Source organism: Streptomyces sioyaensis (genome assembly GCF_004122735.1).
GTDB lineage: Bacteria > Actinomycetota > Actinomycetes > Streptomycetales > Streptomycetaceae > Streptomyces > Streptomyces sioyaensis.
Map to the genome: position 1 here is coordinate 1 of NZ_SDIF01000021.1, position 56,342 is coordinate 56,342.

Below are 56,342 nucleotides of genomic sequence, written 5' to 3' on the forward strand. Positions count from 1 at the left end.
GTTCGGGGTTGGTGCGGCGGTGTCGGGTGAGGGGTCTTGACGGGGCGGGGTCCGGAGTGAAGACTCATTCAACAGACTGTTGAATTCTGCTGGTCGGGTCGGTCGGGCCGGTACGGATACCGCGCTCCGGAGGTCTGGCCGCCCGCCGGCCGTGCGCCGCACGCGCCGCCGGCCAACGATGGAAGACACGAGACGAGGAGGGGACCGGGTGTCCGAACGAGAGCTGGTGCTGCGCTCCACACGCGTCGTCACCCCGCAGGGCACACGCGCCGCGTCCGTCGCCGTCCGGAACGGCACGATCGCCGCGGTGCTGCCGTACGACGCGCCGGCTCCGGCCGGAGTGCGGGTGGCGGACTTCGGTGACGACGCCCTGCTGCCCGGCCTCGTCGACACCCACGTCCACGTCAACGACCCCGGCCGCACCGAGTGGGAGGGCTTCTGGACCGCCACCCGCGCGGCCGCGGCCGGCGGGATCACCACCCTCGTCGACATGCCGCTCAACAGCCTGCCGCCCACGACCACCACGGCGCACCTCGACACCAAGCGCGCGGTGGCCCGCGGCAAGGCCCATGTCGACGTCGGCTTCTGGGGCGGTGCCATCCCCGGCAACGTCAAGGATCTGCGCCCGCTGCACGACGCCGGCGTCTTCGGCTTCAAGTGTTTTCTGTCGCCCTCCGGGGTGGACGAGTTCCCCGCGGTCGACCAGGAGCAACTGGCCGCCGCGCTGGGCGAGATCGCCGGCTTCGACGGGCTGCTGATCGTGCATGCCGAGGACCCGGGACACCTGGACGCGGCACCCGTGCCGCATGGCCCGAAGTACGCCGACTTCCTCGCCTCCCGCCCCCGGGTCTCCGAGAACGACGCCATCGCCGGGCTGATCGCGCTCGCCGCGCGCCTCGACGCGCGGGTGCATGTGCTGCATCTGTCCTCCGGCGACGCGCTGCCGCTGATCGCCGCCGCCAAGCGCGAGGGCGTCCGGCTCACCGTCGAGACCTGCCCGCACTTCCTGACCCTGGCCGCCGAGGACATCCCGGACGGCGCCACGGAGTTCAAGTGCTGCCCGCCGATCCGCGAGGCCGGCAACCAGGACGCGCTGTGGGCGGGGCTGGCCGACGGCACCATCGACTGCATCGTCTCCGACCACTCGCCCTCCACCGCCGACCTCAAGACCGCCGACTTCGGCGCGGCCTGGGGCGGCATCTCCTCCCTCCAGCTGGGCCTGCCCGCCATCTGGACCGCGGCCCGGGAGCGCGGGCACCGGCTCGACGACGTGGTGCGCTGGATGGCCACCGCCCCCGCGGCGCTGGCCGGACTCGACCGGAAGGGCGCCATCGAGCCGGGCCGGGACGCGGACTTCGCGGTCCTCGCCCCCGAGGAGACCTTCACCGTCGACCCGCAGGCCCTCCAGCACCGCAACAAGATCACCGCGTACGCCGGGAAGACCCTGTACGGCGTCGTGCGGTCCACCTGGCTGCGCGGCCGGCAGATCAACGACGGCGCCACCCTCGCCGAGCCCACGGGTGAGCTGCTGCAGCGGCCGCACGGCGGATGAGCGGCGGCCGCTGAACGGCCCGCGGCCGCCCCGGTCGGCCCCCTTCGCCGGGGCCGCCGGGCCGGTCAGTCCGCGACGGAGTTCCAGAACATGAGCTCGTACGCCTGGAGGAGACGGCCGTAGCGGTGCGCCAGGGCCGGCTGCGTCTGGCCGGTGTCGAGGCCGTGCTGCACCGCCTCGCGGGCCTTCTCCTCGACGGCCGGCGCCGGTTCGGCGAAGAACCCGAAGAAGTCCCGGGCTGCCTCCGGGAACGCGTAGTGCTCCCGCATCGCGGCCTCGACGATCGCGCAACAGCCGCCCCAGGCAGCGAAGTTGGCGGTGAGTGCGATCGCCACATCGGTCGGCTCGCCGCCGAGGGCGAGCCGCGCCGCGTAGGAGGGGTACGCCTGACAGCCGGGGCGCGGCCGGTACCGGTCGATCTCCCGCTCGGTCAGCTCACACGCGTCCGCCAGCCCGGCCAGCTGTTTCAGGGCCTGGGTCTCGCCCTGGACCAGCAGATCGAAGAAGTCGGCCACCGGCGGATCACCGTCCGCCCGCCGCGCCAGATGCTGGAAGCTGAGCCGGTCGGCGGCGATCACCTGGTGCTGTTCGAGGGCGAAGGTGGCGAACACCGAGCGCGGCGCCGTCCCCGCCTCGATCCGCGCGACCAGCCGGTTGGCATCGGTGTCCGGGGCGAGCACGCGCACCGCGTCGTCGAGCACGGCGGCCGCGGTCGGGCGGGGGGCGTCGGGGGCGGGTCGGGCCATGGTGTCGGTCTCCTCCGGGGCGAGGGCGGTGGCCAGCGCCTCAGATTAGGACGCGGGAGACCGGCCGCGGGTGGGATGACGCGGGCCGTCCGGGGGAAGCGGACGGCCCGCGGACCCGTCATGGCCGGGCGACGCGGCAGGCCGCGCGGCATACCGCGTCGTCGCGGGCGTCGCCGTCCCGTGCGGCCCGCCGCTCAGTGCAGAATCACCTCATTGACCTCGGGGACCGCCGACGGGTCCCGCCAGGCCAGCCGTACGGCCTCGATCGCACCGCCGCCTGCCGCAAGCCGCGTATACGCACCGGACAGGGTGCCGAGCGTGCGCCAGACACCACCCGTACGGACCTCGATCCGCGCCGCCGGGCCGGTCGCGCCGTGCGGCCGCAGCACCACCACGGACCGTGCCGTGCGGGGTGCGGAGGGGGTGAACTCCAGCGCTTCGCCGGACCGGGGTGCCCGCGCCGCGCGGTAGACCGTCGCCGGATCGCCGTCCCCCGCCGACCGCAGCGCGCTGCCGCCGGCCGCGGGCGGGCCCCCGGCCACCGTCGCCTGCTCGGCCCCGGACACCGTGAACTCGCGTACCACCAGCCAGTTGTCCTGGGCCCGGGTGGCCCGCGCCCGGACGTACCGGGCCGTGGCGCCGGCCGGCGGTACGGCGGTCACCTCGGCCTTCCCGTCGAAGGCGGCCAGCTGCCGCCAGTTCGTGTGGTCCGAGGAGTATTCGAGGACGCCGTGATGGAGATAGTCGTCCGGGCTGTCGCTCTTGCCCATGGACAGGGTGACGGGGCCCAGCGGACGCTCGGCCCGCAGATCCAGTCCGACGACGGAACCGGCCCGGGGCGCCGCCCCGCTCCAGAAGTACGTGGCGTCCTCACCGTCGGTCATCCGGGAGGGCGCGTTGTCCTGGTAGACGGAGAGATCCGTCGATGCCCGGGGACGGCCGTTGACCCCCAGCGCCCGGTCGTGCGCGGCCACCGCATCCTCGACGAAGGTGTCCAGCACCCCGTCCGCCACCAGGACCGGGACCTTCTTCCCCCGCATGTCCACATAGACGAAGGACCGCGCGGCCCGCACCAACTCCGGTATCTGCTGCCGTAGTTCCCAGGCCTGCGCGCCGTCGCCCGCCTTGGTCGCCCCGATCAGCCGCAGCGCGGTACGTGCCGCGACGCCCCAGGCGTGCGTCGCGTCCAGCCAGGGCGCGCTGTCCCTGACGAAGCCGCGGTCGGGGAGCCGGTCGCGCAGGACGGCCGGGGCGTCCTCCAGGGTCCGCAGCACCGCATCGAGCCGCCCCGCCGGCCCGCCCGCCGTGAACTCCGCGATGGCGGCGGCCAGTTCGGGGGCCTGCTGCGGGTTGAGCGCCGAGGAGTAACCCGTATCGGCGAAGGCCCGCAGCGCCCGTGCCGTACGGGCGTCGCCGCCCGCCAGCTCCTCGATCGCCGCGCCCCAGGAGGCCCGGGCGTCGTACGCCGTGTCGTTCCAGGCGTAGTCGGCCACCGTGTACAGGGCGAGTTTGGAGGCGGCGGGCTGGATCATCGGGTTCGCGGTGATCCCCGCCAGCTGCTCCGGCAGCCCCTTCTCCCGGCCGTGGAACGGCCCGAGCAGCAGCCGGTTCGTCACATAGTCGTTGACCGGGTAGTTGTCCCAGGTCAGGATCGGGTGCCCGAAGACCTCCCGGGCCTGCTGCGCCTGACGGACTGTCATCGTCGGCGCGATCACCCCCACGCCCGTCCACTCCACCAGCACCTTCGGGTCCAGCTGGGTGGCCAGTGCCTTCTTGTACGGCGACGACTGCACGTCGGAGTACTCGGTCGGCACCATCTGGAGCGGCGCGGCGCCCGGATGCGCGGCGATGAACTCCCGCTGCACACGGTTGAGCAGATACGCCTGCGCGGCCCCCGCCGCCCCGCCGCCGGTCCCGAACCGGTCCTTGTCCGCCGCGCAGTTCCAGTCCGTGTAGCTGATGTCGTCCAGCGGCACCGCAAAGGTCCGTACGCCGATGTCCCACAGCGTCCGGAACTTGGCGGTCAGCGCCCTGAGGTCCGCGTCGGAGCTGTAGCAGACGGACAGCCCCGGGGAGAGCGCGTAGGTGAACTCCACGTGCCGCTGCCGCGCCCGGTCCACCAGCTCCTTGAGCTGCGCGAGCCGCTCCGCGGGGTACGGGTCACGCCACTTCTCCCGGAGGTAGGCGTCGTCCTTCGGCGAGTACACATAGAGGTTCATCTTGTGCGCGCCGTAGAAGTCGAGCTGGTCGAGCCGGGCTTCGTGGGACCACGGGGTGCCGTAGAAGCCCTCGATGACACCGCGCAGCGGGGTGGCCGGCCAGTCCCGTACGAGCGTGCCCGCCACCCGGGCGCCCGGCCGGGCCCGGTGCGGCAGCAGCTGCCGCAGCGTCTGCGCGGCGTAATACGTGCCGGTGGCGTCCTTGCCGGACAAGGCGATCCGCCCCTCGCCGACGGCCAGCGCATAGCCTTCGGCGGGCAGCCCGTCGGGTCCCCGCGCGCCCAGCTCCGCCAGCGCCCGGGCCGCGCCCGCGCCGTCCACGTACACCGTGAGCTGCCCGTCGCCCGGTGCCCGCCCGGCCCGTACGACGTGCTGGGCACCGGCGTCGGCCAGCGCCGACTCGACGACCGACACCGCCGCGGCATCGGCCTTCGGGCCCGCGACGACGGTCACGGACGGGGTCAGGGTGACCCGGTCGGACCGGCGTTGGACGGAGCGGGGCGTGGGGGACAGGGACGGGGCCGCGGCAGCCACGGGCCGGTCCCGGGCGCCGTCCGGTGCCCGGTCGTCGCCGGTGCCCGGCGGCCCCGACATGCCCGTCAGAGGGAGCACGGCCAGGGCCATGGCCAGCGCGGTGGCCGCCGCGGTGCGGGTTCGGTGCATCCTTCGGTCCTCCTCGGCACGACGCGGTGCGGGGCGGGAGTGCTGCGAGCCGTGTGCGCCAGCAGGCTTCACCCGGCCGCCGTGCCGGGGCCATGGACTTTTGGGCCGAAGGGATGGACGTTGCCGGTCCCGGCGTCACCGCGTCTTGGCGATGACCACCAGGAGACTCATGAACGCCAGCAGCGCATGCGTCGCGACGACGTAAATGAAGACCCGCACATAGAGCCCACGGGGCGGCTTGTTCTCGACGTACCGCCGTCCGGATGCCGCCTCGGGCAGCTGCTCCGCCGGCGGGGGAGTGGCAGGGGTGGTCTGATCGGGCATGGCGGATACGGTCCTTCCGTCGAGAGCGGCGCCGGGGCTCACTGCCCGCGGTGCCTCGCGTCGTCGCCGAGGCACAGGTCGGCGGCCCCGCTCTGCAGCAGGGTGTGGACGAACAACAGCTCCGTCCCGCCCGGCGAGGCGGCGGCGATACGGTGCGGGGTCAGCGAGTCAAAGTGCGCCGCGTCCCCCGGATCCAGCACGTGCACCGCCGCACCGAGCGTCAGCCGCAGCCGCCCGTCGAGGACGTACAGCCACTCCTCGCCGGGATGCACCCGCACCAACTCGCCCTGCGCCCGCTGCGGCACGTGCACCCGCAGCGCCTGCATCGCCCGCCCGGGGCCGCCGACGGTCCAGTACGTCCAGCCGCCGGCCCGGGACGGTTCGGCGCGGCCGGCCCGCACGATCGGGTCCCGCTCCGGCGCGGTCTCGCCGAGCAGGTCGGATACCGTGGTGCCGTAGGTGCGCGACAGCGCCAGCAGCATCGGCAGCGACGGCTGCCGCCGGCCGGTCTCCAGCCGCGAGAGATGCGCGGCCGACAGACCCACCAGCCGGGCCGCCGTCTCCAGCGTGAGTCCACTGCGTCGCCGCAGGTCACGCAGGCGCGGTGCGACGGTGGTCAGCTCCTCCGGGGGAGCGCCGGAGGGCTCGTCGGGGAGCTCGGTCATGTCCCCGGTATAACGACCTTTCACCCGCCGGGCAAAAGATTTGCCTCTGGGGCAAAGCCCTCCCCGGCTTGCGGGCCTCTGCGCCTGGGGTCTGATCCAAACGTCAGGCCCTAGGGGTCTTGCGCCTGCGAGCCGTCGGGTGGGCGGCCCCCCGGCGCCCGGGCTGCCCGCCCCCCCCGGCCGGTCTCAGTCCCGTCTCACTCCCCGGCGTCCTGCGGGTACCAGCGCAGCTCGACGGTGTTTCCGTCCGGATCCTCGACGTAGATCGACTGCGCCTCGCCCCGCGCGCCGTACCGGCTGCCCGGGCCGTCGAGCACGGTGAACCGTCCCGAGTCGATGACCTGTTGCCAGTCCAGCGGCTCGACGACCAGGCAGAGGTGATCGACGTTGGACCCGCCGCGCGCGTCGCCGACGATCAGATCGATGATCGTGCTCGGGCTGACCCGCACCGACGGGAAGGGGGCATCGCCGGCCCGCCACTCGTCCACCCGGACCGGCTCCAGCCCGAGCGGCCCGCAGTAGAACTCCAGCGCGCGCTCGATGTCCTGCACCTTGAGCACCAGGTGATCGAAGTCCTTGACCCGCATGGGTTACCTCCAGTGATGTGGGCCGAACCGGGTGCGGTCCGGCCCGGCCCGTGGCGCCGCGCGCCCGGGGTCGGTCCCGTTCAACCGTGAATTCAACCCCAAGTCGCCGGGGTCACGGTCCGTCTGATGGTGGGACGGCCCGTCGCGCCGGAGAGGTCTGCGGTATGGGACGGCTCGTCCTGCCGGAAAGGGGGCCGGACGGCCCGCGGCGTGCGCGCATCCCGATCACGAAAGGGATTTTCCGCACCTGTTTTTGACGCTCCGTCGAAGAGGGGGCAATTGGGTGGGCCGTGTGAACTCCCGGAAAACTTCCGCTGCTTGGGATTGACAGGGCCATGTCTACGCGCGTCATTCTGGGAGGCATGAGAATCCCCCCACGGATCACCAGGATCGGCGCCGCAGGCGCCCTCGCATCGGCCCTTCTCATCGGCGGAACCGCAGTTTCCGCCACCCCTGCCGTCGCCACGACGCACCCGGCCACCTCGTACGCCACGACGGCGCACGCGACGGCCGCGCACGTCACGGACATCGGCAAGGTCTGCTACTCCAAGCTGCCCTCACAGGCCCATGACACCCTCGACCTGATCGCGAAGGGCGGGCCCTACCCCTATCCGAAGGACGGCACGGTCTTCGACAACCGGGAGCACGTCCTCCCGGACCAGAGTGCCGACTACTACCACGAGTACACCGTCGTCACGCCGGGCTCGCCCGACCGCGGTGCGCGCCGCATCGTGGCCGGCCAGAAGAAGGACGAGGACTACTACACCGCCGACCACTACTCGACGTTCGAACTCGTCGACCGCGGCTGCTGAGGCCGGCGGGCCGGCCGGCGGGCGGGACCGTACGCCGGGAGTTGGGTGAGTGTCCCAGCCGGCCGGACTGACGCCGGAACGCCGGAACGACCGCACGGCGGAAACCACAGGAACAACGGAAGCAACGCAAGCAGCAGCCGAAGCAACGGGAGCAACCGAAACAACGGAAGCAACCGAAACAACGGAAGCAACCGAAACAACGGAAGAACGGAGCAACGGGACCCGCTGGGCCCGTTGTCCGGAGCTCACGGCGGCCGGGGTGCCCACGCACCCCGGCCGCCGTCGTGCTGTGCGCCCCCTCCGACCTGCCTCTTCTCCCCGTTCTCGGCAGAAGGGGCGCATGGGGCGCACCCCCGAGAGAGGATTGTCGGTGGTTCCCGGTAGCGTTTCGGTAGAAACGAGGAGCGGGCGGGCATCGGCGGAAAAAGGCCCTCTGTGGTCAGCTGCCGGGAAGCGCCCCGGAACGTGCCCTGTCCGCCATGGGCCACGTGCCGGACGGCATGCACTGTCGGAGACAAGGAAGGACGGCGAACTGCCGTGTATCGCTGGGAGATCACCCGGGCCGCACTGGCGCAGCGGGTTTTCGCCATCGTCCGCAGCAGGACCTATGACGAGGCGAGCGCCACCGCCGACACCCTGCTGTCAGCCGGCATCACCAGCCTGGAGATATCTCTCACCACCCCGTTCGCCCTGGAAGCGGTCACCACGCTCTCCCGCGAGCTCGGTGACGACGCGATCATCGGCGCGGGCACGGTCCTTGACGCGGTATCGGCCCGGATGGCGGTCGACGCGGGGGCCCGCTACCTGGTCTCCCCCAGCCTGGACGCCGAGGTCATCCGCACCGGCCACCGCTATGGCGTGCCGGTCTTCCCCGGTGTGTCGACGCCGACCGAGATGGTCCGCGGCCTCGAACTCGGTGCGGACGCGCTCAAACTGTTCCCCGCCGCGGCGCACGATCCGTCCTGGCTGACGGAGGTCCGGGCCGCGCTGCCGCAGGTGCCGCTGCTGCCGACGGGCGGGGTGACGGTCGAGAGCGCGCCGGAGTGGATCGCCGCGGGCGCGGTCGCCGTCGGGATGGGCGCGGCCCTCTCCGAGGGCGACCGGGACACCGTTGCCAAGCGCGCCGCCGACCTCCTCGTCCGTCTCGACGAGGCCGCCCCCGACCGTCGGACGACGAGGGGCAGCGCGGACCTCTACGAGGACTGACGCCCCGTCGGTTCGCCGCTGCCCGGCCCCCTGCGGCCGTTCCACCAGCCGTTCAAGGGGTGAGTGGGTGCACCTGACCTGTCCGGCTGATCCGGCTGATCCGGCTGAGCGGAGCCCGGTCCGGCCGGCCCCGCGGGCGATCAGCCGCCGGTGCCGGTGTGCTCGGTGGCGGCAGCGTGGTCAGCGGAGGCGGCCGTGTGCGCGAGGACATTGACCACCCGGCCGTTCGGGTCCTTGACGAAGAAGCGGCGGACGCCCCACTCCTCGTCCTGGAGCGGCCGGACGATCGGTGCGCCGGAGCTCAGCACGGCCGCGTAGGCCGCGTCCACGTCGTCGACCTCGATGCTCAGGTCGGGGGTGACCGGGGCGGTCCTGTCGTGGGTGAGGAAGGAGAGCTGGGCGGTGGGGTTGGCGGGGGAGGCGAGGGTCATCACCCAGCCCTGGTTCATCACCTCCTCCATGCCCAGCAGGCCGTAGAACGTGCGGTTCTCCTCCAGGGCGTCGCACTGGAGGTTCGGGACGACGCGGTGTACGGGCACGGGTGGCTCCTTCGGGGCGGGACGGGCGGCTGCCGGGCCGGGGACCGGGCAGTGCGGCGGGAGGTGCCGGACGGATTCTTCCGTGCGGCCGCCGGCGCCGCCCGCGGTTGCCGACACCTCCGCAAGCCGTGCCCGGCCGCCGTACGCCGAGGGCGCCGCGTCCCGGACGTCCGCCCGCACCCATCGGCACGGTGCCCGCACCCGCCTTGTCCGGACAATGTGACCTCCGGACTTCCCGTCATCTGCGCGGGCGGATACGCTCGCGAGCGTGGGGAAACGCGAGAGTGAAGAGGCCCTGGGCGCCGGGAGCCCCGTCCAGTTCAGCGTGGACCGGAGCAGTCCGGTCCCGTTGTATTTCCAGCTGTCCCAGCAGCTGGAGGCCGCGATCGAGAACGGCAAACTGGCACCCGGCAGCCTGCTCGGCAACGAGATCGAGCTGGCCGGCCGGCTCGGGCTGTCCCGGCCGACGGTCCGGCAGGCCATCCAGTCGCTGGTCGACAAGGGGCTGCTGGTGCGCCGCCGCGGCATCGGCACCCAGGTGGTCCACAGCCAGGTCAAGCGCCCGCTGGAGCTGAGCAGCCTCTACGACGACCTGGAGGCGGCCGGACAGAAGCCGGCCACCCGGGTGCTGCTCAACACCACCACCGAGGCCGACGCAGAGGTCGCCGCCGCGCTGGGGATCGCCGAGGGGGCCCAGGTCGCGCTGGTCGAGCGGCTGCGGCTGACGCATGGCGAGCCCGTCGCGCATCTGCGCAACCACCTTCCCGCGGGGCTGCTCCCGCTGGAGACCGCCGCGCTGGAGGAGACCGGTCTGTACCGCCTGATGCGGTCGGCCGGCATCACCCTGCACAGCGCCCGCCAGGCCGTCGGCGCCCGCGCCGCGACCGCGGAGGAGGGCGAGCGGCTCGACGAGCCCGAGGGCGCCCCGTTGCTCACGATGCAGCGGACGACGTTCGACGACACCGGGCGCGCCGTCGAGTTCGGCTCGCACGTCTACCGCGCCTCCCGTTACGCCTTCGAGTTCCAGCTGCTGGTGCGTCCCTGAGCGGGGCGGGCGCGCGCCCGCCCCGGACGGCCTCGGCGCGGGCCGGCTCCGACTCGACCGGTGCCCGGCTCCGGCCGCTGCCCGGCCGCGCCGTCCCTCGCCTCCGCGGTGCGCCTCCGTCATGCGCCTTCGCCTGCCCGGAGCGCCGCCCGAGCCGGCGGACCGCGCCGCACCGTCGTACGCCGTCATCCGCTCCCGGCAGGTGCTGTCACCCGCCCCCGGAAGCTCCCTTCGCCTGCCTCCCCGCCCGCCCCGTGCGGGTGCCCCGGAGGGGCGTCGCACCGGCCACCCCGTCCTCCTGAGGGCATTGGCCGGGCGATATTGCCCGTAATTCCCTGCTTTATCGGGGCCGCTTCAAGGCCAGTCGTCAGAATGTTCTGACAAACCATTGACGTGGCTCCGTGCGCGCCGTTACAAACTCCTCCAACCGCATTCCGGCGGCCGGGAGAAAAGGCGGTTCCACGATGAACGGCGTGCGTACGGCTAGCCCCCTCACTGTCCGCGGCAGCACGGTGCGCTGTGCCGTCGCCTTACTGACCACCCTCGCGCTGGCCACCGGATGCGCCGCCGCCCAGGGCACCACGGACGGCAGCGGCCAGACGGACAAGGGCGCCGCCACCCCGCGCATGACGATCGGGATGGTCAGCCACTCCGGAGACGGCGACACCTTCTGGGACATCGTCCAGAACGGCGCGGAGCGCGCGGCCGCCAAGGACCACGTGAAGTTCCTGTACGCCCACGACAAGGAGGGCGCCCAGCAGGCCGCGCTGATCCAGTCGTACATCGACCAGAAGGTGGACGGGCTGATCGTCACCCTCGCCAAGCCGGAGGCCGTCCAGGCGGCCGTCCGCAAGGCCGTGGCGCGGGGCATCCCCGTCATCACCATCAACTCCGGCGGCGAGTTCTCCAAGGCGTACGGGGCGCTGACCCACATCGGGCAGGACGAGTCGGTGGCCGGTCGCGCGGTCGGCGAGGAGCTCAACAACCGGCACGCGAAGAAGACCCTCTGCGTCATCCACGAGCAGGGCAACGTCTCGCTGGAGGACCGCTGCGCGGGGGTCCGCAAGGCCTTCCACGGGACGGTCGAGAACCTCGATGTCGACGGCACCAACGCGCCGGCCTCGCAGTCGTCGGTCGAGGCGAAGCTGCAGTCCGACAAGTCCATCGACGCGATCGTCACGCTCGGTGCGCCGATGGCGGCGACCTCCGTCAAGGCCAAGGAGCAGGCGGGCAGCTCCGCGCAGATCGCGACCTTCGATCTGAACTCCGCCGTCGTCAAGCTGCTCAAGGCCAAGGACGTCACCTTCGCCGTCGATCAGCAGCCCTACCTCCAGGGCTACGAAGCGGTGGACCTGCTGTGGCTCCACCGGGCCAACGCCGATGTGCTCGGCGGCGGCAAGCCGGTGCTCACCGGGCCCGCCCTGGTCACCGAAAAGGACGTACCGAAGCTCACCGAGTACACCGGGCGAGGCACCCGGTGAGGCCTCAGGAAAGACGGGACCACCCCATGAACCGGGACAGATCACCGGTAACGGATACTTGGCCGGTTGAGCCGGCCCGACCGGTGCCGTGGCACCACACGACACACGTACGGACCGGGCAATCCGGACAGCGAATACAACCAACGCGGCCGACACGGCAGCATCAGCGGGAAGGGCGAGTCCTCGTGGCACGGGTTCGAAGAAGGGGACGCGTCGTCGGCGCCGTGCTGGCGGCGGTGCTCGGCGCCTCCCTGGCGGGGTGCAGCAGCACCGGAGGCCTGCGCGCGGAGCAGGAACGCGCCGCCAAGACGGCCGGCGGCAAGGCCGCGGTGAACACCCCCCGGTGGACGTTCGCGATGGTCACCCACTCCGGAGACGGCGACACCTTCTGGGACATCGTGCAGAACGGTGCCCAGCAGGCCGCCGCCAAGGACAACATCAAGTTCGTCTACGGGCACGACAAGGAGGCCCAGCGGCAGAGCCAGCTGGTGCAGTCCTACATCGACCAGAAGGTCGACGGGCTGATCGTCTCGCTGGCCAAGCCCAACGCCATGAAGGACGTGGTCGCCAAGGCCGAGAAGGCCGGCATCCCGGTGATCACGGTGAACTCCGGCGCCGACGAGTCCAAGGCGTTCGGCGCGCTCAGCCACATCGGCCAGGACGAGACCGTGGCCGGTGAGGCGGTCGGCGAGGAGCTGAACAAGCGCGGCCGGAAGAAGGCCCTGTGCGTACTGCACGAGCAGGGCAACGTGGGCCACGAGCAGCGCTGCGACGGCGCCAAGAAGACCTTCAAGGGCGATCTGCAGAAGCTCTACGTCGAGGGCACCAACATGCCCGACGTGCAGTCCTCCATCGAGTCCAAGCTCCAGGCGGACCGGGGCATCGACGCCGTCGTCACGCTCGGCGCCCCGTTCGCCGACACCGCCGTCAAGGCCAGGGAGCAGGCCGGCAGCAAGGCCGAGATCGACACCTTCGACCTGAACGCCCAGGTCGCGACCGGGCTCAAGGACGGCACCCTCGGCTTCGCCGTCGACCAGCAGCCCTACCTCCAGGGTTATGAGGCCGTCGACCTGCTGTGGCTGTACAAGTACAACTCCGACGTCCTCGGCGGCGGCAAGCCGGTGCTCACCGGACCCCAGGTGATCACCAAGAAGGACGCCGCCGCACTGCAGGACTACACGAAGCGGGGGACCCGATGAGCCGCACCGAGTCGTCCCTGGTACAGCCCGCCAAGGCCGACGAACGGCTGCTGCACCGCTCCCTGACGCGCAGACTGATGGGCCGCCCCGAACTGGGCTCGGTCGTCGGCGCCGCCGCCGTCTTCGTCTTCTTCTCGATCGTCGCCGAGCCGTTCCTCCAGGCCTCCAGCCTCTCCACGGTGCTCTATGCGTCCTCGACGATCGGCATCATGGCCGTGCCGGTGGCGCTGTTGATGATCGGCGGGGAATTCGATCTGTCGGCCGGTGTCATGGTCGTCAGCTCGGCGCTGATCTCCTCGATGTTCAGCTACCAGATGACCGCCAACACCTGGGTGGGCGTCGGGGTGTCGCTGCTGGTGACCCTCGCCATCGGTGCGTTCAACGGACTGTTGCTGACCCGTACGAAGCTGCCCAGCTTCATCATCACGCTCGGCACCTTCTTCATGCTGACGGGCCTCAACCTCGGCTTCACCAAGCTGATCGACGGCACCGTCTCGACGAAGTCCATCGCCGACATGGAGGGCTTCAACTCGGCCCGTACGGTCTTCGCCTCGCACCTGACCCTCGGCAGCGTCGACATCCAGATCACCATCCTGTGGTGGCTCGTCCTGGTCGGCTTCGCGACCTGGATCCTGCTGCGCACCCGCGTCGGCAACTGGATCTTCGCGGTGGGCGGCAACGCCGATGCCGCGCGGGCGGTGGGTGTCCCGGTGACCAAGACCAAGATCGGCCTCTACATGGGCGTCGCCTTCGCCGCCTGGGTCTCCGGCCAGCATCTGCTGTTCTCGTACGACGCGATCCAGTCCGGCGACGGGGTGGGCAACGAATTCCTCTACATCATCGCGGCCGCGGTCGGCGGCTGTCTGATGACCGGCGGCTTCGGCTCGGCGATCGGCGCGGCCGTCGGCGCCTTCATCTTCGGCATGGCGAGCAAGGGCATCGTCTACGCGCAGTGGAACCCGGACTGGTACAAGTTCTTCCTCGGCGCGATGCTGCTGCTCGCCACACTCCTGAACGCATGGGTCCGCAAGCGGGCGGAGGAAAAGGCATGACAGCGCTGGTCGAGCTGGCCGACGTCAGCAAGTACTACGGCAACGTCCGGGCACTGGAGGGGGTGTCCCTGGAGGTGCACGCGGGGGAGATCTCCTGTGTGCTCGGCGACAACGGTGCCGGCAAGTCCACCCTCATCAAGATCATCGCCGGGCTGCACCGGCACGACGCGGGCTCCTTCACCATCGAGGGTGAGGAGACCACCCTGTCCTCCCCGCGCGAGGCCCTGGACCGCGGCATCGCCACCGTCTACCAGGACCTTGCCGTGGTCCCGCTCATGCCGGTGTGGCGGAACTTCTTCCTCGGCTCCGAACCGACCACCGGCGTGGGCCCCTTCAAGCGGCTCGACGTCAAGACGATGCGCGAGACCACCCGCAGCGAGCTGCTGCGGATGGGCATCGACCTGCGCGACGTCGACCAGCCCATCGGGACGCTGTCCGGCGGTGAGCGGCAGTGCGTCGCCATCGCCCGGGCCGTCTACTTCGGTGCCAAGGTCCTCGTCCTGGACGAGCCGACGGCGGCGCTCGGCGTCAAGCAGTCCGGCGTGGTCCTCAAGTACGTCGCGGCCGCCCGGGATGCCGGACTCGGCGTGGTATTGATCACCCACAACCCGCACCACGCCTATCTCGTCGGCGACCGTTTCGTGCTCCTCAAGCGCGGCACGATGGCCGGCAGCCACGCCAAAACGGAGATCGCCCTGGAGGAGCTGACCCGCCAGATGGCAGGCGGCAGCGAGCTGGAGCAGCTCAGCCACGAGCTGGCCCGCACCGCGACCCCGGAATTCCCCGGAGGCCATCGACCCGACTGAGACACCTGTGGGAGCGCCGCGCCCCGCACCGCCTCCGGGCCGTGCGGGGCGCATCACCGTCGGTCGCGGTGCGCCGGACGCCGCCGGTGATGCACAATCGCAGCGAACCAGCACATCGAGGCCCCGGCCTCCCGAGACCCGCAGGGACGAGACGAGTCTTGCGCGCACGCAGCAGCCGCACGGGGGCACCACCCACACCCTTGAGGCAGTGGGGGAGTCCCGGCGAAGAGGTGGGTCGATGAGCATGTACCGGGACCGGGTGCACCGCGGATCCGCCAGGGCCACCGTGCTGCGCACGGTCGGCACCCGCGAGCGGCGCTCGCACCTGACCGCCCCCCGGGTGCCCACGGTCGGCATCGACATCGGCGGTACCAAGGTCATGGCGGGTGTCGTCGACGCCGACGGCACCATCCTGGAGCAGGTCCGCACCGAGACGCCGGACAAGTCCAAGAGCCCCAAGGTCGTCGAGGACACCATCACCGAGCTGGTGCTCGACCTCTCCGACCGGCACGACGTCCACGCGGTGGGCATCGGCGCGGCCGGCTGGGTCGACGCGGACCGCAGCAAGGTGCTGTTCGCCCCGCATCTGAACTGGCGCAACGAGCCGCTGCGCGACCGTCTCGCCGGCCGCCTGGCCGTTCCCGTCATGGTCGACAACGACGCCAACACCGCCGCCTGGGCGGAGTGGCGCTTCGGCGCCGGACGCGGCGAGGACCACCTCGTCATGATCACGCTCGGGACGGGCATCGGCGGCGCGATCCTGGAGGACGGCGCGGTCAAGCGCGGCAAGTACGGCGTGGCCGGGGAATTCGGCCACATGCAGGTCGTCCCGGGCGGCCACCGCTGCCCGTGCGGCAACCGCGGCTGCTGGGAGCAGTACAGCTCCGGCAATGCCCTGGTGCGCGAGGCCCGCGAGCTGGCCGCCGCCGACTCCCCGGTCGCGTACAACATCATCGAGCGGGTCGGCGGGCACATCGGCGACATCACCGGACCGCTGATCACCGAGCTGGCCCGGGAGGGCGACGCGATGTGCGTCGAGCTCCTCCAGGAGATCGGCCAGTGGCTCGGCGTCGGCATCGCCAACCTCGCGGCCGCCCTCGACCCGTCCTGCTTCGTCATCGGCGGGGGCGTCAGCGCCGCCGACGACCTGCTGATCGGCCCGGCCCGGGACGCCTTCCGGCGCCAGCTCACCGGCCGCGGCTACCGCCCCGAAGCCACCATCGCCAAGGCCCAGTTGGGCCCCGAGGCCGGGATGGTCGGCGCCGCCGACCTGGCCCGCCTGGTGGCCCGCCGCTTCCGGCGCGCCAACCGGCGCCGCGTCGAGCGGTACGAGCGCTATGAACGGACCGGCCGCCGATGACCGACACCGACCTGCACCCCCTGCACGACGACCCGCACCCCGCCCAGCCGCCCCGCGTCAAGCGCCGTCGCCCCCTGCTGACGGCACTGATCGTCTTTCTGCTGATCGCGATCCCGGCCGGCTACATCGTCATCTCCGCCGAGCAGAGCCGCGACAGCGGCGAGGGCAAGGAGGCGGAGGCCGCCGCCACCGGTCTGACCAACGCCTTCCCCACCAAGGTCCAGCAGCGGATCTACAACGTCCCGGTCCCGATCGGCTCCACCCCGGTCTACTACTACGAGACCAACGCCTGGCAGACCAGCTCGCTGTTCGTCCAGTTCCGGACCAACGACTGGGGGCTGGAGCACTACCTCAACGCCATCGGCACCAGCACCGCGGCGCTCAAGAAGCAGCAGCAGACCATCCCGCCGGAACAGGCGTCCAAGGTCGGCTGGGGCTTCGACGACGACCTGCCGTGGTCGGGCACCACGACCACGGACCGGGCACCGCGCCCGTCGCAGCGGATCATGGTCAGCTACGACGAGCCCGGACACCCGGTGGTCTACACCGTCTCGACCGTGAGGTTCTGACCCCGGGCCCGCCCGGGTGTCCGTGGTGGGCCCGCCCGGGAGCCGCTCCCGAAGCCGACGGCGGCGGCCCGGCCCGGGACCCGCTGATTTCCGGGCCGCCGAATTTCCGGGCCGGGCTGCCGAACTTCCAGGCGGGCGCCGAATTTCCGGCCTGACAAGCCCCGCCGGAGTGCGCCGGCGGGGCTGCCACCGGTCCCGATCACCCGAGCGACTCTTGACACATTTCCGTTGTGCGGCGTGCAATATATTGCATGCCGGTTCCCAAGGGTCGAGGGCTCGTCTCCAGATCTCTCCTTCGGGAGAACGCCTACCGAGCGATCCGGGACGCCATCGTCGACGGCACGCTCGCCCCGGGTGAGCGCCTCAACGACGGCGACCTGTCGGAGTGGCTGGGCGTCAGCCGCACTCCGGTGCGGGAAGCCCTGGCGCGCTTGGACCAGAACGGCCTGGTGCAGACGAAACCGGGCCGCTACACCATCGTCAGTCCGCTCGATGTCCGTGCGGTGCGCGACGCCCAGTCGGTCACTGCGGCGCTGCACGAACTCGCCGTCCGCGAGGCGATGCCCAACCTGTCCGAGGTCGAGCTCGACGCCATGCGGGAAGCCAATGCACGCTTCGCCGTGGCGCTGCGCCGCACGGACGTCGACGCGGCGCTCGCCGCCGATGACGACTTCCACGACGTCGCGGTGACCGCCTGCGCGAACGTGGCCCTGCGTACCGTCCTGGAGCAGTTCACGCCGCTGTTGCGACGCCTGGAGCGGTTGCGCTTCTCCTCGTTGAGCGGTCGGGGCTCGGTCGCCCAGCACGACCGGATCATCGCGCTCTGCGAAGCCGGCGACACCGAGGGAGCCGTGTCCGCGACCCGCGCCAACTGGCAGACACTGCTGCCCCTGCTCGACGCCACGCCCAGTGACGAACCACTCGCCGACCCCGGCAGCGCCTTGCCGCCGAACTCCTGAGACACGGCAGACGAGGCCCCCTGGCAGGGTTCCTCAACGGCAAGCCCAACGCACGGACCGCAAGCCCCACTCGCAGATCGTAAGCCCAACTCACAGACCACAAAGCAAAACTGACAGGTAGTCAGCATCTACTTATCCGAACCCCGCGTGGGCGTACAGCTGCAAGGAGGCACCGATGCCCGTCACCGACTTCGAGCGCTACCCCCTCTTGTTCGGCCCCAGTCCCGTACACCTACTGGACCGGCTCAGCGGGCATCTCGGCGGCGCCCGCATCTGGGCCAAGCGGGAGGACTGCAACAGCGGGCTCGCCTTCGGCGGCAACAAGACCCGCAAGCTGGAGTACCTGATACCTGACGCGCTCCGACAGGGCGCGGACACCCTGGTCAGTATCGGTGGGGTGCAGTCCAACCACACCCGGCAGGTGGCCGCGGCCGCCGCCAAGGCGGGGCTGCGGGCCGTCCTCGTCCAGGAGAGCTGGGTCGACTGGCCGGACGAGGCCAACGACAAGGTAGGCAACATCCTGTTGTCCCGCGTCATGGGAGCCGATGTGCGTCTGGTGCGCGCGGGGTTCGGCATCGGCTTCAAGGACAGCTGGCACCAGGCCCTGGAGGACGTCCGGGCGGCCGGCGGCACCCCCTACGCGATCCCCGCCGGGGCCTCGGGCCACCCTCTCGGCGGCCTCGGCTTCGCCCACTGGGCTTTCGAGCTGGAGCAGCAGGAACGGGAGTTGGGCGTCTTCTTCGACACGATCGTGGTGTGCAGCGTCACCGGCAGTACCCAGGCCGGCATGATTGCCGGCTTCGCGGGCCAGGACCGGCCCCGCCGGGTGCTGGGCATCGACGCGTCGGCCAAGATCGCCGAGACCCGGGCCCAGGTGGAGAAGATCGCTCGCCACACCGCCGAACTCATCGGCCTCGGCCGGGATCTGCGCGATGACGAAGTCACCGTCCTGGAGGGCTGGGCCGGCGACGCCTACGGCATTCCCGTCCAGTCCACCCTCGACGCCATCCGACTCACCGGACGTCTCGAAGGCATGATCATCGACCCGGTCTACGAGGGCAAGTCCATGGCCGGCCTCATCGACCTCGTACGCAGCGGAGACATCCCCAAGAGCTCCAACGTCCTCTACGCGCACCTGGGCGGCCAGCCCGCCCTCAACGCCTACAGCAGCCTCTTTCACTGACCCGGTTGGACCGTCACCTCGGACCGTCACCCGCGAAGCACAGCGAGGGCTGTACCCGAGGTGGCTCGTACAGCCCTCACCATGTCCATGTGTGCCCGTGTCAGCCGGGGGCGCCCGGCCTCAGCGGTCTTCGCAGGCCAGCGTCAGGCACAGCATCAGCACCTCGTAGGGGGTGCTGTCGCTCTGTGCGGTGGGCGTCTCCCCGGAGTCCGCGGCGAACCGCCACTGCGAGGGCCGGGCGTGCTTGGTCTCTGCCTTCTTCTCCACCTCGACGTGGAGTGTGCGGGCCTGCGGATCGTTCGTCTCGACGAGCACTTCGTCGCTGTCGACCGAGAAGTGGTCGTGTAACAGGACCAGACCGAACCGGTCCAGGTTGCCGTGCTTCTCCAGTACGGCCTTGATGTCCCTGGCGAACTCCGCGTCCTGGGGGCCGAGCGGCTCTGCGTCTTCGAAGCGAGGAAGGTGGTGCGATGTACGGCTGGTCTGCGTAGGCATGAGGATCTCCCTTCGACCGCGCTCTGCGGTCTCAACACACCATAGATAAATGGTGAGTTGCGGCAGAAGGGCGTGACGGTGGCGGGATCCGACGCGAGCCGGGCGGCGCTGCGGGGACTCGGCCAGGACGTGTTTCACAGTCGGCGACGGTCGTGCAGCCGCAAGGTCGGCCCTCCGGTCAGGGGCGGCACGTCGGCAGGTCGGCCGGATTCAGGATCCGAGCGCTGCGATCTCCTCGGCCTCTGCCGGGTCCCGACGCCATCGTTCCCGGCTTCATGCCACGTCAGGGACTCGTGGACCCCTGCGACATCCCCTCATGCCTTCGCGTCGCACAAGGCTGAAGCCTGTCCGAAAATAGGTCGTGCAAGTGATCGATCTTTTGTACCGTCAGGAACCTACTGAACGGGGGGATTTCCATGATTCGTCGTGTTTCACTGGCAGCCGCCGCGTGTGCGGCCGTCGGTTTCTCGCTTCTCACTGTTCCGGCTCATGCGGCTGGAGCCGAGGCGACGCCCACCCGCGCGTCGCAGAAGGTGATGTCAGGGTCGGACCATGTCAAGTGCACCCGCTTGAGCAAGGGGCAACTCTGCATCGTCATGAACAGCCGGCCCCAGTCCATCGATGTCATCTACACCAAAAAGGGTGGCGCGAACATCAAGGCGCAACTCGGGTATCGGATGAACGGTTCGTCGTCGTACGCCGGGCTGGAGACCATCAGCGACGGCGACCGGGCCACCAACACCTGGAAGATGAGCTGGCCCTGCAAGAAGGCCGTTGGCCTGATCAAGGTCAGGGGGCAAGGGACCTTCGAAACCCCGGCGGCGACGTTCCCGGGCTGCTGATGAGGTAGCACAGGACGACAAGGGGGAAGTGAGCTCGGGAGCAAAGGCGGAGGATCGCCCTAGCACTCGGCACCGACAACACCACCCCCAAGGGGCCCGCCAGGAGCGGGCCCCTTGCGCGTGTCAGACCCGGTCCTGGTCACGAGCAAGGCACCGCATCCGTACCAGCGGATCATGGTGAGCTACGACGAGCGGGGTCGCGCGATCGTCTGCGTCGTCTCCACGATGAGGCTCTGACCTGCGCGTACCCCGCTTCGGGCGCGGTCGGAGCGGTGATGAATCCGGCGCCCCCGAAGGGGTCAGGCGAAGACGTCCTGCTGGTAGCGCCCGTCGGCCTCAAGCCGGGCGAGCCATTCCTGGGCGGCGGCGTCGTCGCTTCCGGTGTGGGCACGGTGGATGGCGGCGAGTGCCTCGCGTACGGCCGGTGCCATGCGGCGGCCGTCGCCGCAGACGAAGAGGTACGCGCCGTTGTCGAGAGCGTCCCACACCGTGTCCGCGGCGGCGGCAATCGCGTTCTGGACGAACCGGGCAGGGTGGTCGGGGAGGGCGGAGAAGGCGGTGTGTACGCGGGCGATCCCGGACTCCTCCCAGGTCTGCATCTCCTCCCGGTAGAACCAGTCGTGCTCCGGGTGGCGGCAGCCGACGAACACCTGGGACATGCCGACTTCCGTGCCGCCCGCGTGCTGCCGGGCGCGCTCCTCCAGGAATCCCCGCAGCGGCGCGATGCCGGTGCCGGGGCCGATGAGGACGAGCGGTGTCGTGGGGTCGGCCGGCGGCGCGAAGGTCGGCGACGGCACACGTACGTAGCCGTAGAGGACGTCTCCGGGCTCCAGCCGGCCCAGGTACTGCGAGCACAGGCCCCGGTGCTCGCCCTCGCCCGACAGCGCGGGGCTTTCGACAAGTCCGACGGTCAGCCGCACATGTCGTGGGTCGGCCAGGGGCGAGGAGGAGATGGAGTAGAAGCGGGGGCGGATGGGCCCCATCATGTCGAGGAAGTCCGCCGGCGGCAGTTCCACGGCGGGGAAGCGCTCCAGCAGGGTGAGCACCGGGACGCGCTTTTCGAGGATCTCCGTCCGGTAGCGCCGCTCGGCCTCCTCGGTGTCGGCGGTGTAGGCCTCCAGCTGGGGCCGGGTCCAGGTGCAGGGGGTGTGGTCGGCGAGCGTCCGTATGTGGGCGCGGGTGGCGACGTCCTGGAGTTCCAGGAACTGGGTCAGGAGCAGTTCCGCGGTGACGGGCACGCCCACCGGCAGGTGCGTCCTGCCGCTCCGGTCACCGGGTCGATCCGGAGCACCTGGTCGCGTTCGATGCCGAGCCGGTCGAGGGCACGGGCGACCAGTGCCGGGTCGTTCTTGGCGAAGACCGCCAGGTGGTTGCCGGTGTCGTAGTCGACGCCTGCCGGCAGTTCGACCGTGATCGACCGCGCGGACGGCCGCGGTGGCTCGATGCTGAAGTCCCACAGTCCGGTCGGGTCGCCGACGAGTTCCTCGTTGGCAACGATGGTCAGTGGGTACGCCTGCTCGGAGACGATCGAGGGGCGCACCTCGGCCTCGCCGAGGAGTTCCACCTGGAAGCGCGGGCCGTCGTCCGCGGCAGAGGCATCTGCGTCGCGGCGCTGCGCCTTATCGACGCCGACGGGGTCGAGGCGCTCACCATGCGCAAACTCGCGGCCGAGCTGAACGCCAACCCGATGTCGCTCTACCACCACGTGCCGAACAAGGAAGCCCTGCTGCGCGGCGTGGCGAAGCTGGTCGGCTCCCAGTTCCGCACGCCGGAAGGGGAGGACCGGCCCTGGCAGGAGCGGCTACGCCAACTCGCCATGGACTTCCGCGCGTTGGCGCACCGCCACCCCAATCTGGTGGCGCACACCTTCAGCCACCCCGACTTCATCCAGCCGGGGGACCCCTTCTGGCTGGAGCTCACGGGGACACTCGCCGCCGCGGGAGTGCCGCAACGCGAGGTCCCCCGGGTAGGCGCTGTGCTGTGTGCCGTGTTCTCGGGGCTGTTGCTCACCGAACTGAACGGAGCGCTGCAGCGATGGACGACCCTGCCCCCATCGCCTGCCGTTCACGGCGGGGAAGAGGCGTCCGAGGTGACGTCGGCCGATGCGGACACGTTGTTCCGCCGCGCGCTGGATGCCGCGATCGTCGGTGTGGAGAGCCAGACGGCTGCTTGCGTCGCGGGCCGTGGAACCGATGGCGGCACCTCGTGGACGAGTCGCTGCCGGGCGTCATGATGTGCTCGTGCCGGCCTCATCCGGGGGTGTGTCGTAGGGGATGTCCGCCCAGGGATTGAGGGATATCGGGCTGGTACTTCGACCGTGGCCGTCGAGTAGCCAGCCCATGCGTTTGCTCATGCGCAGGACGATGGCGCGTTCGGTCAGTGTCAGCGTGGGGAATCGTTCGGCGAGTCTGGTCTCCAGACGCTGGCTGTCGCCGAGGGAGCGCAGCCAGACGATGACGAGCAGATTGTCCGTTCCGGTGATCGCGGCGCACATCCTGATTTCCGGCAGGGTCAGCAGCGTCTGAGCGATCCTGTCGAGTTCGTGGGCGGGGACGCGAGCCCAGAAGTAGGCGTGCACGGGCCAGCCGCTGATGATGTCGGACACTTCGCAGCGGAAGGACACCAGGCCCTCGCGGACCATGCGTTCCAGGCGCCGGCGGGTGGTGGACACGCTGGTCGAGGTGAGGGCGGCAAGTTCGGCGGCTGTCCGGCGGCCGTCGGAAGACAGGGGCAGCAGAAGATCGCGGAACCGTTCGTGGGACGTCCGGCTTCCCGCAGAGGTCTGCGGGTGGTGGCGGGTCAGGTGGGCGCGCTGGTCGGGCGAGAGGGCCTGGAGCCGCCACTTGTTGCCTTCGCTGTAGAAGCGGGTTGCGGTGCTGGTACGGGTGCCGCGTACTCCGGGCAGCTGGCTGACGTGGTCCAGTACGAACCGCGACAGCGCCTGAAGGTCGGGGAACAGGGCCACGAGGAACAGGTCGCGGCCGCTGGCGACCTGGGAGATCGAGGCGATCTGCGGCACGCCTGCGAGCGCATCCACCACCTGCTGTCGGGCGGTGGGTTGGCAGTCGACTTCGATGAAGGCCAGACAGCACCGTTCGGTCCACAGCGCCAGGTTCGGGTAGGCGGTCACCCAGACGACGCCCTGTGTGGTCATGCGCTCCCAGCGCCGCGCCACAGTGGCCGAGTGGAGGCCGAGCACCTTTCCCACTTCGGTCCAGGTGGCCCGCGGCGCTATCTGCATCACATTGATCAGCGACAGATCATCTTCGTCGAGGCTGAACGAATCTTGCATTGGATCGCACCCTGTGAACGTTCCTGCTGATTTCGGCGCTGCCGCCGCGCGCCTGTCCACCCTAGGGACATCCGCCGTTCGACACCATGCCCGAGTCCCTGGAGGTGCACCCGCTGTCATGGCGACCTATGAGGATGCGACTGCGTTGCGCGACGAGCTGGTCCGGCTGCGTCGCGGCCTGCACACCGATCCCGAGGTGGGGCTGGACCTGCCGCGCACCCAGGAGAAAGTGCTGAGGGCGCTGGACGGCCTGCCACTGGAGATCTACACGGGCAGCCGGCTGTCCTCGGTCACGGCAGTGCTGCGCGGGGGGCGGCCGGGACCCGCCGTGCTGCTCCGGGCGGACATGGACGCCCTGCCGGTGACGGAGCGCACCGGTCTGGAATTCTCCTCCGCGACACCGGGCGTCATGCACGCCTGCGGCCACGATCTGCACACCACGATGCTGGTCGGTGCCGCCCATCTGCTCGCCGCGCGGCGGCAGGATCTGGCCGGCGACGTGGTGCTGATGTTCCAGCCGGGCGAGGAGGGATGCGACGGAGCGGGCGCGATGCTGGCCGAAGGCATCCTGGAGGCGGCGGGACCCCGGCCGGTCGCCGCCTACGCACTGCACGTGTTCACCACCGACTTTCCCGCCGGCGTCTTCATGGCGCGCAGTGGTGCGACCATGGCGGCGACCAACAACGTGGATGTCACCGTCATCGGAGCCGGCGGACACGCCTCGGCGCCGCACCGTGCCAAGGATCCGGTGCCCGCGGCATGCGAGATGGTCACCGCGCTGCAGACCATGGTCTCCCGAACCTGCGACCCCTTCGACCCGGTCGTCCTGACCATCGGTTCCTTCCACGCCGGCACCCGCCGCAACGTGATCCCCGAAACGGTGCGGCTGGAGGGCACCGTACGCACGTTCTCCACCCGGGCGCAGAACCGGATGCAGGACGCGGTGGTGACCCTCGTACGCCAGATCGCCGCCGCCCACGGTCTGCGGGCGGAGGTCGAGTTCACCAAGCGCTACCCGGTGACGGTCAACGACGAGCGCGAGACCGCCTTCGTCCGGTCCACCGTCACCGAGACCTTCGGAGAGCACCGCTTCCGGCCGCTCGCCCACCCCCTCACCGGCGCCGAGGACTTCTCCCGCATCCTGGCCGAGGTGCCCGGCAGCCTGGTCATGCTGGGCGCCGCTCCGTCCGGTGCAGATCCCTCGACGGTGGCGAACAACCACTCTCCCTATGCGGAGTTCGACGAGGGCGTGCTGTGCGACGGCGCCGCTCTCTACGCCGATCTCGCCACCCGCCGACTGGCCGCACAGTCCGCCGGAGGACTCGCTTCGACTCTCGCCTGCTGACCGTCCCCGTCGCTCATCTTGCCCCCGTCGCTCACCTTGCCCCTCGTCGCTCACCTTGGAGGTCCCCCTTGTCACCCGCACCCTCCACCCGCCCGGTGCCCGTCACCGAGCCGGGCCACAGACACTCCGGCCGGGAACAACGCCGCACCCTCATCGGCACCGGCATCGGCAACGCGCTCGAATGGTACGACTGGCACGTCTACGGCATCTTCGCGCCGTTCTTCGCCCAGCAGTTCTTCAATCCGGACAACGAACTGTCGGCCTTGCTGTCCACACTGGCCATCTTCGCCGTGGGCTTCGCGATGCGGCCGATCGGCGCCTTCGTCTTCGGCCGGCTCGCGGACCGCAAGGGCCGGCGCCTGGCCATGCTGCTCTCGATCGGCATGGGGTCGGCGGGCAGCCTGGCGATAGGCCTTGCCCCCACCTACGCGAGCATCGGCGCCGTGGCCTCGCTCATTCTGCTCCTGGCCAGGCTCACCCAGGGCATGGCGCACGGCGGCGAACTGCCCTCTTCCCAGACCTACCTCGCCGAGACGGCCCCGCCCGAGCGCCGCGGCCGGTGGACCAGCGCCATCTACGTCTCCGGGGCCTGCGGCATGCTGATCGCCACCCTGCTGGGCGCCGGCCTCGCGGCCCTGTACGGCACGGAGGCCCTGGAGGCATGGGGCTGGCGGGTGCCGTTCGTCATCGGCGGACTGCTCGGCGTCTACGCCCTGTTCCTGCGGCGCAAACTCACCGAGACGCACGCCTTCAACAAGGAACGCACGTCCCGAAGTGCGGCACCGCAGCGCCCGTCCGTGCTGCGCGGCATGTGGCAGAACCGTGCTGCTGCCGGGCGGGTGATCGGCCTGACCGCAGGCTTCACGGTGACCTACCAGGCCTGGACCACTGCTGCTCCCACCTACGCCATCAGCGTGACGAAGCTGGACTCGACCGCAGTGCTGCTCGCCGAGGTGGTCGCACTCCTGATCTTCATCGTGGCGCTGCCGCTGTGCGGATCGCTGTCCGACCGGTTCGGACGCCGGCCCAACATGCTGATCTTCGTTCTGGGCATGGCCGTGCTCGCCTACCCCCTGCTGCTCCTGGCCCGAGCGGGCCGAGTCTGGCAGCTCGGCCTGGCCATGACCATCGCCCTGCTCTTCACCGCGATGTGCGCGTCCATCGCGCCCGCGATCTTCGCCGAACTGTTCCCCACCAACGTGCGTACCACCGGCACCGGCGTCCCCTACGCGATCGCCGTGGCACTCTTCGGCGGAACCACCCCCTACCTTCAGACCTGGCTCGCCAGTCACCACGCACAGAACTACTTCACCGGCTACAACATCGCTCTGCTGCTGATCGGCGCCCTGGTCGTCCTCACCGGCCCCGAGACGCGAGCCAAGCCACTGGAGTAGGGCCCCAGCCGGACCAACGGCGGGCCGCGTCCTCATCACCGCCCCGGTCACCCCCCACCACAGGGCCCGAGACCCCCGGTACGCGCCGCGGGGTCGGCGCCGTCAGCCAAGTGCCGGCCCGCCGGGACAGTTCGTTCCCCGCCCGCAGCCCGTGAACTCCGCTCGGTTCAAGCGCCGTTGCCCGAGCGGTACCCGGCCCCGGCTGCCACCACCCGAGGTGGCCGGGGCCCCTCTCCGCACGGGGCTTTCCCACGAGGCATCGGGAGCCCCTTGCCTGTGGGCGTGCCGAGTCCAGGCCGGGTGCGAAGCCCGTCAACGGCTCGGTCGGCGCCACATCGGCTTTCGGGCTCGTGCAACAGCCGGCCGGATCCCGAAAGTCGTCGGGCAGCCCCCGTCACCATCCGGTCCCGGTCACCGTCCCGCACCGGCCGCCATGCGGCGTGCCACCTCGTGCACCGACTGGGCATGCAGTTCGAACATCGCCCTCAAGTCGACGGCGTCGCCGGTGATCTCCCGCTGTACGAACAGGCCGTCGGCGCCCGCGATGGCGTATGTCGTGAGCGTGTGGATCCCGTCCTCGTCCAACTCGGGGAAGAGGGTCTGCAGCATCTCGGTGATCTTCTGGCGCGCGACTCCCCTGACCTGGAGGAACACGGTCCGGCCCCGGGGCTCGGTGGGCCGCCGCTCCAGGGCGAGCATGAGACCGAGGCGCAGGAAGTCGGGCGCGTCGACCAGTGACTTGGCCACGTTCGCGGCCATGACGGTGACCCGCTGCAGGGACGTACCCGTCTCCTCGCCCGGCAGTTCGACCGCGGCGAGCCAGCTGTCGAAGCTGCGCTCGATGACCGCGGCGATCAGGTCGTCCTTGTCCTTGAAATGCCAGTAGATCGAGCTCGCCGGCAGTCCGCACTTGGCGCTGACGGCCGCGATGGACGTTCCCTCGTACCCGCGCTCACCCGCGATCTCCACGGCGGCGTCGAGGATGCGCTGCCGCGACTCCAATCCGTTCGCCCGCTTCCGGCGCGTCGTGTGGGGCCTGGTCATGGCACTTCCCTCCTGGTGCGCCGGGCCTTGACCGTATCCGGCGTCGAGCTTAGTGTAGCGTTCATTCCAATTGGAGTGACCGCTACAGTAAGTGGCGAGCCGGCCGGCGACCGTGAGGTGGCCGGCGCGAGAAGCCGGCGCCGGAAGCGGCGCCGGAGACGAATGCGTACGACGGTGGCGGTGATCGGGTACCCCGCGGGGTGACCGCTCCAGCTGGGCATGGCCCCGGGACCGTTGTCCTGGAGCGCGATGCCGAGGTTTCTTCCCGTGCCCGGTCCGTCTCAACGGCGTCCGGCAGCTGGATTCCCCAGCCGTGGACGACCAGGGACGGCGCCCCGCTGCCCTGGATGACCGCCCGCCGTGCGACCGCCTTCGCCCTGCGCGCCCACGCCGGCCGCCGCACTCCGCCCGACCGTGACCACCGCCCAGTAAGGACCGACACCATGACCCCGCAGACCGACCTGCCGACGATGCAGGAGACGACGTACGACATCGGCGGAAAGAAGATCTTCGCTGCGGAGGCGGGTGACGGCCCGCCCGTGCTCCTGCTGCACGGCGGCGGCCCCGGCGCCTCCGGCGTATCCAACTACGCCCGCAACATTGCCGAGTTGGCCAAGGAGTACCGGGTCATCGTGCCCGATCTGCCCGGCTACGGGCGCAGCACCAAGGGCGTCGACGGTACCGATCCGTTCGGCTACCTGGCCGACGGCATCCGCGGCCTGTTGGACGAACTCGGCCTGGAGAAGACCCATCTGGTCGGCAACTCCTACGGCGGCGCCTGCGCCCTGCGGCTGGCCCTGGACACCCCCGACCGGGTCGACCGCATGGTGCTGATGGGCCCCGGCGGGGTCGGCAACACCCGTGCCCTGCCCACTCCCGGGCTCAACAACCTGCTGGGCTACTACACCGGCGACGGACCCTCGCGGCTGAAGCTGGAGAAGTTCATCCGCAACTACCTCGTCTTCAACGCCGCGGAGGTCCCGGACTCCGCCATCGAGGAGCGCTACCAGGCCAGCATCGACCCCGAGGTGATCGCCTCTCCGCCGCTGCAACGCCCCGCCGGGCTGCGCACCTTGTGGAAGATGGACTTCACCCGCGACCCGCGCCTGAGCAAGCTGCCCGTGCCCACTCTCGTCCTGTGGGGCGCGGAGGACAAGGTCAACCGGCCGTCCGGCGGCCGGATGCTGGCTGACCGCATGCCCAACTGCGATCTGTACCTCGCCGCCAACACCGGACACTGGGTGCAGTTCGAGCGCACCGACCTGTTCAACCGCCTGTGCGCCGACTTCCTGGCCGGCCGCCGATGACCACACATGACGCCCCGTCCGTCTTCGGTGCCGTCCACCTCGGATACGTCGTCATCGAGAGCAACCGCTTCGCCGACTGGCGCCGCTTCGGCACCGATGCCATCGGCATGCACCACGAGGCCCTCTCCCGCAACCTGATGCGCTTCCGCCTCGACGAACAGGAATGCCGCTTCCTGCTCCGGCGTGGCCCCACCGAGGACGTCGTCGCGACCGGCTGGCACGTCGACGACCACGCCACCTTCGAACGCATCGAGGCCCGCATCCGCGCCCACGGCGTCCCCCTCACCGTCGGCACCGACGAGGAGGCCGCCCTGCGCGGTGTCGAGCGCCTGCTGCGTTTCCCCGGCCCCAAGGGCATCACACAGGAGATCTACACCACCCCGGCGACGTCGGCCGAGCCGCTGCGCATGCTCGCCTCAGGCTTCGTCACCGGCGAGGGCGGCATGGGTCACATCGCGCTGACCTCCACCAAGCCGGCGCAGACTCGGGCCTACTTCCACACCGTCTTCGACGCCCGCCTGACCGACTACATCGACGAGACCTTCAGCGGCGTCAAGTTCAAGATCCGCTTCCTGCGCGTCAACGAACGCCACCACTCCATCGCGGTCGCCGCTGCCCGCGGTCTGCCGATCGATGCGGTCCGCACCCGGGTGCAGCACGTCAACATCCAGGCCGCCACCCTCGACGATGTGGCCCAGAGCTACCAGCGGGTGCACGAACTCGGCTTCGACATGGCCCTGTCCGTCGGCCAGCACACCAACGACAAGGAACTCTCCTACTACGCCCGCACCCCGTCGGGCTTCGAGTGGGAGGTCGGCTGGAACCCCGTCGTCGTCGACGAGTCCACCTGGGAGCCCACCACTCACCAGGGCATCAGCATCTGGGGCCACCTCCCGGTCGGCCGGACCATCATCGACAAACTCGCCCAGTTCCGGGACGGGGCCCGCTCCCTGGGCCGCCCGGAGAGCACGGTTCCGTCGCTGAGCGGCGCAGGCATTCCCGGCGACTGACACGCAGTCGCTCACCGCGCCGGTCCAGGTGCCGAAGGCCGACAGCCGGGGCGATCCGGTGAGCTCATCGCCCGATCAGGTGCCGGAGCGCAACGCACGGGACAGTCCCAACGCGGCGGTCCGTACCGCCGGAGCGAGCTGGGCGGGCCGGAAGCGGCTGCGGGGCACGGCGACCGACAGCGCCGCCACCGCCACCGGCCCGTCGAAGACGGGTGCCGCGATGCAGCTGACGCCCAGGGCGGCCTCTTCCTCCTCGTAGGCCAGGCCCGCAACCTGAGCCTGCTCGATGGCGGTGCGCAGCCGCTCCGGATCGGTGACCGAGTGCGGCGTGAGGCGGGGGAGGGGCGTGTCCAGCACCTCCTCCGCCAGCTCAGCGCCGGAGAAGGCCAACAGCGCCTTGCCGACGCCCGTGCAGGTCAGGGGAAGCCGACCGCCGATCCGGGAGGGGAGCCGCAGGGCGCCGTGGCCGTGGATGCGCTCCACATAGACCACCTCGTGGCCTTCGCGCACCCCCAGATGGACGGTCTCGTGCGTGGCCTCGAACAGGTCCTGCAGAAAAGGCAGGGCAGCCTCGCGCAGATCATGCCGGCGTGGCACGAGCGAACCCAGTTCGAAGAGCTTGCCGCCGAGCCGGTAGCTCTCCGCATCGCGTTCGAGCAGACCGAGCCGGACCAGTTCGCCACACAGCCGGAACGCCGTGGTCTTGGTCAGACCTGCACGCTCAGAGAGTTCTGTGAGGCGGAACATACCGCCGTCCGGCCGGAAGCAATCCAGGATCGCCATTGCCTTGTCCAGCATGTTTCCCTGAGCGCTGTTCCGTGTCATGGAACATATTTTGCCGTCCTTCGCGAGGTGCGCCTATACCTGGCATGCGTCGCCTGCGTCTCATGCGTCGCCTCGACGGTCGGCACGCCCGTACCGCCCCCCACACCAGTTCCGCTCCCTTCCGGAGGTAACCCGCATGCCCATCCCACAGCCCCTTCGCACCGCTCCGGACAGGGGCGAAGCATGAACGCCCACGACTCCGCCGGTGCGGTGGCGGAGGCGGCGGCCGTCCTGGCCGAAGCCGCCCGCACCGGCGTCCCGTGCCGTCCGGTGCGTGATCTGCTGCCCGAGGCGGACAGCGAGGCCGCCTACGCGGTGCAGCGGCTGAACGTCGAGCGAGGCATCGCCGCCGGACGGCGCCTGGCAGGCCGGAAGATCGGCCTGACCTCGCCCGCCGTGCAACGCCAACTCGGCGTCGACCAGCCCGACTTCGGCGCCCTGTTCGCCGACATGGCGGTGCCCGAGGGGCAGCCGATCGCCCCCGGCCGGCTGTTGCAGCCGAAGATCGAGGCGGAGGTCGCCCTGGTGCTCGGCGCGGACCTGCCGCACCGGGACCCGACCGTCGCCGACCTGCTGCGTGCCACGGCGTTCGCCCTGCCCGCGCTGGAGGTCGTCGACAGCCGCATCGCCGACTGGGACATCAGCATCGTCGACACGGTCGCCGACAACGCCTCCTGCGGCCTGTTCGTCCTCGGCGGCACCCCCGTACCGCTGGACCGGGTCGAGCTGCGCGACGTACGGATGACCCTGACCAGGAACGGCGAGACCGTCTCACGGGGCACCGGCGCCGACTGCCTGGGCAGCCCGCTCACCGCCGCCCTCTGGCTCGCCGCCACGCTCGCCGGCCTGGGCGAGCCGCTGCGGGCCGGCGACATCGTCCTGACCGGCGCCCTCGGCCCGATGGCCGTCGCCGCCGAAGGGGACGAGTTCACCGCCCACATCGAAGGACTCGGCACGGTCACCACCGCGTTCGCCGCCCCCGCCACGGAAGGAACCGGAGCATGACCACGAAGGCCGCCGTCATCGGCTCGGGCAACATCGGCACCGACCTCATGATCAAGATTCTGCGGCTCTCCGACTCTTTGGAGATCGCCGCCATGGCCGGCATCGACCCCGACTCCGACGGCCTGGCCCGCGCCCGACGGCTGAAGGTCGCGACCACCCACAAGGGCGTGGACGGCCTGGTCGAGCTGGACGAGTTCGCGGACGTGTCCCTCGTCTTCGACGCCACATCCGCCGGCGCGCACCGGCGCCACAACGAGGTCCTGCACCGACTGGGCCGCTCGGTCGTCGACCTCACCCCTGCCGCGCTCGGCCCGTACGTCGTGCCGCCGGTCAACGGCGACGCCCACCTGCACGCGCCCAACGTCAACATGGTCACCTGCGGCGGGCAGGCCACCATCCCCATCGTGGCCGCCGTCGCGGCCGTGACCCCGGTCCACTACGCAGAGATCGTCGCCTCCATCTCCTCCCGTTCGGCGGGCCCCGGCACGCGGGCCAACCTCGACGAATTCATCGAGACCACCTCGTCGGCCATCGAGCAGGTCGGCGGCGCGGCCCGCGGCAAGGCCATCATCATCCTCAACTCCGCCGAACCGCCCCTCATCATGCGGGACACCGTGCACTGCCTCATCGGTGACTGCGACGACGCCGCGGTGACCGCCTCCGTGGCGGAGATGGCCGCGCGCGTCCAGACGTACGTCCCCGGCTATCGCCTCAAGCAGAAGGTGCAGTTCGAACGCGTCGCCGTCGACAGCCCACTGCGCTCCCTGCTGCCGGCCGCCTCCCGGTCCGGCCAGGCCGCCAAGGTGTCGGTGTTCCTCGAAGTGGAGGGCGCCGCCCACTACCTGCCCGCCTACGCCGGCAACCTCGACATCATGACCTCGGCCGCCCTGCGCACCGCCGAGCGCATGGCCGCCCACCGCACCACGAAGGTGGTCTCCCGATGACCGCACCCCAGCCGAACACCCTGTACGTGCAGGACGTGACCCTCAGGGACGGCATGCACGCCGTCCGCCACCGCTACACCGTCGAGCAGGCCCGCACCATCGCCGGCGCACTCGACGCCGCGGGAGTCGCCGCGATCGAGATCGCCCACGGCGACGGCCTGGCCGGCTCCAGCATCACCTACGGCGTCGGCGCCCACACGGACTGGGAGTGGATCGAGGCCGTCTGCGACGCCGTGACCCACGCGGTGCCCACCACCCTGCTCCTGCCCGGCATCGGCACCCTGCACGACCTGCGCCGCGCACATGCGCTCGGCATCCGCTCGGTACGCGTCGCCACCCACTGCACCGAGGCCGACATCTCCGCCCAGTACATCGCCGCCGCCCGCGACCTGGGCATGGACGTGGCCGGCTTCCTGATGATGTCCCACATGGCCGACCCCGCCGAACTGGCACAGCAGGCGAGGTTGATGGAGTCCTACGGCGCGCACTGCGTCTACGTCACCGACTCCGGCGGCCACCTCACCATGGACGGCGTACGCGACCGCGTCCGCGCCTACCGCGACGTCCTCGATCCGTCCACCGAGCTGGGAATCCACGCCCACCACAACCTCGGGCTCGGCGTGGCCAACTCGGTCGTCGCCGTCGAGAACGGCGTCACCCGCGTCGACGCCTCCCTCGCCGGCCAGGGAGCCGGAGCCGGCAACTGCCCCCTGGAAGCGTTCGTCGCGGTCGCCGACCTGATGGGCTGGGAGCCCGGCTGCGACCTGTTCCCCCTGATGGACACCGCCGACGACGTCGTACGCCCCCTCCAGGACCGCGAGGTGCGGGTCGACCGCGAGACCCTCAGCCTCGGCTACGCCGGCGTGTACTCCAGCTTCCTGCGCCATGCCGAGACGGCCGCCCGCCACTACGGTATCGACGCCCGCGCCATCCTCATCGAGGTCGGCCGCCGCAACCTGGTCGGCGGCCAGGAAGACATGATCACCGACATCGCCCTCGACCTCGCCGCAGCCCGCACCACCGCCTGACCCGAAAGCCGCACGCGGTCGGTTGAGGCCGAGCCGGAAGCAGGGATCCACCAGTCAACGGCCGTCCCAGGACCTGGATTCTGCCGGCCGAGCGGGATCAGCGGCCGGCACAAGCAGAGCGGGGGCCACAACCCCCTTGGCGCCGCCCTCCAGATCTGCGTGGCCCGGCGGTTCCCGCACCGCCGGGCCACGCACGGGTCAGGCGAGACCGATCTGCTGGTAGAAGGTCCGGTTGTCCCAGAAGAGAAACTCCTCCTCCATCACTCCGAGCTTGTTCCAGATGCCGACCGTGGCCATGTTGATGGCGAACTTCTTGCCCGTCGGCTGGATGAAGCCGCCGTTGCCGTCCGGCATGGGGCGGGTGAAGGTGCCCTGCATGACGCCGGTCACCGAGGTCAGGTTGTCCTTGGCGATGCGGATCGGGTGCTCGGTGATGCGCGTGTCCGGCGCCCAGACGAACTGGCTCTTCATGTCGGCGATGTGCCGGTCGATGCCGTCCGTGTAGTGACCGTCGGGCCAGTGGACGCGGATGTTCTGGGCGTGGCTCTCACTGAGCCGGTCCCACTGCTGACCGGAGTAGACGACGAAGTCCAGCTCGTCGAAGACCTTGAGGTGCTTGCGCTCCGTATCGGTCAGGTGAGCCGGCCAAAGCGACTCGGCCTGCGGGGTGGAGGCCGGGTCGCCGAGCAGTTCCCGGCTGCCTGTGGCTGCGGTTGCCAGGTCGGTTCCGCTGGATATCGCGGTGATGGCGAGGGCGCCCAGGGCGGCGGCGCCTCCGCTTCGGAGGACGTTGCGGCGGTCGATCATGTCGATTCCTTGTCTACAAGATCACGCTGGGGGAAGGGGGCGTGCTATTGAAGTTTCAAGCACATCGATCGTGGAGAGTGTAGTTGAGGATTCAAGTAGATGGAATCCTCAGGATGGTGTCGAGGTGTGCGATCACGTCGTCGCGGTCACTTCGCGCAGGTGGTCGTAGTGGCTGGATCATTCGCCCAAGCCCGAGTCACGCTGCAACCCGCTAAGGTGGTTCCATGCGTGCTGGGTTCCCTGACTTCCGCCTCGGTAAGGTGCTGGCGACCAGCTTCACGGGGACTCTGTCGGAGCGTCATGGCGAGGCTGTGGAGCGCATTCCCACGCCGCAGCGACTCATCGACTGGCTGGCAGTGAACGGCCTCGCCGTGGACTCCTGCACCACTGCCCAGCTCGACCTCGCTCGGGAACTGAGGGAGTCGATTCACGCCGCCGCGACAGCGGCCGCGATCCAGGGCGCTCTCCCCGCATCTGCTGTCCACGTCATCAATGACCGCAGCGCTCAGGGTCGGGCCGCGGCGATCCTGACATCCGAGGGTCAGCGGCGATGGCGGCTCAGCTCGGCTTCCTGCGTGGAAGATGCCCTCAGTGTGATCGCCGCCGACGCGATCAGCCTCATCGCGGGCGAACGAGACGGAAAATTGGCCTTGTGCGCGTCACCGACCTGCCAAGCCGCCTTCTTCGACACCAGCCAAAGCCGCACCCGCAAATGGTGTGACATGAACACGTGCGGGAATCGTCAGAAGAAGGCGCGCTTCCATGCCAACCAGCGCAAAAACCCCAGATCAGCGGAGTGATCGGTACCTCTTCACCACCTGAGATGTGTCTCCTGCGGGCCGTGGTCCGTGGATGTACTGGTCGGCCCAGGCGCTGATGATGTGGGCGGCTCGCTGTGCTTGTCCTCGGGCGGTCAGGAGATGGTCTGCCCCTTCGAGTGAGACGAAGCTTCGCGGGTGCCGTGCCTCGCGGAAGATCTCTCCGGCGTTGTCGATGTCGACGGTGTTGTCGGTCGGCGAATGCAGGACGAGTAGTGGTAGGTCCAACTCGCCGATCCGGTCCCGCAGGTGAGCACGGCGGACGTCTTCGACGAAGGCGCGCTTGAGGACCAGGGTCCGCCCGCCGACGAACCACTCGTGCGACCCTTCGCTGAGCACGCGATCCACGACCGCGTCGTACTGTCGCTCGACGTGGCTGGGATCGACCGGTGCCCCGATCGTGGCGACCGCGCGGACGCCGGTGGCCTCGGCCGCCGCGGCGAGGACGGCGGCGCCTCCCCATGAGTGCCCCACCAGCAGGTCTGCCGGAGTCCCACGCTCCGCCATCATGGCTGCGGCACGGATCGTGTCCTGGACCTTGACGGTGAAGGAACCGTCCCCCCAGTCGCCGTCGGAGTCCCCGATCCCGAGGTTGTCGAAGCGCAGCATGCCGATCCCCTCGCGTGCCAGCTGCTTGCTGACACGCGACGCGGCCGGCGAGCCCTTGCCGAGCGTGAATCCGTGCACGAAAATCCCCCAGCCGCGGATCTCGCCGTCCGGCAGGTCGATCGCTCCGGCCAATTCGGGGCCGACGACGCTCGGGAATCTCACTTTTTCGCTCATGTTGTGATCACCTAGGCAGGGGCTGTTCGTGGAGCAGGGAAGACAAGGGTGCCACCGGCCGGCGCCACGCGCGCGCTCCGGGCAGGGGAGCGGCGAGCGCGGTGCCTGCCGTGATCGGCGCCGTCAGGCGGGCGGCTTCCGGTCGGAGGACTGCTCGGTGGTGAGCAGTGCGGTGATCTCCTCGGCGAGGTGCGGGCCGAGCTCGCCCCAGCCGTCCTTGTAGCCGTAGACGCCGGCCAGGGTGCGGGCCTCGTAGTCGCCGTTCATGATCTCGATGTCGGTGGCCGTGATGAGCGCCGGGTGGGCGACACCGACGGCCGCCGAGACCTTCAGCAGCTCCTTGCGGAGGGTCCGCAGGTAGACGGCGGCCCGGGTGGCCTTCGAGGTCGGGTCGAGGCCGCGGGCCAGCCACGGGCTCTGGGTGGCGATGCCGGTGGGGCACTTGTCGGTGTGGCACTTCTGCGCCTGGATGCAGCCGATCGACAGCATCGCCTCACGGGCCACGTTGATCATGTCGGCACCCAGAGCGAAGGCGACCGCGGCGTTCTCGGGCAGGCCGAGCTTGCCGGAGGCGATGAACGTCAGGTCGTCGGTCAGCCCCCGCTCGGCGAAGGCGCCGTAGACCCGGGAGAAGCCCATCCGGAAGGGCAGCGACACCGAGTCGGAGAAGGTGAGCGGCGCCGCCCCGGTGCCGCCCTCGCCGCCGTCGATGGTCACGAAGTCGACACCACGGTCACCACGCGCCATCAGCGTGGCCAGCTCCTGCCAGAACTCCATCTCGCCCACCGCGCTCTTGATCCCGACCGGCAGGCCGGTCTCGGTGGCGAGCAGTTCGACGAAGTCGAGCATCGAGTCGACGTCGCCGAACGCGGTGTGCCGCGACGGGGAAGCGCAGTCCTCGCCGAGCGGGATGCCGCGGATCCCGGCGATCTCCGGTGTCACCTTCGCGCCCGGCAGCATTCCGCCCAGCCCGGGCTTGGCACCCTGGGAGAGCTTGATCTCTATCGCCTTGACCGGGGCGCCGGCGACCACGTCCTTGAGCTTGTCGATGTTGAAGCTGCCGTCCTCGTTGCGGCAGCCGAAGTAGGACGTACCGATTTGCAGGACGAGGTCGCCGCCGTTGCGGTGGTACGGCGAGAGACCGCCCTCGCCCGTGTTGTGCAGGGTGCCCGCCAGCGCCGCCCCCTTGTTGAGCGCCGTGACTGCCGCGCCGGAGAGCGAGCCGAAGCTCATCGCCGAGATGTTCACCACGCTCGCCGGCCGGAACGCCTTGGCGCGCCCGCGCGGCCCGCCCAGCACCTTGGCTGACGGCAGTGGGGCCTGCGGGTCGTGCAGGTCGGGCAACGTGCCGGCGAACGTGCGCTGCTTCAGGTAGGCGTGCCCCTGCGTGTGCTCGACGTCGTTGTCGGTTCCGAACCCGAAGTAGTTGTTCTCCCCCTTCGCCGACGCGTAGATCCAGGTGCGCTGGTCACGACTGAACGGGCGCTCCTCGTCGTTGGAGGTCACTATGTACTGCCGCAGCTCCGGCCCGATCGTCTCCAACAGGTACCGGGCGTGCCCGAGCACAGGGAAGTTCCGGAGCAGTGCGTGCTTCTTCTGGACAAGGTCACGAGCGGCCACCAGCGCCAATGCTGTTGCGGTGGCCGTGGCGATGCTCCGGGCGCGCATGAACGTTCCTCTCCTCGATGCTCGACTCCATCGCCATGCGGCGGAGTCGTCGTGCCGGGCGTTGGGCGGCGGGCACGACCCAGCGGGCGTCAGCGTTCGTCGGAGAACGCCAAGTGATACTAGGGGTTCGCCCGGAGCGAGGGTCGCGGGTGGGGTGGTCTTCCCAGTGGCGGGTGGTCCAGGCGCGTCGGAACAGGCCATGCACGGTGACGCCCGTGTGACACGGCGTAACGTCGGTACTCCTCGACAACCCGGCGATGGCGTCCCAGCCGGGCGGAGGTCTCCGTGTGCTTCAAGCAGTTTCCTGATCTTCAGCAGGGTGCGGTACATGGTTGTGCGACTGCTGCCGAAGAGTACGGCGAGGAGTTCCGCAGCCAGGGCGACCCGTAGGTGGAGCACGGTGGCCAGGACCTGGTCGGGGAAGACGAGCCGGGGCGGCGGCCACGTCAGGCCCGCTTCCGGGGCGCGACCTCCGAGGAGCCCCGGTGCCCGCGGAGCCGGTGCGGCTCCGCGGGCCGCCCCACCGCTGCCGGGCGGAGAGGTTCAGGGGGTGTGGCGCACCTGGATGGCGGCGGCCGGGCAGACGGCGGCCGCTTCACGGGTGAGGGCGTGCTGGTCGTGCGGGGGCTCCGGCTCCAGGACGACGACGATTCCGTCCTCGTCGCGTTGGTCGAAGACCTCGGGGGCGATCAGGACGCACTGTCCGGCGCCGCAGCACTTCTCCTCGTCGACGGTGATCTTCATGTGGGGGTCTCCTTCTGTCGGGGGTCGTACGTGTGCTCTCCTGCCGTCACCAGCGGACGGGGACCTCGCTAAGGCCGCCGACCAGCAGTCCTTCGAGGCGTTCGAGGTCGGTGGCGGGGATGTCCAGTTCGAGGGAGGGGAGCCTGCGCAGCAGAACTTCGAGGGCGACCTGGAGTTCGGTGCGGGCCAGGGCCTGGCCCAGGCAGGAGTGGGGTCCCGCGCCGAAGGCCAGGTGAGGGTTGGGAGTGCGGGTCACGTCCATCTCGGCGGCGTTCTCGAAGGCGGTCTCGTCCCGGTTCGCCGCGGCCAGGGCGCACACCACCGTGGTGCCGTTGGGGAGGACCTCGCCCCCGATCTCGACGTCCTCGGTGAGGTAACGCCTCAGGCCGAACCCACCGTTGGCGTCGAAGCGCAGCGCCTCCTCGACGGTGCTGCGTACCAACGAGGGGTTCTCCAACAGCCGTTCCCACCGGGTGCGGTCGGCCAGCAGCATGGCGACCATCTTGCCGATCATGTTGGCCGTCGTCTCGTGCCCGGCCACCAGCAGACCTATGCCGGTGCCCAGCAGCTCCGCGTCCGTCAGCGCCTCACCTTCGCCGCTGCTCTCCTCGATCAGGGTGCTGAGCAGGTCGTCGGTGGGCTCGGCGCGTTTGGCGGCGATGTGGCCGGACATGTAGGCCACGAGTTCGCCGACCGCCGTCTGCCGTTCCTGTGCGGAGTACCGGGTGAGGCTGAGGTAGTTGTCGGACCAGTAGGAGAAGCGGTCCCGGTCCTCGGCGGGCACGCCGAGCATGTCGCAGATCACGTAGACCGGCAGCGGGAAGGCGAAGTGCGCCTTGAGGTCGCCGGAGTTGCCGCGCCCGGTCATCTCGTCGAGGAGCTGGTCCGCGATCGCGGCCATCGGGGGCCGCAGGGCGGCCATGCGCTTGGCGGTGAACCACCTTGCCGGGGCGGGTCACCACGCCGCGCCCGCCGGGTCCACGGAGCCCCGCCTTGGCGTGGTCGAGGTCGGGAACTGGCTCTGACCGCAGTTCCGTGAAGCTCATGGTTGGGTGAGGATCCGGGTCCGAAGGAGCGTGAAGGACGCGCGGCCATACGGCACCGGGGTCGTCGAGGAAGCGGGCGATGCCGAAGTCGCCGATCTTCAGGGTGTCGTCGGCGCCCAGCAGGAGGTTGGCCGGCTTGATGTCCCGGTGCACGATGCCCTGCCGATGCGCGGCGGCCAGCCCAACGGCAGCCTGTGCGGCGATACGGGCCACGTGCTCGGCGGGCAGCGGTCCGTAGACGGTGAGCAGGTCGGCGAGGCTGTCCCCGTCGACGAGCTCCATCACCAGGAACAGACGGTCTTCGTGCTCGCCGAAGTCGAGAACGCCGACCACGTGCGGGTGGCTGAGGCGACCGGCGGTCTGTGCCTCCAGCCGGAAGCGGGAGGTCGCGGTGGGGTCGGAGTCGTGGGGGAGCATGAGTTTCACGGCAACCGGTCTGCCGAGCATCTCGTCGAAGCCCCGCCAGACCTCCCCCATCGCGCCCCGCCCGAGGGCGTCTCCCAGCCGGTATCGGCCCGCTATCAGCACTTGTTCTTCATCCTCATGCCCAATGACGTCCTGATCGCTGCAAGCCATGGCTCGCCGTGGGGCGCGGATCAAGGTGCGGGGGGCCGCAGCGGCCCCAGCTTACCGGCCCTGCAACCTTGTCCTTCCGGGCGGCGCAGAGCCCGGCTGCTACGGGCAGCCCCGCCAGAGGGCGGGATGCGTGCACGGTTCTCGGCTGAGTCGTGACGGTTTCAAGTTGCTCCATTCACAAGAGCGCTGGATTCGTGGCCATCTCCAGCCATCAGTGACATTTCAGGGACATGGCGCGCAGGAAGGAGTGACCCGATCACGAGGGTCGAGGTGCTCACCCTCATGGAGAGGTGCGCGGGCGCCGATTGCAGGAGCGGGCTGGTTCCCCCCGTGCCGGCCCGCTCCCGCGCACATACGCCAGCCCGGGCGTCCCACGTGGCAGTGGCACCCGGGCTGCCGTCAGTAGCGAATCCTCAGAGGCCGTCGGATGGCACCGGCGGCCAGGATATTCGCCCTCTCGCACGCGTCCACGACGGTCTGCCCGGCATTCACGTCGGCGACGCGCGACTGGCAGTTTTCCATCCGGAGCATCATCTCTACATCCGGAGCATCATCGCACTCCGCCATTCTTCGGTGCAGCGGGTCCGCGGAAAGTGGATGAGGATGAGGTCATCAGAAGAAGCGGATGCTGTCACGCAGAGCGCCTATGACGTTCGCCGCGAGAGGCGAGTGCCGGTGCTGGCTCCGTGCTCGGCGTCACTTGGCACCCCGGAGTTCTGAAATCGAGGTTCTCATGGCCCAACAATCCACGCCTTGGGCTCAAGGGACCGAAAGCAAGCACACTCGGGTGATTACCTCAGGCCGGGCTTTTCACCCAATCGATGAGCCGAGCCCACCAGACGCCCCTCGACCGGCCCGGTGGACTCCCCGGGGCACCAGGAGCGCGTGTGCGTCGCGACGACCCGCCTTGTCGGGCTGGCGCCGATCCCGTTCGAGTCGCCGCTTTTACTGGGCGCGCACGCTTGCGTTCCGCAGGCTCACACATGCACCGCTGAGTGTTGGGTACGCCCATGAGTACTTGGTCCACATGCCTTCCGCAACCCTCAAAGGTCAACTTCCGGCACGACGGACAGATAGCACGTTGGCACACGATTGCCTCCCTTGGTTCTTCGCTTGAGATCCACGATGTTCACGCCATCAACACAAGGAACTCCAGAATTTACAACTCCTTCAGAAAAGGCTTCCTTGTGCCGGCGTGGGCCGCCCTCATGAAGCCGAATCACGATCCAAGTTACCTCGTCGGCGGTCATAAAAATCCGGACATGAGAGGCAGGCGCCGCATATCCGTCGCGGAGAGTATCTCACTAAGTGGTGCCAAGTGACCTGTTTGAAAAAATTCCCAGAGTTGCTCGGGACACCGAAACAATGGTTGCATCTCGCCCGGTCGAGAAAGGGAGGCACAGCGCCTTATGTCATTGCCCGTCACCGCACTGCTTTTGAGACCTTCGACCGGGCACAGCAAGGGCAGAAATCGAGAACGGCAACCACTCTCCCCGAAGGAGTGGTGCGCCGGCCAGAAGGGAGCAACGTGAGTTGCTCGCATGCCACAGGATGCCCCCTTTTCCCTCTGCTCAGGGCGAGCCTGCAAGGGTGGCGCGAGTACTACTGCGACAGCGCAGATCGATGGCTCGGCTGTGCCCGCTACCAGATGTCACTCACCGGCGAGCGCGTGCCGATCAGCCTGCTGCCCAACGGGGCCAGCGCGCGACACCTCGAAGCCCCGGCCGAGGCGGGCCGATCCAGCGCCACCAGCGCGGCGGCCGCCCCTCGACAGTCCCCGCCGCCACGCCCCACTCCGGGGTCACCGGAGCCCGCGCCCTGGCCCCATCCAGCACCGACCCAGCCGCATGAGCAGTCACAGTCGGGGCCTGGAACCGCGACACCGGAAGCCATGGCTCAGTTCGGAGCCACACCTCCACCAGCAGATGTCTGGCATGACCGGCCGTCACCGCCCCCACAGGCCGACCGATCTTCAGAAAGCCTCGCTCGACAATCGCGGCACGCGCCCGCCCCGAAGCGCGGCTGGTGGGCTCGTTTTGCCGATTGGATGAGAGGACCCGCATGAGTACCTACTGGCCCTGGTGGGCGGGCGCTATCGGGCTCGCTCTGGTCACCATCAACCACACCCTCATCACTGATCGGTCTCTCGGGGTGTCGGCCGCGTGGGATCGCGTGCTGCACTGGCGTCGCGAACGCGAGCTCGAACGGATGGACGAGGAGTTCGCCGACGATCAAGCGCTGGTCGAGGCGCTTGCCGCAGCCACAGCGGAGCACTTCGGCACCGGCACCGGCGCGTCCACCGTGCCGCAGGAACCGTACGAGAAGTCGCAGCCGCTCGAAGCCAACGCCGAATCGGCAGCGAGTGAGCGCCCGGCAGCCACGAGCCTGCGCCCGGCTCCGCTGGTCACTCAGGCTGCCCTGCTGATATCGATCTTCCTCGGTGGGTTCATCGCCGCGGTCGCCTCCGGGCGGTTCCACCTCCGCTACGACATGGGCCCCGGTTTTCGGCACCTGGTCACCGCCGATTCGACCCCCATGGTCGCCATGCTGTTCGTGGGAGGTGTTCTGGTCGGCTTCGGCACTCGGCTGGCCGGTGGGTGCAGCTCCGGCCACGGACTCAGCGGCTGCGGCCGGCTGCGGCCGGTCAGCCTCGTCGCGACCGCCGTGTTCTTCGGCACCGCCGTCGCGGTGTCGTTCCTGCTGTGGAAGGTGATCTGATGCGTACTCGGGGCGCGATTCTGCTGGCCAACATCATCACCGGACTAGCTCTCGGTTACACCGTCACCAACATCGGTTTCGGCGACTTCGCTGAGCTGAACCGCATGTTCACCTTCCAAGACCTGCGCATGTTCCTCTCCTTCACGGGTGCTGTGGCGATCCTCGTGTGCGCGTTCGCTCTGCTGCGGGTCCGCCGCACCCCGGGACGCATCCACGCCGGCGTGATCCCCGGCGCGGTGTTGTTCGGTACGGGCTGGGCGATCTCCGGCGGGTGCCCGGCAATTCCGATCATCCAGGTCGCCAGCGGATACCTACCTGCCCTGATCACCATCGTCGGCGTCATCGTCGGTATCCGGTTGTGCCGCTGGGCCAACGCCCGGTACTTCCACCTCGACCGCGGCTCCTGCGGGCTGTAACCCAGCACCCCCCACCGCCACGAGCCATGCAGCTTGGGTCTCTCACTTTGACGATCCCCCGACGGCCTCCGGCAGCCCGTGCACATTTGACAACGTGATCAAGCCCAACTGGAAGCGCAGCACGTACAGAGCAAGTACGCGACGCACATACGGCTCTCCCTCGTGCCCGTGCTCGACACCAAGCGACTGGAGATCCTCAGCCCGCGCCACGTTCCGTTGTTCCTCGCCGACGTGGCCCGCAAGTCCTCCGCGGCGACGGCCAAGATGCTCACCGCGGCCGGCGTAACTCCGCGCACGCTGATAGCGCTGTGTGGGGTCAGCCCGATCGAGGGTTCCTCGGACAGTCGGCAGTACCGTCGCCGGGGCAGCGTGAGACGAGAAGCCCCGCCGGAATGCTCCGGCGGAGCTTCTACGCGCGGCGGGCAGGCCATCGCAGACCAGGGCGATCTTTCTGGGGTCTTCGCTTCGAGACCGAAAGGCAGGCAGCGGCGCCGCGTCCCTCGACCTTCGGAAGAATGGGTCCCACAGTCAGCACGCTAAGGGTGCCCCGGCCCGCAGGCGCGGCGTGCTGTCGAACGGGTGAACGGGCGGACCCTCCCTATGGTGGCAGCCTGGGGGAAGGGACGAGGCACGACATCACCGAGGCCTACCTGGCGGCAGGACGAGTGTGTATGAGGCGGCCCGACGCGGACACGAACGGCAGGAACTTGCGGCTCGTCCTGGTCGCAGGCCCGGGCCTGCCCTCCGAGATCGCCCGGCGTCGGCACCCGTCCGGAAGACGGCGACCGGGACGTCGGCGTCTTCCTCGCCGACCTGCCGAGCCGGGCGGAGCGCAATCCGGTCAGCACCGAGGTCGACCCTGAGCACAGGGTCGCACTGATCTCACTGCCCGCCCTCGGCTCCCGGAGTCTGCGGCGCCGGGGGCGGCTGCGCGAGCGCGGGTGTCCCGCCCTGCACCCAAAGACGGCTCCAGCGCTGCGAGTTCCCTATGCGCTTCCGTGCGCCCCCGCGCTGCGGCTGCATCTGTGAGATTTCAGAGCGTGCAGGGCGTGAGTGAGCTGTCCGCGCCCACCCCCGCAACGCCGCTTCTCCGGGCCGGAAGACCCCGGCCCTGATCACGAGCAAGGCACCGCACCCGTACCAGCGGATCATGGCGAGCTACGACGAACGTGGTCGCGCGATCGTCCACGTAGTCTCCACAATGAGTCCCTGACCTGCGCGTACCCCGCTTCGGGCGCGGTCGGCGGTCATGCTTCGACGGCTCTTTCTGACCCGGGTGTAAGGATCGTGTCAAAGAGTCGGTAGCTTGGCCGGGTGAGTGAGAAGACCCTGCAGCACCGGATCGATGGTCCCGACGACGCCCCCGTCCTGGTACTGGGCGCCGCGCTCGGCACCACCTGGCACATGTGGGACCGGCAAATCCCCGAGCTGACCCGCCACTGGCGCGTCATCCGTTTCGACCTGCCCGGACACGGCGGCTCGCCCGCCCACGCGGCGTCCTCCATCGCCGAACTGGCCGACCGGCTGATGGCCACCCTCGATGCCCTGGGCGTGGACCGCTTCGGCTACGCCGGCTGCAACATCGGCGGCGCCCTCGGCACCCAGCTGGCGCTCACCCGGCCGCACCAGGTCACCTCGCTGGCGCTGGTCTCCACGTCACCGCGCTACGGCACCGCCGACGCCTGGCGGCAGCGCGGCGTGGTCATCCGCACCAACGGACTCGAACCGATCGCCCGCACCGCGCCCGAGCACTGGTTCACCCAGGGCTTCGCCGGCGCCCAGCCCGCCATCGTCGAATGGGCCGTCCAGATGGTGCGGACCACCGACCCCGGCTGCTACATCGCCGCCTGCGAGGCGCTGGCGTCCTTCGACGTACGGTCCTCCCTCGGCCGGATCGGGGTCCCCACCCTCGTCGTCGTCGGCTCCGAGGACCAGGTCACGCCCACCACCGACGCCCGTACCCTCGTCGCCGGCATACCGGACGCGAGCCTGGCGCTGGTGCCCGGCACCTCTCACCTCGCACCCGTCGAGCAGCCCTCGGCCGTCACCGAACTCCTCATCCGGCACTTCTCCAGTGCCTGGCACGACAAGCCGGGCCCCGGTGGTCAGGCCGCGATCGGCGCCGCCGCGCCCAAGCCGCAGATCGCGCCCCCGCCGCCCCCGCAGGCGCCGCCCGCCGCCATAGAGTCCGGCTTCGCCGGGCCCGTGCAGGACCGCGGCGCCACCTACGAAGCGGGCATCAAGGTCCGCCGTGAGGTGCTCGGTGACGCCCATGTCGACCGGGTCGAGGCCGCCGCCGACGACTTCACGGGCGAGTTCCACGACTTCCTCACCCGCTACGCCTGGGGCGAGACCTGGACCCGGCCGGGACTGGACCGCCGCACCCGCAGCATCATCACGCTCACCGCGCTGGTCGCCCGCGGCCACCAGGACGAACTGGCGCTGCACACCCGCGCGGCCCTGCGCAACGGCCTGACCCCGACGGAGATCAAGGAAGTGCTGCTGCACACCGCCGTCTACTGCGGCGTCCCGGCGGCCAACTCCGCCTTCGCGGTCGCCCAGCGGGTGATCCGGGAGGAGACGACACCGGAGGCCTGAGCCGGGCGGCGGCCGCGGCCCCGCCGGCGGGACGCCGTACCGGCCCGCCCGGTGCGTGCCACCGGCCCGTGCCCCACGGCAAGATGGCAGGTATGGAACTCACGAAGAAGACCCATGCCTGTGTCCGGCTGGAGAAGGACGGGCGGACGCTGGTCATCGACCCGGGGGTGTTCAGCGAGGAGGACGCGGCCGTCGGCGCGGACGCGATCCTGATCACCCATGAGCACATGGACCACTTCCACGAGGGCCGGCTGCGGGCGGGCATGGAGGCGAATCCGGGCGCCGAGATCTGGACCCTGGCCAGCGTCGCCGAGCAGCTCTCGGCCGCGTTCCCCGGCCGGGTGCACACGGTCGGCGAGGGCGACACCTTCACCGCGGCCGGCTTCGACGTGGAGGTGCACGGTCAGCTGCACGCCGTCATCCATCCCGACATCCCGCGCGTCACCAATGTCGGCTTCCTCCTCGACGGCGGCGCGGTCTTCCACCCCGGTGACGCCCTGACCGTCCCGGAGGGCCGCTCCGTCGACACCCTGCTGCTGCCCGTGCACGCCCCCTGGAACAAGGTCGCCGAGGTCATCGACTACGTCCGTGCGGTCGCGCCGCGGCGGGCCATCGACATCCACGACAGCCTGCTGCAGGACCACGCCCGCCCGATCTACGACTCCATGATCGACAAGCTGGGCGGCACCGATCACGGCCGGCTCACCCCCGGCAGCGGCACCGCACTCGGCTGACGGCCGGGCTGTCGGTCCCCCGCTGTAGGTTTACAGACATGCGCATCGCGACCTGGAACGTCAATTCGATCACCGCCCGCCTGCCGAGGCTGCTGGCCTGGCTGGAGAGCAGCGGCACGGACGTGCTGTGCCTCCAGGAGACCAAGTGCACCGCCGAGCAGTTCCCGAGCGAGCCGCTGCGCGAGCTCGGCTACGAGGCCGCGGTCAACGCCGACGGCCGGTGGAACGGCGTGGCCGTGCTGTCCAAGGTAGGGCTGGCGGACGTCGTCATGGGGCTGCCCGGCGGCCCGGAGTACGACGGCGTGCAGGAGCCGCGGGCCGTCTCGGCGACCTGCGGCCCGGCCCGGGTGTGGTCGGTGTACGTCCCCAACGGCCGCGAGGTCGAGCATGCGCACTACACCTACAAGCTCGGCTGGTTCGAGGCGCTGAAGTCGGCGGTCGCGGAGGACGCGGCGGGCTCCCGCCCGTTCGCGGTCCTCGGCGACTACAACGTCGCACCGACGGACGAGGACGTCTGGGACCCGGCCGTCTTCGTCGGTGCCACCCATGTCACCCCCGCGGAGCGGGCCGCGCTGGCCGCCCTGCGCGAGGCGGGTCTGTCGGACGTGGTGCCGCGCCCCCTCAAGTACGACCGGCCGTACACCTATTGGGACTACCGCCAGCTCGCCTTCCCCAAGAACCGCGGCATGCGCATCGACCTGGTCTACGGCAACGAGCCGTTCGCCAAGGCCGTCTCGGACGCCTATGTGGACCGCGAGGAGCGCAAGGGCAAGGGCGCCTCGGACCATGCACCGGTCGTGGTGGATCTCGACGTGTAGGACCGGTCCGATGGGTCAGGGGCGGCCAGGCCCCGGGCCGCCGCTTCGCTCGCTGCCGGGCGGACGCTCGGTGGCGTGTCGGGAGGCCGGGCGCGCGCCGTGCAGGCGCCCGGCTCCGGTGCTCGCCCCGCCGCCCTTGGGGCAGCTGCCGTAGCACGCCTTGCCAGTGCCCAGGCAAAGCAGGATAAATGTGAATCATGAGCGGACACTCGGGTCGTTTGCGGCGCTGGCTGAGCCGCGTACCCGGGCGTTCCGCTTTTCCGGGCGCGGCCCGTGCCGGGAGTGACGCCGGCGACCGGCAGGACGAACGGGCCGCGGGGGCCGGAGGCCCGCCGCACGTACGGTCCTCCTGGAGCACGCACAGCGTCGCCCGGGAGATCTTCCTCCTCCAGCTGGTGCTCGTCGTGCTGCTCGTCGCGGCGGCCGTGGTGGCCATCGTCATCCAGAGCCGGCGGGACACCATGACCGACGCCCGGCACCGGACACTCGCCGCCGCCGAGTCCTTCGCGCACTCCTGGGGGCTCCAGGAGGCACTGAACAGCCCCGATCCGACCGCGAAACTTCAGCCGCTCGCCGAGGAGGCCCGGAAGGCCTCCGGCGTCGACGCCCTCATCGTGTACAAGCTCGACGGGATCACCCTCACCCACAGTGACCCGCGGCAGATCGGCAAGCACGTCATCGGCCCGTATGCCGACGCCGCCCGGGGCAAGCCCTTCACCAGGACCTTCCATGGCGCCCTGGGCCTCTCCGTCATCTCCGCGGCTCCCGTCAAGGACCCCTCGGGCAAGGTCATCGCCATCGTCTCCGCACCGGTCACGGTGGAAGAGGTACAGAAGTCGGTCAACCGGCAGCTGCCCATCTTCCTGGCCACCGCGGTCGGGGCGCTGGCACTCGCCGGGGGTGGCGCGGGGCTGGTGAGCCGTCGGCTGCGCCGGCAGACCCACGGTCTGGGACCGGCCGAGATGACCCGGATGTACGAGCATCACGATGCGGTCCTGCACGCGGTGCGGGAAGGCGTCCTCATCGTCGGCCGCGGCGGACGGCTGCTGCTGGCCAACGACGAGGCACGGCGGCTGCTGGACCTGCCCGCGGACGCGGAGGGACGCCACGTCGGCGACCTGGGGCTGGACCATCGCACCGCCGAACTCATGGCCTCGGACCGGAGCGCCACCGACGAGGTGCACCTGGTCCACGACAGGCTGCTGGCCCTCAACAAGCGGTCCACCATCCCCTACGGACCCCACCACGGAAGCGTGGTGACCCTGCGCGACACCACCGAACTGAGGTGGCTGTCAGGGCGTGCCGAAGTGGCACGCGAGCGGTTGAGGCTCCTCTACGACGCCGGGGTACGGATCGGCTCCACGCTGAACGTCGAGCGCACCGCCGAGGAACTGGCGCAGGTGGCGGTCCCCCGGTTCGCCGACATCGTCACCGTCGAGCTGCTGGACCCGGTCCTGAAGGGCGAGGAGCCGGCCGCGTCGGCCACCGAGCTGCGCCGGACGGCCATCGCCGGCCTGGCCGCGGACCATCCGCTCCACCCCGTCGGCGAGCTGATCCGGTTCGCCCCGGGCACCCCGATGGCGACGCGGGTGGACCAGGGCCGCTCCGCGGTGGAGCCGGACCTGGCCGGCTCTGCCGGGTGGCGGTCCCAGGACCCGGAACGCGTCCGGCGCATCCTGGACCACGGGGTGCATTCCCTGGCGGTCGTGCCGCTGCGCGCCCGGGGGGTGGTGCTGGGGCTGGTGGACTTCTGGCGGTCGGGTAGCTCCCCGCCGTTCGACGACGAGGACCTGTCCTTCGCCGAGGAACTGGCGGGGCGGGCCGCGGTGGGGATCGACAACGCCCGGCGCTACACCCGCGAGCGCGCGATGGCGATGACGCTCCAGCGCAGCCTGATGCCCCGCGGCCTGCCCGGCCAGGACGCCCTGGAGGTGGCGCACCGCTATCTCCCCGCCAAGGCGGGCGTGGGCGGGGACTGGTTCGACGTCATCCCGCTGCCCGGCGCCCGGGTGGCGCTGGTCGTCGGCGACGTGGTCGGGCACGGCCTGCACGCGGCGGCCACCATGGGCCGGCTGCGCATCGCCGTACACAACTTCTCGGCCCTGGACCTCGCCCCCGACGAACTGCTGGGCCACCTCGACGAGCTGGTGACCCACATGGACGTCCAGGACGCGGGCACCGAGGAGGGCTCGGCGATCACCGGCGCCACCTGTCTGTACGTCGTGTACGACTCCGTCTCCGGGCGGGTCACGGCGGCCACGGCCGGCCATCTGCCGCCGGCCGTGGCCCACCCCGACGGGCGGGTGGAGTTCCTGTACTCGCCGGTCTCCCCGCCGCTGGGGCTGGGCGCCGGCCTGCCGTTCGAGACCGCTGAGCGGTTGCTGCCGGAGGGCTCCCGGCTGGTGCTCTACACCGACGGACTGGTCGAGAGCCGCAGCCGCGACCTGGACGCGGGGCTGGACGCACTGCGCGCGGCCCTCGCCGGACCGGACCGTACGCCGGAGGACACCTGCACCACGGTCATGAAGACGCTGCTGCCCGCCAGGTCCGCCGACGACGTCGCGCTGCTGGTGGCCCGGACCCGGCGGCTGGACCCGGCGCAGGTCGCCGAGTGGGACGTGCCCCGCGACCCGGCGGCGGTGAGTCCGGTCCGCAACGCCTGCGTCCGCCAGTTGGCGGACTGGGGTCTGCAGCACATCGCCTACGGCACCGAGCTGATCCTCAGCGAACTGATCACCAACGCCATTCGCTACGGCGCCGAGCCCATCCACGTGCGGCTCCTGCACACCCGCACCCTGATCTGTGAGGTCTCCGACGGCAGCAGCACCTCCCCGCACATCCGCCAGGCGAAGGCCACCGACGAGGACGGCCGCGGTCTCTTCCTCGTCGCGCGGTTCGCCGAACACTGGGGCACCCGCTATTCCCCCAGAGGCAAGACGATCTGGGCCACTCAGGCGATCGGCCCCGATGCCCAGCCCTCGGAGGAGGAGCTGCTGGAGCACTTCCTCCACCACGGGGAGCCCGGTGGGGAGTGAGGACGCCGGGGCACGGCTCCCACACCCGGGGACGGGCGGGTTGCCCGCGGACGGGCGAGGCGCCTACTCGCCGCCTGACCTGGCCCGGGCACCGTCCTGACGGAGGCCCGCGAGGGGGCGAAGTAGGCTGTTTCGGGTCATTCCTGCATGTCATGGCTTGCCCCGGTCCGTCTCCGTCGCCCGCCCGGCGGACCGCCCCCCACCTGCCCCTGCTGGAGGCGTCGTGACGGCACATCATCGGGTCCGCGCAGGCGCTCTCCTGTGCTGTCTCGGTCTTGCGGCGTTCGGTCTCGGTGCCTGCCAGGAAGAGGGACCCACCCGGACGGTCGAGCCCTCCCGGGCCGATTCCGCCGCGGCGGCGGGCGGGATGGCGGCACTGGTCAAGGCGGCGAAGAAGGAGGGCAGGCTCAACACCATCGCGCTGCCGCGCCAGTGGGCCAGCTACGGCGCGCTGATCGACGGCTTCGAGAAGAAGTACGGCATCAAGGTCGTCATCGACAATCCGTACGGCCACAGCCAGCAGGAGATCGACGCGGTGAAGCGCTACCGCGGCCAGGAGCGCGCCCCCGACGTCCTCGACGTCGGGGACTCCTTCGCCCAGTCCGCGGCGCGGCAGAAACTGCTGGCCCCCTACCGGGTCGCGCCGTTCGACCAGATCCCACCGGAGCAGAAGGACGCCTCGGCCCGCTGGTACAACAACTACGGCGGCTACGTCTCCATCGGCTGCGACGCCACCCGCGTGCGGACCTGCCCCGAGTCCTTCGCCGATCTGCTCCAGCCGAGGTACAAGGGCATGGTCGCGATCCACGGCGACCCCACGATCGCGGGATCGGCCTTCGCCGCCGTGTACGCGGCGGCGCTCGCCAACGGGGGGTCGTTCGACGACATCCAGCCGGGCATCGACTTCTTCGCCCGGCTCGACAAGGTCGGCAACTACAACCGGGCCGAGCCCAATCCGGCCGCGATCGCCAAGGGCAGGACACCGATCAGCATCGAGTGGGACTACCTGAACCTGGAGCACGTCGACCAGCTCCGCCGGACGGGTGTGAGCTGGAAGGTGTCCATTCCCTTCGACGGCAGCTTCTCGCAGTACTACGCACAGGCGATCAACAAGGGCGCCCCCCACCCGGCCGCGGCGCGCCTGTGGGAGGAGTACCTCTTCAGCCCGGAAGGCCAGAACCTCCGCCTCGTGGCCTACGCCCGCCCGGTGCTGATGGACGTCATGGCGAAGAACGGCACCCTCGACAAGGCCCTGGCCGCACGGCTGCCGACGGTCGAGGGCACACCGCAGTTCCCGACCGAGGCCCAGCTGAACAAGGCGCTGCACACCATGGACGAGAACTGGGCCAAGGCCGTCGGCGGCTGATCCGTCATCGCCCGCCCGGCCCCGGGGCCAGCGCCCGGAGGTCCACCGAGTCGCCGAGCGCCTGGAGTCCGGCGTCGCCGGGGTGGAGGTGGTCCCCGCTGTCGTAGGCGGGCAGCAGCCGCCGTGGCTGTTGCGGATCGCGGACGACGGCGTCGAAGTCCAGCGTCGCGTCGAAGGCGCCGCCGTTGTCGCGTACGAAGGCATTGACGGCCTGGCGGCGGGCCTCGACGGCCGGGGTGCAGTCGCCGTATCCCGCACAGGGCGCGACGGTGGCCACGACCACCCGCAGACCCCGCTCGTGCGCCCGCCTGGCCAGCGCCCGCAGGGCGGCGACGATGTCCTCCGCGGGGGTTCCCGCGCGCATGTCGTTGATGCCCTCGAACACCACCACCGTCCGCGCCGCGGGCTGTGCCAGCACGTCCCGCTCCAGCCGGTGCCCGGCGCTGACTCCGCCGGTGTCGCTGCTCACCCCGTCGCCCTGATAGCGGTCGGTGACCAGGCGGTTCGCCGAAATGCCGTGGTTGAGCACGCCGTAGCGGGGCAGCGCGTGCTGGGCCCACAGGCGACGGGCCAGCACATCGGGCCAGCGCCGGTTGGCTCCGCTGGTCGACTTCACCCCGTCGGTGATCGAGTCGCCCAGTGCCACGACCGAGCCGGGGCCGTCCCCGACGTCGACGCCGGTCAGGAACGGCCAGCTCGTCATCGTCTCCGGGAAGGCCGTGCCCCCGGCGTCCGCGGTGCGGTCCCCGCTGCCCGCCGCGCTCAGATACGACAGCTGGGATGCCTCCTGGTGCACCGGCGCCGCCGTCACCGTCCCCGGCAGATGGAGGCTCACCAGCAGATCGGTGCCGGCCGGGACGGTGAAGTCCACCGGATCGCTGAACGCCTCGGCCCCGGCCGGGAGACGGGTCCCGGTGTGGCCGCCGCCGAAGGTCAGCGGCACCGGAGGGCCGACCGCCGCCGCTCCCGCGCCGCGCACCGCGATACTGGCCGCCGCGATCTCCACCGGCGCGGCGGCGAAGGTGTTGGCGAGCCGTATCCGTGCCCGCGGGCCGCCCGCGCCGCTGTGCACCACCAGCCGGAGCGTACGGTCGGTCCAGGGGCCGACGGCCCGGTAGCCCGCCGTGCTCGCCGCCCAACTCCCGGTCCGGCCGCGCCCGGTGTCCCGCACGGACACCGCGAACACATGCAGCGCACCGGCCGCGGACCGCGTCGGCAGCACCACCGACCGCACCGCCCGCCCGGCCCGCAGCGGGACGGCCACCGCGTACAACCGCGCCGTCTCGGCCGACTGTCCGCCCGTGGCGTGGTTGAGGTGCGGCAGCGCCACCGCCTTGGTGCTCAGCGGCCCCGACCGCCAGTCGGGCGCGGTGAGTTCGTAGCTGCTGCGCGAGCCGTCCCGGTAGCGGACGGTCCCGGTGCCGGTGGCCGCGCCGCCCGTTCCGGAGACCAGGAAGGTGAGCGCCTCGCCCCGGCCGCGCAGCGCGACCTGCTGACCGTGCGCCACGACATTGTCCGGCGCGCCGGCCGCCGTACGCGGCAGGGTCAGCCGGGCGCCGTCGAGCATCAGCGCACTCCCGGGCGTCCAGCCGGCCGCCGCCAGGTCCTGCGCGGACAGCGAGCGGCCCGCGCCGTCGAAGTCGGCCGCGCCCGGTCGGGAGTCGTCACTGACCGCCCGGTTGTCGAAGAGCGCCGACAGGGGCAGCGGGCGCGGGGGAGCGGGCGCGGCACGGGCCGGGCCGGCCGCGGTGGCCGGCAGCGCCGTCGCGGTGAGCAGCAGGGTCAGGGCGGTGGCCGCTCGTCGTACACGCATCGGTCGGTATCCCTCCGGGTGGCGCCAACGGGCAGGTGGGAGCTGCGATCCAGCCGGTCCGGCGCGGGGCAGGGGCTCCCGTGGACTCCAGCGGATCCGATCCGGGCGCACTGAAGTTAGGGACGCGGAGGGGGAGCGTCAAGGTGACGAACGGGCCAGGTCCGCGCCGCGCGCCTGTGGCCCCGGCCACAGGTCGGGTGGGACCCTGCACACCATGAACATGTCTTTCCTGGACAGGTGGCGCAAGCGGCAGCACGCCCACCCGTCCGTACCGCTCGCCGAGTCGGTGCGGGCCGACCCCGAGAGCGTCGTGGAGCTGCTGTCCGAGTGCGAGCTGCTGCGGGCCCAGGCCGCCAGGGAGGGTGTCGAACTGGACGACTCCGTACGGTCGTTGGAGGCGTTGGACCAGCTCCAGCCGGTCTGGCGGGACGATCCGGAGGTGCTGCCCTGGCTCGGCAACGACGCCGGTCTCTACCTCGGCACGGTGCTGGTCCGCACGGTGCGCGGCGCCGTCTGGTACGTCTGGCCGGACGGGCAGCCGGTGGTCCGGCTGGCATCCGGCCGGGAGATCGACGTGGTGGCGGCGGGCCATGACTGGGCCGATTCCGGCGCCCCCGAGCTGTCCCAGCTCTATGCCGAGGTCTCCGAGACCTGACGGCCGCGACAGCCGCCGGCCACAGCCGCGGCGGACGGCCCCGCGGCCGCCCGGAGAGCGGCCCGCACCGAGCCCGCGGGAGTTCCCCCGTCACCCTGAATTATCCGCCCATCTCTGGCCATACGTGCGTGTCAGTGGAGAAGTGCCCCTTTCGCCCCGGTACGTTGCAGGCTCCGCGCTGTACGGATGAGAGTGGGCAGGTCTGCATATGGCCGGTGATGCGCTGATTGAACTGCGCGGGGTCAACAAGCACTACGGAGCACTGCACGTCCTCCAGGACATCGACCTCACCGTCGGCCGCGGGGAGGTGGTCGTGGTCATCGGGCCCTCCGGGGGCGGCAAGTCCACCCTGTGCCGGGCCATCAACCGTCTGGAAACCGTGGAGTCGGGCACCATCACGCTGGACGGCCGGCCGCTGCCCGAAGAGGGCCGGGCGCTGGCCCAGTTGCGTGCCGAGGTCGGCATGGTCTTCCAGTCCTTCAACCTCTTCGCGCACAAGACCGTACTGGCCAATGTGATGCTCGCGCCGATAAAGGTCCGCAAGACGAAGAGGGACGAGGCCGCGCGGCGCGCCCGCGAACTCCTGGACCGGGTCGGGCTCGCCAACCAGGCCGACAAGTATCCGGCGCAGCTCTCGGGCGGCCAGCAGCAGCGCGTCGCCATCGCCCGCGCACTCGCCATGGAACCCAAGGCGCTGCTCTTCGACGAGCCGACCTCCGCCCTCGACCCGGAGATGATCAATGAGGTGCTGGAAGTCATGCGGCAGCTCGCCCGGGACGGGATGACGATGGTCGTGGTCACCCACGAGATGGGCTTCGCCCGCTCCGCCGCCAACCGTGTGGTGTTCATGGCCGACGGCCGCATCGTCGAGGACCGCACCCCCGAGGACTTCTTCACCGCGCCGCGCAGCGAACGGGCCAAGGACTTCCTCTCCAAGATCCTCAAGCACTGAACGGGGGCGCCGCGATGCCGCACCGTCACTCCTCGCCCCTGCGCCGCGCCCTGGCGGCCCTCGTCCTCGCCGTGCTCGCACTGGCCCTCGCCGGCTGCGGCCGGGAGGGCAGCCCGCCGGTCAAGGGCCCCAAGGGCAGCGAACTCCCGCAGTACCCGGTGGCCAAGAACTTCCGGCTGCCCGCCTCCCCGACCTGGGTGAAGGCCAGGCGCCGCGGCCATCTCGTCATCGGCGTCAAGGAGGACCAGCCCTACCTCGGCGAGAAGGACCCGGCCACCGGCCGTTACGCCGGCTTCGACATCGAGATCGCCAGGATGATGTCCGCCGCGCTCGGCTTCCCGCCGCACACCATCGAGTTCAAGACGATCGCCTCCGCCAACCGCGAGACCGCCCTGCAGAACGGCCAGATCGACCTGTACGTCGGCACGTACACCATCAACGACAAACGCAAGAAGCTGGTGGGCTTCGCCGGCCCCTACTACATGGCCGGACAGGCGCTGCTGGTGCGCGCCGACGAGAAGGACATCCACGGCCCCCAGGACCTGGCCGGCAAGCGTGTCTGCTCGGCGGCCGGCTCGACCCCCTACCAGCGCATCCAGACCGAGTACCCCAAGGCGGTCCTGGTCTCCTACGACACCTACTCGGTGTGCGTCGACAACCTGCTCACCTACCAGGTCGCCGCGGTCACCACCGACGACGCGATCCTCCTGGGCTACGCCGCCAAGGTCCCCGACGAACTGAAGGTGGTCGGCAGGCCGTTCTCCAAGGAGCCGTACGGCATCGGCGTCCCCCGCGGCGACAGGGCACTGCGCCTCGCCCTCGACGACGCCCTCGCCGCCAACGAGAAGAACGGCAACTGGAAAAGGGCCTATGAGGCGACCCTCGGCCTGTCCGGAGTGCCCGCCCCCGAGCCGCCCCCGATCGACCGCTACCCGGCGGCCTGAGCCCGCCAAGGAACCGACCGATGAACGTGCTTCTCGACAACCTCTCCCTCTACGGGGAGGGCCTGCTGGGTACCGTCGAACTCACCGTCTACTCCTCGCTGCTGGCGCTCGCCCTCGGCTTCCTCATGGCCGCGTTCCGCGTCGCCCCGGTCGGCTCGCTGCGGGCCATCGGCACGGTGTGGGTGAACGTGCTGCGCAATACGCCGCTGACGCTGCTGTTCTTCGCGGTGGTGCTGGGCCTGCCGCGCTTCGGTCTGGTCCTGCCCTTCAAGCTGTTCGCCGTCCTCGCGCTGGGCTGCTACACCTCGGCCTTCATCTGCGAGGCGGTGCGCTCCGGCATCAACACCGTGCCC

General features: G+C 70.4%; 51 protein-coding genes and 3 pseudogenes (1 of these 54 running past the window's edge). 34 read left to right on the forward strand and 20 right to left on the reverse strand.

The features are described 5' to 3' along the window. The first annotated feature begins 178 nt into the window (after positions 1 to 178). Positions 179 to 1,552, forward strand: coding sequence for an allantoinase AllB (allB, locus tag EST54_RS10215; protein ID WP_372448159.1), 1,374 nt, complete (start codon positions 179 to 181; stop codon positions 1,550 to 1,552). A 65-nt stretch (positions 1,553 to 1,617) separates the two neighbouring features. Here the strand turns inward: allB and EST54_RS10220 are convergent, their stop codons facing one another. The 5 genes from EST54_RS10220 to EST54_RS10240 all read right to left on the reverse strand — a co-directional run bounded on the left by EST54_RS10220 (position 1,618) and on the right by EST54_RS10240 (position 6,756). Beyond that, a complete protein-coding gene (locus EST54_RS10220) occupies positions 1,618 to 2,298 on the reverse strand; it encodes a thiaminase II/PqqC family protein (RefSeq protein WP_129247265.1) in 681 nt (226 codons plus the stop codon). A gap of 194 nt (positions 2,299 to 2,492) precedes the next feature. Then, positions 2,493 to 5,180, reverse strand: a complete 2,688-nt coding sequence (locus EST54_RS10225; protein WP_129247267.1) for a beta-N-acetylglucosaminidase domain-containing protein — start codon at positions 5,178 to 5,180, stop codon at positions 2,493 to 2,495. Between the two features lie 135 nt (positions 5,181 to 5,315). After that, a complete protein-coding gene (locus tag EST54_RS10230; protein ID WP_129247269.1) occupies positions 5,316 to 5,504 on the reverse strand; it encodes a DUF6126 family protein in 189 nt (62 codons plus the stop codon). Positions 5,505 to 5,542: 38 nt separating this feature from the next. Beyond that, a complete protein-coding gene (locus tag EST54_RS10235; RefSeq protein ID WP_129247270.1) occupies positions 5,543 to 6,169 on the reverse strand; it encodes a helix-turn-helix domain-containing protein in 627 nt (208 codons plus the stop codon). Between the two features lie 197 nt (positions 6,170 to 6,366). Then, the gene (locus tag EST54_RS10240; RefSeq protein WP_129247272.1) at positions 6,367 to 6,756 is read right to left on the reverse strand and encodes a VOC family protein; all 390 of its coding nucleotides are present in this window, start codon (positions 6,754 to 6,756) and stop codon (positions 6,367 to 6,369) included. Positions 6,757 to 7,118: 362 nt separating this feature from the next. On the opposite strand from EST54_RS10240, the gene EST54_RS10245 reads away from it, so the two are divergent. After that, entirely contained in the window at positions 7,119 to 7,568 is a 450-nt protein-coding gene (locus tag EST54_RS10245) for a ribonuclease domain-containing protein (RefSeq protein WP_129247274.1), read from the forward strand. Positions 7,569 to 8,105: 537 nt separating this feature from the next. Beyond that, entirely contained in the window at positions 8,106 to 8,774 is a 669-nt protein-coding gene (locus EST54_RS10250) for a bifunctional 4-hydroxy-2-oxoglutarate aldolase/2-dehydro-3-deoxy-phosphogluconate aldolase (protein ID WP_129247276.1), read from the forward strand. 140 nt (positions 8,775 to 8,914) lie between these two features. Here the strand turns inward: EST54_RS10250 and EST54_RS10255 are convergent, their stop codons facing one another. Then, positions 8,915 to 9,313 carry a VOC family protein gene (locus EST54_RS10255; protein ID WP_129247278.1) on the reverse strand — a complete coding sequence of 133 codons (399 nt, stop codon included), beginning with the start codon at positions 9,311 to 9,313 and terminating at the stop codon, positions 8,915 to 8,917. A gap of 325 nt (positions 9,314 to 9,638) precedes the next feature. Between EST54_RS10255 and EST54_RS10260 the strand changes: the two genes are divergently transcribed. From EST54_RS10260 to EST54_RS10300, 9 genes are all read left to right on the forward strand, one after another. Further along, positions 9,639 to 10,358, forward strand: coding sequence for a GntR family transcriptional regulator (locus tag EST54_RS10260; RefSeq protein ID WP_129247356.1), 720 nt, complete (start codon positions 9,639 to 9,641; stop codon positions 10,356 to 10,358). Positions 10,359 to 10,822: 464 nt separating this feature from the next. Then, complete coding sequence (locus EST54_RS10265) at positions 10,823 to 11,839, forward strand: sugar ABC transporter substrate-binding protein (RefSeq protein ID WP_174857427.1); 1,017 nt, start codon at positions 10,823 to 10,825, stop codon at positions 11,837 to 11,839. A 185-nt stretch (positions 11,840 to 12,024) separates the two neighbouring features. Then, positions 12,025 to 13,038 (forward strand): sugar ABC transporter substrate-binding protein, encoded by a 1,014-nt coding sequence (locus EST54_RS10270; RefSeq protein WP_372448158.1) that lies wholly within the window; start codon positions 12,025 to 12,027, stop codon positions 13,036 to 13,038. Beyond that, positions 13,035 to 14,090 (forward strand): ABC transporter permease, encoded by a 1,056-nt coding sequence (locus EST54_RS10275; RefSeq protein WP_129247280.1) that lies wholly within the window; start codon positions 13,035 to 13,037, stop codon positions 14,088 to 14,090. Before EST54_RS10270 ends, EST54_RS10275 begins: the two co-directional genes overlap by 4 nt. Then, on the forward strand, positions 14,087 to 14,896 hold the full coding sequence (locus tag EST54_RS10280; RefSeq protein WP_129247282.1) for an ATP-binding cassette domain-containing protein: 810 nt from the start codon (positions 14,087 to 14,089) through the stop codon (positions 14,894 to 14,896). The genes EST54_RS10275 and EST54_RS10280 overlap by 4 nt, the downstream gene beginning before the upstream one ends. Before the next feature lie 238 nt (positions 14,897 to 15,134). Next, a complete protein-coding gene (locus EST54_RS10285; protein ID WP_129247284.1) occupies positions 15,135 to 16,256 on the forward strand; it encodes an ROK family glucokinase in 1,122 nt (373 codons plus the stop codon). Then, positions 16,253 to 16,825: a hypothetical protein gene (locus tag EST54_RS10290; RefSeq protein WP_129247286.1), complete on the forward strand. Its 573-nt coding sequence runs from the start codon at positions 16,253 to 16,255 to the stop codon at positions 16,823 to 16,825. The genes EST54_RS10285 and EST54_RS10290 overlap by 4 nt, the downstream gene beginning before the upstream one ends. A 251-nt stretch (positions 16,826 to 17,076) precedes the next feature. Beyond that, entirely contained in the window at positions 17,077 to 17,784 is a 708-nt protein-coding gene (locus EST54_RS10295; protein WP_129247288.1) for a GntR family transcriptional regulator, read from the forward strand. Positions 17,785 to 17,959: 175 nt separating this feature from the next. Beyond that, positions 17,960 to 18,967: a 1-aminocyclopropane-1-carboxylate deaminase gene (locus EST54_RS10300; protein WP_129247290.1), complete on the forward strand. Its 1,008-nt coding sequence runs from the start codon at positions 17,960 to 17,962 to the stop codon at positions 18,965 to 18,967. 120 nt (positions 18,968 to 19,087) lie between these two features. On the opposite strand, the gene EST54_RS10305 is transcribed toward EST54_RS10300, so the two are convergent. Then, the gene (locus EST54_RS10305) at positions 19,088 to 19,462 is read right to left on the reverse strand and encodes a hypothetical protein (protein ID WP_129247292.1); all 375 of its coding nucleotides are present in this window, start codon (positions 19,460 to 19,462) and stop codon (positions 19,088 to 19,090) included. A 596-nt stretch (positions 19,463 to 20,058) separates the two neighbouring features. On the opposite strand from EST54_RS10305, the gene EST54_RS35305 reads away from it, so the two are divergent. Further along, a complete protein-coding gene (locus EST54_RS35305; protein WP_006602216.1) occupies positions 20,059 to 20,304 on the forward strand; it encodes a hypothetical protein in 246 nt (81 codons plus the stop codon). A gap of 114 nt (positions 20,305 to 20,418) precedes the next feature. Beyond that, positions 20,419 to 20,541, forward strand: coding sequence for a hypothetical protein (locus EST54_RS35850; protein ID WP_275416023.1), 123 nt, complete (start codon positions 20,419 to 20,421; stop codon positions 20,539 to 20,541). Between the two features lie 62 nt (positions 20,542 to 20,603). On the opposite strand, the gene EST54_RS10315 is transcribed toward EST54_RS35850, so the two are convergent. Both EST54_RS10315 and EST54_RS35310 read right to left on the reverse strand, forming a co-directional pair. Continuing rightward, entirely contained in the window at positions 20,604 to 21,548 is a 945-nt protein-coding gene (locus tag EST54_RS10315; protein WP_244942485.1) for a ferredoxin reductase domain-containing protein, read from the reverse strand. After that, positions 21,515 to 21,868: a hypothetical protein gene (locus EST54_RS35310; protein ID WP_239012662.1), complete on the reverse strand. Its 354-nt coding sequence runs from the start codon at positions 21,866 to 21,868 to the stop codon at positions 21,515 to 21,517. Before EST54_RS35310 ends, EST54_RS10315 begins: the two co-directional genes overlap by 34 nt. A 48-nt stretch (positions 21,869 to 21,916) precedes the next feature. On the opposite strand from EST54_RS35310, the gene EST54_RS10320 reads away from it, so the two are divergent. Continuing rightward, positions 21,917 to 22,537, forward strand: coding sequence for a TetR/AcrR family transcriptional regulator (locus EST54_RS10320; protein WP_275416036.1), 621 nt, complete (start codon positions 21,917 to 21,919; stop codon positions 22,535 to 22,537). Here EST54_RS10320 and EST54_RS10325 read toward each other — a convergent pair. Continuing rightward, positions 22,532 to 23,596: an Lrp/AsnC family transcriptional regulator gene (locus EST54_RS10325; protein ID WP_129247297.1), complete on the reverse strand. Its 1,065-nt coding sequence runs from the start codon at positions 23,594 to 23,596 to the stop codon at positions 22,532 to 22,534. The two genes, EST54_RS10320 and EST54_RS10325, sit on opposite strands and share 6 nt — an antisense overlap. Before the next feature lie 118 nt (positions 23,597 to 23,714). Here EST54_RS10325 and EST54_RS10330 point away from each other — a divergent pair, with 118 nt between their 5' ends. Together EST54_RS10330 and EST54_RS10335 are read left to right on the forward strand one after the other, a co-directional pair. Next, complete coding sequence (locus EST54_RS10330) at positions 23,715 to 24,941, forward strand: M20 metallopeptidase family protein (RefSeq protein ID WP_129247299.1); 1,227 nt, start codon at positions 23,715 to 23,717, stop codon at positions 24,939 to 24,941. A 68-nt stretch (positions 24,942 to 25,009) separates the two neighbouring features. After that, complete coding sequence (locus tag EST54_RS10335) at positions 25,010 to 26,335, forward strand: MFS transporter (protein ID WP_217371181.1); 1,326 nt, start codon at positions 25,010 to 25,012, stop codon at positions 26,333 to 26,335. Positions 26,336 to 26,746: 411 nt separating this feature from the next. Here the strand turns inward: EST54_RS10335 and EST54_RS10340 are convergent, their stop codons facing one another. Beyond that, the gene (locus tag EST54_RS10340) at positions 26,747 to 27,379 is read right to left on the reverse strand and encodes a TetR/AcrR family transcriptional regulator (protein ID WP_129247301.1); all 633 of its coding nucleotides are present in this window, start codon (positions 27,377 to 27,379) and stop codon (positions 26,747 to 26,749) included. Positions 27,380 to 27,822: 443 nt separating this feature from the next. Between EST54_RS10340 and EST54_RS10345 the strand changes: the two genes are divergently transcribed. Both EST54_RS10345 and EST54_RS10350 read left to right on the forward strand, forming a co-directional pair. Beyond that, positions 27,823 to 28,686 (forward strand): alpha/beta fold hydrolase, encoded by an 864-nt coding sequence (locus tag EST54_RS10345; RefSeq protein WP_129247303.1) that lies wholly within the window; start codon positions 27,823 to 27,825, stop codon positions 28,684 to 28,686. Next, the gene (locus EST54_RS10350) at positions 28,683 to 29,696 is read left to right on the forward strand and encodes a VOC family protein (RefSeq protein WP_129247304.1); all 1,014 of its coding nucleotides are present in this window, start codon (positions 28,683 to 28,685) and stop codon (positions 29,694 to 29,696) included. Before EST54_RS10345 ends, EST54_RS10350 begins: the two co-directional genes overlap by 4 nt. 75 nt (positions 29,697 to 29,771) lie before the next feature. On the opposite strand, the gene EST54_RS10355 is transcribed toward EST54_RS10350, so the two are convergent. Further along, on the reverse strand, positions 29,772 to 30,494 hold the full coding sequence (locus EST54_RS10355) for an IclR family transcriptional regulator (protein WP_129247305.1): 723 nt from the start codon (positions 30,492 to 30,494) through the stop codon (positions 29,772 to 29,774). A gap of 210 nt (positions 30,495 to 30,704) precedes the next feature. On the opposite strand from EST54_RS10355, the gene mhpD reads away from it, so the two are divergent. From mhpD to dmpG, 3 genes are read left to right on the forward strand one after another with little or no spacing between them, the layout of a single operon-like run. Continuing rightward, the gene (mhpD, locus tag EST54_RS10365) at positions 30,705 to 31,526 is read left to right on the forward strand and encodes a 2-keto-4-pentenoate hydratase (RefSeq protein WP_129247306.1); all 822 of its coding nucleotides are present in this window, start codon (positions 30,705 to 30,707) and stop codon (positions 31,524 to 31,526) included. Next, entirely contained in the window at positions 31,523 to 32,470 is a 948-nt protein-coding gene (locus EST54_RS10370) for an acetaldehyde dehydrogenase (acetylating) (RefSeq protein ID WP_129247307.1), read from the forward strand. The genes mhpD and EST54_RS10370 overlap by 4 nt, the downstream gene beginning before the upstream one ends. Next, the gene (gene dmpG, locus EST54_RS10375; protein WP_129247308.1) at positions 32,467 to 33,498 is read left to right on the forward strand and encodes a 4-hydroxy-2-oxovalerate aldolase; all 1,032 of its coding nucleotides are present in this window, start codon (positions 32,467 to 32,469) and stop codon (positions 33,496 to 33,498) included. The genes EST54_RS10370 and dmpG overlap by 4 nt, the downstream gene beginning before the upstream one ends. Positions 33,499 to 33,696: 198 nt before the next feature. On the opposite strand, the gene EST54_RS10380 is transcribed toward dmpG, so the two are convergent. After that, positions 33,697 to 34,305, reverse strand: a complete 609-nt coding sequence (locus EST54_RS10380; RefSeq protein WP_129247309.1) for an ester cyclase — start codon at positions 34,303 to 34,305, stop codon at positions 33,697 to 33,699. Between the two features lie 224 nt (positions 34,306 to 34,529). Between EST54_RS10380 and EST54_RS10385 the strand changes: the two genes are divergently transcribed. Continuing rightward, positions 34,530 to 35,105 carry a CGNR zinc finger domain-containing protein gene (locus EST54_RS10385; protein ID WP_129247310.1) on the forward strand — a complete coding sequence of 192 codons (576 nt, stop codon included), beginning with the start codon at positions 34,530 to 34,532 and terminating at the stop codon, positions 35,103 to 35,105. Here the strand turns inward: EST54_RS10385 and EST54_RS10390 are convergent. The 6 genes and pseudogenes from EST54_RS10390 to EST54_RS10410 all read right to left on the reverse strand — a co-directional run. Further along, positions 35,094 to 35,906, reverse strand: coding sequence for an alpha/beta hydrolase family protein (locus EST54_RS10390; RefSeq protein WP_129247311.1), 813 nt, complete (start codon positions 35,904 to 35,906; stop codon positions 35,094 to 35,096). The two genes, EST54_RS10385 and EST54_RS10390, sit on opposite strands and share 12 nt — an antisense overlap. A gap of 123 nt (positions 35,907 to 36,029) precedes the next feature. Next, entirely contained in the window at positions 36,030 to 37,574 is a 1,545-nt protein-coding gene (locus EST54_RS10395) for an FMN-binding glutamate synthase family protein (RefSeq protein WP_129247312.1), read from the reverse strand. Between the two features lie 252 nt (positions 37,575 to 37,826). Next, positions 37,827 to 38,012: pseudogene (locus tag EST54_RS34835) on the reverse strand (transposase family protein); the annotation flags it as partial. A gap of 105 nt (positions 38,013 to 38,117) precedes the next feature. After that, positions 38,118 to 38,318, reverse strand: coding sequence for a ferredoxin (locus EST54_RS10400; protein ID WP_129247313.1), 201 nt, complete (start codon positions 38,316 to 38,318; stop codon positions 38,118 to 38,120). A 46-nt stretch (positions 38,319 to 38,364) separates the two neighbouring features. Then, positions 38,365 to 39,261: pseudogene (locus tag EST54_RS10405) on the reverse strand (cytochrome P450); the annotation flags it as partial. 154 nt (positions 39,262 to 39,415) lie between these two features. Beyond that, positions 39,416 to 39,892 (reverse strand): annotated as a pseudogene (locus EST54_RS10410) (serine/threonine-protein kinase); the annotation flags it as partial. Positions 39,893 to 42,001: 2,109 nt separating this feature from the next. Here EST54_RS10410 and EST54_RS10425 point away from each other — a divergent pair. From EST54_RS10425 to EST54_RS10455, 7 genes are all read left to right on the forward strand, one after another. Further along, positions 42,002 to 42,658, forward strand: a complete 657-nt coding sequence (locus EST54_RS10425) for a YeeE/YedE family protein (RefSeq protein ID WP_129247316.1) — start codon at positions 42,002 to 42,004, stop codon at positions 42,656 to 42,658. Next, the gene (locus EST54_RS10430) at positions 42,658 to 43,074 is read left to right on the forward strand and encodes a YeeE/YedE thiosulfate transporter family protein (protein ID WP_129247317.1); all 417 of its coding nucleotides are present in this window, start codon (positions 42,658 to 42,660) and stop codon (positions 43,072 to 43,074) included. The genes EST54_RS10425 and EST54_RS10430 overlap by 1 nt, the downstream gene beginning before the upstream one ends. 1,314 nt (positions 43,075 to 44,388) lie before the next feature. Then, a complete protein-coding gene (gene pcaDC / locus EST54_RS10435; protein ID WP_129247318.1) occupies positions 44,389 to 45,672 on the forward strand; it encodes a bifunctional 3-oxoadipate enol-lactonase/4-carboxymuconolactone decarboxylase PcaDC in 1,284 nt (427 codons plus the stop codon). A gap of 92 nt (positions 45,673 to 45,764) precedes the next feature. After that, positions 45,765 to 46,406: an MBL fold metallo-hydrolase gene (locus EST54_RS10440; RefSeq protein WP_129247319.1), complete on the forward strand. Its 642-nt coding sequence runs from the start codon at positions 45,765 to 45,767 to the stop codon at positions 46,404 to 46,406. Positions 46,407 to 46,444: 38 nt separating this feature from the next. Then, positions 46,445 to 47,224, forward strand: a complete 780-nt coding sequence (locus EST54_RS10445) for an exodeoxyribonuclease III (RefSeq protein WP_129247320.1) — start codon at positions 46,445 to 46,447, stop codon at positions 47,222 to 47,224. Positions 47,225 to 47,421: 197 nt separating this feature from the next. Then, complete coding sequence (locus EST54_RS10450) at positions 47,422 to 50,259, forward strand: SpoIIE family protein phosphatase/ATP-binding protein (protein WP_244942486.1); 2,838 nt, start codon at positions 47,422 to 47,424, stop codon at positions 50,257 to 50,259. A 223-nt stretch (positions 50,260 to 50,482) separates the two neighbouring features. After that, positions 50,483 to 51,625, forward strand: coding sequence for an ABC transporter substrate-binding protein (locus tag EST54_RS10455; RefSeq protein WP_372448157.1), 1,143 nt, complete (start codon positions 50,483 to 50,485; stop codon positions 51,623 to 51,625). A gap of 4 nt (positions 51,626 to 51,629) precedes the next feature. Here the strand turns inward: EST54_RS10455 and EST54_RS10460 are convergent, their stop codons facing one another. Next, positions 51,630 to 53,438: an SGNH/GDSL hydrolase family protein gene (locus EST54_RS10460; protein WP_129247321.1), complete on the reverse strand. Its 1,809-nt coding sequence runs from the start codon at positions 53,436 to 53,438 to the stop codon at positions 51,630 to 51,632. A 214-nt stretch (positions 53,439 to 53,652) separates the two neighbouring features. Here EST54_RS10460 and EST54_RS10465 point away from each other — a divergent pair, with 214 nt between their 5' ends. From EST54_RS10465 to EST54_RS10480, 4 genes are all read left to right on the forward strand, one after another. After that, on the forward strand, positions 53,653 to 54,093 hold the full coding sequence (locus EST54_RS10465) for a DUF6278 family protein (protein ID WP_129247322.1): 441 nt from the start codon (positions 53,653 to 53,655) through the stop codon (positions 54,091 to 54,093). Between the two features lie 208 nt (positions 54,094 to 54,301). Beyond that, positions 54,302 to 55,045: an amino acid ABC transporter ATP-binding protein gene (locus EST54_RS10470; RefSeq protein ID WP_129247323.1), complete on the forward strand. Its 744-nt coding sequence runs from the start codon at positions 54,302 to 54,304 to the stop codon at positions 55,043 to 55,045. Between the two features lie 14 nt (positions 55,046 to 55,059). Beyond that, a complete protein-coding gene (locus EST54_RS10475; RefSeq protein ID WP_129247324.1) occupies positions 55,060 to 55,989 on the forward strand; it encodes a glutamate ABC transporter substrate-binding protein in 930 nt (309 codons plus the stop codon). A 20-nt stretch (positions 55,990 to 56,009) separates the two neighbouring features. Continuing rightward, positions 56,010 to 56,342, forward strand: the 5' portion of a protein-coding gene (locus EST54_RS10480; RefSeq protein ID WP_129247325.1) for an amino acid ABC transporter permease. 312 nt of this gene lie beyond the right edge of the window; 333 of the gene's 645 nt are visible here — the first part of the coding sequence; it begins with the start codon at positions 56,010 to 56,012; its stop codon lies off the right edge, out of view.

What these genes read in the sequence shown, in the direction of transcription:
- allB (WP_372448159.1), top strand. Translation starts at nt 179, where the DNA reads ATGGAAGACACGAGACGAGGAGGGGACCGGGTGTCCGAACGAGAGCTG.
- EST54_RS10220 (WP_129247265.1), bottom strand. Translation starts at nt 2,298, where the DNA reads ATGGCCCGACCCGCCCCCGACGCCCCCCGCCCGACCGCGGCCGCCGTG.
- EST54_RS10225 (WP_129247267.1), bottom strand. Translation starts at nt 5,180, where the DNA reads ATGCACCGAACCCGCACCGCGGCGGCCACCGCGCTGGCCATGGCCCTG.
- EST54_RS10230 (WP_129247269.1), bottom strand. Translation starts at nt 5,504, where the DNA reads ATGCCCGATCAGACCACCCCTGCCACTCCCCCGCCGGCGGAGCAGCTG.
- EST54_RS10235 (WP_129247270.1), bottom strand. Translation starts at nt 6,169, where the DNA reads ATGACCGAGCTCCCCGACGAGCCCTCCGGCGCTCCCCCGGAGGAGCTG.
- EST54_RS10240 (WP_129247272.1), bottom strand. Translation starts at nt 6,756, where the DNA reads ATGCGGGTCAAGGACTTCGATCACCTGGTGCTCAAGGTGCAGGACATC.
- EST54_RS10245 (WP_129247274.1), top strand. Translation starts at nt 7,119, where the DNA reads ATGAGAATCCCCCCACGGATCACCAGGATCGGCGCCGCAGGCGCCCTC.
- EST54_RS10265 (WP_174857427.1), top strand. Translation starts at nt 10,823, where the DNA reads ATGAACGGCGTGCGTACGGCTAGCCCCCTCACTGTCCGCGGCAGCACG.
- EST54_RS10275 (WP_129247280.1), top strand. Translation starts at nt 13,035, where the DNA reads ATGAGCCGCACCGAGTCGTCCCTGGTACAGCCCGCCAAGGCCGACGAA.
- EST54_RS10280 (WP_129247282.1), top strand. Translation starts at nt 14,087, where the DNA reads ATGACAGCGCTGGTCGAGCTGGCCGACGTCAGCAAGTACTACGGCAAC.
- EST54_RS10285 (WP_129247284.1), top strand. Translation starts at nt 15,135, where the DNA reads ATGAGCATGTACCGGGACCGGGTGCACCGCGGATCCGCCAGGGCCACC.
- EST54_RS10290 (WP_129247286.1), top strand. Translation starts at nt 16,253, where the DNA reads ATGACCGACACCGACCTGCACCCCCTGCACGACGACCCGCACCCCGCC.
- EST54_RS10295 (WP_129247288.1), top strand. Translation starts at nt 17,077, where the DNA reads ATGCCGGTTCCCAAGGGTCGAGGGCTCGTCTCCAGATCTCTCCTTCGG.
- EST54_RS10300 (WP_129247290.1), top strand. Translation starts at nt 17,960, where the DNA reads ATGCCCGTCACCGACTTCGAGCGCTACCCCCTCTTGTTCGGCCCCAGT.
- EST54_RS10305 (WP_129247292.1), bottom strand. Translation starts at nt 19,462, where the DNA reads ATGCCTACGCAGACCAGCCGTACATCGCACCACCTTCCTCGCTTCGAA.
- EST54_RS35305 (WP_006602216.1), top strand. Translation starts at nt 20,059, where the DNA reads ATGAACAGCCGGCCCCAGTCCATCGATGTCATCTACACCAAAAAGGGT.
- EST54_RS10325 (WP_129247297.1), bottom strand. Translation starts at nt 23,596, where the DNA reads ATGCAAGATTCGTTCAGCCTCGACGAAGATGATCTGTCGCTGATCAAT.
- EST54_RS10330 (WP_129247299.1), top strand. Translation starts at nt 23,715, where the DNA reads ATGGCGACCTATGAGGATGCGACTGCGTTGCGCGACGAGCTGGTCCGG.
- EST54_RS10340 (WP_129247301.1), bottom strand. Translation starts at nt 27,379, where the DNA reads ATGACCAGGCCCCACACGACGCGCCGGAAGCGGGCGAACGGATTGGAG.
- EST54_RS10345 (WP_129247303.1), top strand. Translation starts at nt 27,823, where the DNA reads ATGACCCCGCAGACCGACCTGCCGACGATGCAGGAGACGACGTACGAC.
- EST54_RS10350 (WP_129247304.1), top strand. Translation starts at nt 28,683, where the DNA reads ATGACCACACATGACGCCCCGTCCGTCTTCGGTGCCGTCCACCTCGGA.
- EST54_RS10355 (WP_129247305.1), bottom strand. Translation starts at nt 30,494, where the DNA reads ATGCTGGACAAGGCAATGGCGATCCTGGATTGCTTCCGGCCGGACGGC.
- mhpD (WP_129247306.1), top strand. Translation starts at nt 30,705, where the DNA reads ATGAACGCCCACGACTCCGCCGGTGCGGTGGCGGAGGCGGCGGCCGTC.
- EST54_RS10370 (WP_129247307.1), top strand. Translation starts at nt 31,523, where the DNA reads ATGACCACGAAGGCCGCCGTCATCGGCTCGGGCAACATCGGCACCGAC.
- dmpG (WP_129247308.1), top strand. Translation starts at nt 32,467, where the DNA reads ATGACCGCACCCCAGCCGAACACCCTGTACGTGCAGGACGTGACCCTC.
- EST54_RS10380 (WP_129247309.1), bottom strand. Translation starts at nt 34,305, where the DNA reads ATGATCGACCGCCGCAACGTCCTCCGAAGCGGAGGCGCCGCCGCCCTG.
- EST54_RS10385 (WP_129247310.1), top strand. Translation starts at nt 34,530, where the DNA reads ATGCGTGCTGGGTTCCCTGACTTCCGCCTCGGTAAGGTGCTGGCGACC.
- EST54_RS10390 (WP_129247311.1), bottom strand. Translation starts at nt 35,906, where the DNA reads ATGAGCGAAAAAGTGAGATTCCCGAGCGTCGTCGGCCCCGAATTGGCC.
- EST54_RS10395 (WP_129247312.1), bottom strand. Translation starts at nt 37,574, where the DNA reads ATGCGCGCCCGGAGCATCGCCACGGCCACCGCAACAGCATTGGCGCTG.
- EST54_RS10400 (WP_129247313.1), bottom strand. Translation starts at nt 38,318, where the DNA reads ATGAAGATCACCGTCGACGAGGAGAAGTGCTGCGGCGCCGGACAGTGC.
- EST54_RS10425 (WP_129247316.1), top strand. Translation starts at nt 42,002, where the DNA reads ATGAGTACCTACTGGCCCTGGTGGGCGGGCGCTATCGGGCTCGCTCTG.
- EST54_RS10430 (WP_129247317.1), top strand. Translation starts at nt 42,658, where the DNA reads ATGCGTACTCGGGGCGCGATTCTGCTGGCCAACATCATCACCGGACTA.
- EST54_RS10440 (WP_129247319.1), top strand. Translation starts at nt 45,765, where the DNA reads ATGGAACTCACGAAGAAGACCCATGCCTGTGTCCGGCTGGAGAAGGAC.
- EST54_RS10445 (WP_129247320.1), top strand. Translation starts at nt 46,445, where the DNA reads ATGCGCATCGCGACCTGGAACGTCAATTCGATCACCGCCCGCCTGCCG.
- EST54_RS10450 (WP_244942486.1), top strand. Translation starts at nt 47,422, where the DNA reads ATGAGCGGACACTCGGGTCGTTTGCGGCGCTGGCTGAGCCGCGTACCC.
- EST54_RS10460 (WP_129247321.1), bottom strand. Translation starts at nt 53,438, where the DNA reads ATGCGTGTACGACGAGCGGCCACCGCCCTGACCCTGCTGCTCACCGCG.
- EST54_RS10465 (WP_129247322.1), top strand. Translation starts at nt 53,653, where the DNA reads ATGAACATGTCTTTCCTGGACAGGTGGCGCAAGCGGCAGCACGCCCAC.
- EST54_RS10470 (WP_129247323.1), top strand. Translation starts at nt 54,302, where the DNA reads ATGGCCGGTGATGCGCTGATTGAACTGCGCGGGGTCAACAAGCACTAC.
- EST54_RS10475 (WP_129247324.1), top strand. Translation starts at nt 55,060, where the DNA reads ATGCCGCACCGTCACTCCTCGCCCCTGCGCCGCGCCCTGGCGGCCCTC.